47 protein-coding genes and 1 tRNA gene (1 of these 48 running past the window's edge) are annotated in these 41,579 nt (G+C 39.8%); 31 read left to right on the top strand and 17 right to left on the bottom strand.

Features of this window, described 5'->3' with window-relative positions; all coding sequences use genetic code 11:
- Positions 1–19: 19 nt before the first annotated feature.
- Positions 20–95: transfer RNA gene (locus tag F928_RS21160), tRNA-Gly, on the bottom strand.
- Between the two features lie 230 nt (positions 96–325).
- On the opposite strand from F928_RS21160, the gene bolA reads away from it, so the two are divergent.
- The 5 genes from bolA (at position 326) to F928_RS21135 (ending at position 3,159) form a co-directional block, all read left to right on the top strand.
- The gene (bolA, locus tag F928_RS21155; RefSeq protein WP_002114074.1) at positions 326–634 is read left to right on the top strand and encodes a BolA family protein; all 309 of its coding nucleotides are present in this window, start codon (positions 326–328) and stop codon (positions 632–634) included.
- Positions 635–645: 11 nt separating this feature from the next.
- Positions 646–1,038, top strand: coding sequence for a SirB2 family protein (locus F928_RS21150; protein ID WP_005071964.1), 393 nt, complete (start codon positions 646–648; stop codon positions 1,036–1,038).
- A gap of 76 nt (positions 1,039–1,114) precedes the next feature.
- Complete coding sequence (locus F928_RS21145; RefSeq protein ID WP_005071966.1) at positions 1,115–1,957, top strand: ParA family protein; 843 nt, start codon at positions 1,115–1,117, stop codon at positions 1,955–1,957.
- Between the two features lie 10 nt (positions 1,958–1,967).
- The gene (locus tag F928_RS21140; protein ID WP_005071968.1) at positions 1,968–2,354 is read left to right on the top strand and encodes a hypothetical protein; all 387 of its coding nucleotides are present in this window, start codon (positions 1,968–1,970) and stop codon (positions 2,352–2,354) included.
- Between the two features lie 214 nt (positions 2,355–2,568).
- Complete coding sequence (locus tag F928_RS21135; protein ID WP_005071969.1) at positions 2,569–3,159, top strand: LysE family translocator; 591 nt, start codon at positions 2,569–2,571, stop codon at positions 3,157–3,159.
- Positions 3,160–3,167: 8 nt separating this feature from the next.
- Here F928_RS21135 and dedA read toward each other — a convergent pair whose 3' ends face one another.
- On the bottom strand, positions 3,168–3,809 hold the full coding sequence (gene dedA / locus F928_RS21130) for a DedA family protein (protein ID WP_005071971.1): 642 nt from the start codon (positions 3,807–3,809) through the stop codon (positions 3,168–3,170).
- A 194-nt stretch (positions 3,810–4,003) separates the two neighbouring features.
- Here dedA and F928_RS21125 point away from each other — a divergent pair, with 194 nt between their 5' ends.
- Positions 4,004–4,441, top strand: a complete 438-nt coding sequence (locus tag F928_RS21125) for a DoxX family protein (RefSeq protein ID WP_002114126.1) — start codon at positions 4,004–4,006, stop codon at positions 4,439–4,441.
- Between the two features lie 66 nt (positions 4,442–4,507).
- Here F928_RS21125 and F928_RS21120 read toward each other — a convergent pair whose 3' ends face one another.
- Positions 4,508–5,725, bottom strand: a complete 1,218-nt coding sequence (locus F928_RS21120; RefSeq protein WP_170825816.1) for a DUF445 domain-containing protein — start codon at positions 5,723–5,725, stop codon at positions 4,508–4,510.
- A gap of 385 nt (positions 5,726–6,110) precedes the next feature.
- Between F928_RS21120 and guaA the strand changes: the two genes are divergently transcribed.
- The 7 genes from guaA to F928_RS21085 all read left to right on the top strand — a co-directional run bounded on the left by guaA (position 6,111) and on the right by F928_RS21085 (position 11,911).
- Positions 6,111–7,679: a glutamine-hydrolyzing GMP synthase gene (gene guaA / locus F928_RS21115; protein WP_005071977.1), complete on the top strand. Its 1,569-nt coding sequence runs from the start codon at positions 6,111–6,113 to the stop codon at positions 7,677–7,679.
- 65 nt (positions 7,680–7,744) lie between these two features.
- Positions 7,745–8,533 (top strand): aminoglycoside nucleotidyltransferase ANT(3'')-IIa, encoded by a 789-nt coding sequence (gene ant / locus F928_RS21110; RefSeq protein WP_005071978.1) that lies wholly within the window; start codon positions 7,745–7,747, stop codon positions 8,531–8,533.
- Positions 8,534–8,748: 215 nt separating this feature from the next.
- A complete protein-coding gene (locus F928_RS21105; RefSeq protein WP_005071980.1) occupies positions 8,749–9,255 on the top strand; it encodes a PadR family transcriptional regulator in 507 nt (168 codons plus the stop codon).
- Positions 9,256–9,315: 60 nt separating this feature from the next.
- Positions 9,316–9,621 carry a DUF3861 domain-containing protein gene (locus F928_RS21100; protein WP_002114086.1) on the top strand — a complete coding sequence of 102 codons (306 nt, stop codon included), beginning with the start codon at positions 9,316–9,318 and terminating at the stop codon, positions 9,619–9,621.
- A 156-nt stretch (positions 9,622–9,777) separates the two neighbouring features.
- On the top strand, positions 9,778–10,725 hold the full coding sequence (locus F928_RS21095) for a pirin family protein (RefSeq protein WP_005071982.1): 948 nt from the start codon (positions 9,778–9,780) through the stop codon (positions 10,723–10,725).
- Positions 10,722–11,129, top strand: a complete 408-nt coding sequence (locus tag F928_RS21090) for an OsmC family protein (RefSeq protein WP_002114081.1) — start codon at positions 10,722–10,724, stop codon at positions 11,127–11,129. Before F928_RS21095 ends, F928_RS21090 begins: the two co-directional genes overlap by 4 nt.
- Positions 11,130–11,242: 113 nt before the next feature.
- Entirely contained in the window at positions 11,243–11,911 is a 669-nt protein-coding gene (locus F928_RS21085) for a glutathione S-transferase (protein ID WP_005071984.1), read from the top strand.
- A gap of 40 nt (positions 11,912–11,951) precedes the next feature.
- Here F928_RS21085 and F928_RS21080 read toward each other — a convergent pair whose 3' ends face one another.
- Both F928_RS21080 and argS read right to left on the bottom strand, forming a co-directional pair.
- Positions 11,952–12,566 carry an SPOR domain-containing protein gene (locus F928_RS21080; RefSeq protein WP_005071985.1) on the bottom strand — a complete coding sequence of 205 codons (615 nt, stop codon included), beginning with the start codon at positions 12,564–12,566 and terminating at the stop codon, positions 11,952–11,954.
- 157 nt (positions 12,567–12,723) lie between these two features.
- Positions 12,724–14,514: an arginine--tRNA ligase gene (gene argS / locus F928_RS21075; RefSeq protein WP_005071988.1), complete on the bottom strand. Its 1,791-nt coding sequence runs from the start codon at positions 14,512–14,514 to the stop codon at positions 12,724–12,726.
- A gap of 494 nt (positions 14,515–15,008) precedes the next feature.
- Between argS and sfcA the strand changes: the two genes are divergently transcribed.
- Complete coding sequence (gene sfcA / locus F928_RS21070) at positions 15,009–16,706, top strand: NAD-dependent malic enzyme (protein WP_005079543.1); 1,698 nt, start codon at positions 15,009–15,011, stop codon at positions 16,704–16,706.
- Between the two features lie 44 nt (positions 16,707–16,750).
- Here the strand turns inward: sfcA and F928_RS21065 are convergent, their stop codons facing one another.
- Positions 16,751–17,671: a Dyp-type peroxidase gene (locus F928_RS21065; RefSeq protein WP_005079541.1), complete on the bottom strand. Its 921-nt coding sequence runs from the start codon at positions 17,669–17,671 to the stop codon at positions 16,751–16,753.
- Positions 17,672–17,829: 158 nt separating this feature from the next.
- On the opposite strand from F928_RS21065, the gene rhtB reads away from it, so the two are divergent.
- Positions 17,830–18,456 (top strand): LysE family transporter, encoded by a 627-nt coding sequence (gene rhtB, locus F928_RS21060; RefSeq protein WP_002114069.1) that lies wholly within the window; start codon positions 17,830–17,832, stop codon positions 18,454–18,456.
- 1 nt (position 18,457) lies between these two features.
- Here the strand turns inward: rhtB and znuB are convergent, their stop codons facing one another.
- Genes znuB through zur form a run of 3 tightly spaced genes read right to left on the bottom strand, consistent with a single transcriptional unit; the run spans position 18,458 to position 20,529 of the window.
- Positions 18,458–19,267 carry a zinc ABC transporter permease subunit ZnuB gene (znuB, locus tag F928_RS21055; protein WP_005079538.1) on the bottom strand — a complete coding sequence of 270 codons (810 nt, stop codon included), beginning with the start codon at positions 19,265–19,267 and terminating at the stop codon, positions 18,458–18,460.
- Positions 19,268–19,270: 3 nt separating this feature from the next.
- On the bottom strand, positions 19,271–20,059 hold the full coding sequence (gene znuC, locus F928_RS21050; RefSeq protein ID WP_014208124.1) for a zinc ABC transporter ATP-binding protein ZnuC: 789 nt from the start codon (positions 20,057–20,059) through the stop codon (positions 19,271–19,273).
- The gene (gene zur / locus F928_RS21045) at positions 20,032–20,529 is read right to left on the bottom strand and encodes a transcriptional repressor (RefSeq protein WP_002114130.1); all 498 of its coding nucleotides are present in this window, start codon (positions 20,527–20,529) and stop codon (positions 20,032–20,034) included. Before zur ends, znuC begins: the two co-directional genes overlap by 28 nt.
- A gap of 127 nt (positions 20,530–20,656) precedes the next feature.
- On the opposite strand from zur, the gene znuA reads away from it, so the two are divergent.
- The 10 genes from znuA to atpC all read left to right on the top strand — a co-directional run bounded on the left by znuA (position 20,657) and on the right by atpC (position 28,833).
- Positions 20,657–21,496 (top strand): metal ABC transporter solute-binding protein, Zn/Mn family, encoded by an 840-nt coding sequence (znuA, locus tag F928_RS21040; RefSeq protein WP_005079534.1) that lies wholly within the window; start codon positions 20,657–20,659, stop codon positions 21,494–21,496.
- Positions 21,497–21,666: 170 nt separating this feature from the next.
- A complete protein-coding gene (gene atpI, locus F928_RS21035) occupies positions 21,667–22,065 on the top strand; it encodes an ATP synthase subunit I (RefSeq protein WP_005072004.1) in 399 nt (132 codons plus the stop codon).
- A 104-nt stretch (positions 22,066–22,169) separates the two neighbouring features.
- Positions 22,170–23,045: a F0F1 ATP synthase subunit A gene (gene atpB, locus F928_RS21030; protein WP_002114072.1), complete on the top strand. Its 876-nt coding sequence runs from the start codon at positions 22,170–22,172 to the stop codon at positions 23,043–23,045.
- 84 nt (positions 23,046–23,129) lie between these two features.
- Positions 23,130–23,375 (top strand): F0F1 ATP synthase subunit C, encoded by a 246-nt coding sequence (gene atpE, locus F928_RS21025; protein WP_000424060.1) that lies wholly within the window; start codon positions 23,130–23,132, stop codon positions 23,373–23,375.
- Positions 23,376–23,413: 38 nt separating this feature from the next.
- Positions 23,414–23,884: a F0F1 ATP synthase subunit B gene (gene atpF / locus F928_RS21020; RefSeq protein WP_001024691.1), complete on the top strand. Its 471-nt coding sequence runs from the start codon at positions 23,414–23,416 to the stop codon at positions 23,882–23,884.
- Between the two features lie 12 nt (positions 23,885–23,896).
- A complete protein-coding gene (atpH, locus tag F928_RS21015) occupies positions 23,897–24,433 on the top strand; it encodes a F0F1 ATP synthase subunit delta (RefSeq protein ID WP_002114070.1) in 537 nt (178 codons plus the stop codon).
- Positions 24,434–24,479: 46 nt separating this feature from the next.
- Positions 24,480–26,024 (top strand): F0F1 ATP synthase subunit alpha, encoded by a 1,545-nt coding sequence (gene atpA / locus F928_RS21010; RefSeq protein WP_002114049.1) that lies wholly within the window; start codon positions 24,480–24,482, stop codon positions 26,022–26,024.
- Positions 26,025–26,101: 77 nt separating this feature from the next.
- Positions 26,102–26,971, top strand: a complete 870-nt coding sequence (gene atpG, locus F928_RS21005; protein ID WP_002114131.1) for a F0F1 ATP synthase subunit gamma — start codon at positions 26,102–26,104, stop codon at positions 26,969–26,971.
- 30 nt (positions 26,972–27,001) lie between these two features.
- Positions 27,002–28,396, top strand: coding sequence for a F0F1 ATP synthase subunit beta (gene atpD, locus F928_RS21000; protein WP_002114045.1), 1,395 nt, complete (start codon positions 27,002–27,004; stop codon positions 28,394–28,396).
- A gap of 17 nt (positions 28,397–28,413) precedes the next feature.
- Entirely contained in the window at positions 28,414–28,833 is a 420-nt protein-coding gene (gene atpC, locus F928_RS20995; RefSeq protein WP_002114076.1) for a F0F1 ATP synthase subunit epsilon, read from the top strand.
- A gap of 58 nt (positions 28,834–28,891) precedes the next feature.
- Here atpC and F928_RS20990 read toward each other — a convergent pair whose 3' ends face one another.
- The 4 genes from F928_RS20990 to nepI form a co-directional block, all read right to left on the bottom strand.
- Positions 28,892–29,488, bottom strand: coding sequence for a hypothetical protein (locus F928_RS20990; RefSeq protein ID WP_002114089.1), 597 nt, complete (start codon positions 29,486–29,488; stop codon positions 28,892–28,894).
- Between the two features lie 141 nt (positions 29,489–29,629).
- On the bottom strand, positions 29,630–30,175 hold the full coding sequence (gene btuE, locus F928_RS20985) for a glutathione peroxidase (RefSeq protein ID WP_002114052.1): 546 nt from the start codon (positions 30,173–30,175) through the stop codon (positions 29,630–29,632).
- A gap of 120 nt (positions 30,176–30,295) precedes the next feature.
- A complete protein-coding gene (yeaM, locus tag F928_RS20980; RefSeq protein ID WP_002114047.1) occupies positions 30,296–31,060 on the bottom strand; it encodes an AraC family transcriptional regulator in 765 nt (254 codons plus the stop codon).
- A 21-nt stretch (positions 31,061–31,081) separates the two neighbouring features.
- The gene (gene nepI, locus F928_RS20975; protein ID WP_002114107.1) at positions 31,082–32,296 is read right to left on the bottom strand and encodes an MFS transporter; all 1,215 of its coding nucleotides are present in this window, start codon (positions 32,294–32,296) and stop codon (positions 31,082–31,084) included.
- 135 nt (positions 32,297–32,431) lie between these two features.
- Between nepI and F928_RS20970 the strand changes: the two genes are divergently transcribed.
- The gene (locus F928_RS20970; protein ID WP_078210243.1) at positions 32,432–33,085 is read left to right on the top strand and encodes a TetR/AcrR family transcriptional regulator; all 654 of its coding nucleotides are present in this window, start codon (positions 32,432–32,434) and stop codon (positions 33,083–33,085) included.
- 103 nt (positions 33,086–33,188) lie between these two features.
- Positions 33,189–34,109 carry a DMT family transporter gene (locus F928_RS20965; RefSeq protein ID WP_002114137.1) on the top strand — a complete coding sequence of 307 codons (921 nt, stop codon included), beginning with the start codon at positions 33,189–33,191 and terminating at the stop codon, positions 34,107–34,109.
- 392 nt (positions 34,110–34,501) lie between these two features.
- Here F928_RS20965 and yrdC read toward each other — a convergent pair whose 3' ends face one another.
- The 3 genes from yrdC to F928_RS20950 are packed head-to-tail and all read right to left on the bottom strand — an operon-like array spanning position 34,502 to position 37,431.
- On the bottom strand, positions 34,502–35,071 hold the full coding sequence (yrdC, locus tag F928_RS20960) for an L-threonylcarbamoyladenylate synthase type 1 TsaC (protein ID WP_002114056.1): 570 nt from the start codon (positions 35,069–35,071) through the stop codon (positions 34,502–34,504).
- Between the two features lie 51 nt (positions 35,072–35,122).
- A complete protein-coding gene (dprA, locus tag F928_RS20955) occupies positions 35,123–36,256 on the bottom strand; it encodes a DNA-processing protein DprA (protein WP_002114040.1) in 1,134 nt (377 codons plus the stop codon).
- 20 nt (positions 36,257–36,276) lie between these two features.
- Positions 36,277–37,431 carry a LysM peptidoglycan-binding domain-containing protein gene (locus F928_RS20950; protein ID WP_002114134.1) on the bottom strand — a complete coding sequence of 385 codons (1,155 nt, stop codon included), beginning with the start codon at positions 37,429–37,431 and terminating at the stop codon, positions 36,277–36,279.
- A 122-nt stretch (positions 37,432–37,553) separates the two neighbouring features.
- On the opposite strand from F928_RS20950, the gene def reads away from it, so the two are divergent.
- The 4 genes from def to F928_RS20930 all read left to right on the top strand — a co-directional run bounded on the left by def (position 37,554) and on the right by F928_RS20930 (position 41,000).
- The gene (gene def, locus F928_RS20945) at positions 37,554–38,084 is read left to right on the top strand and encodes a peptide deformylase (protein WP_002114101.1); all 531 of its coding nucleotides are present in this window, start codon (positions 37,554–37,556) and stop codon (positions 38,082–38,084) included.
- Positions 38,085–38,127: 43 nt separating this feature from the next.
- Positions 38,128–38,553, top strand: a complete 426-nt coding sequence (locus F928_RS20940; protein ID WP_002114087.1) for a DUF2946 family protein — start codon at positions 38,128–38,130, stop codon at positions 38,551–38,553.
- A gap of 72 nt (positions 38,554–38,625) precedes the next feature.
- Complete coding sequence (gene oprC / locus F928_RS20935) at positions 38,626–40,740, top strand: TonB-dependent copper receptor (RefSeq protein WP_005079521.1); 2,115 nt, start codon at positions 38,626–38,628, stop codon at positions 40,738–40,740.
- A gap of 53 nt (positions 40,741–40,793) precedes the next feature.
- Positions 40,794–41,000 (top strand): hypothetical protein, encoded by a 207-nt coding sequence (locus F928_RS20930; protein WP_002114054.1) that lies wholly within the window; start codon positions 40,794–40,796, stop codon positions 40,998–41,000.
- Positions 41,001–41,067: 67 nt separating this feature from the next.
- Here F928_RS20930 and F928_RS20925 read toward each other — a convergent pair whose 3' ends face one another.
- Positions 41,068–41,579 carry the end of an oxygenase MpaB family protein gene (locus tag F928_RS20925; RefSeq protein WP_002114062.1) on the bottom strand. 703 nt of this gene lie beyond the right edge of the window, so only the last 512 of its 1,215 coding nucleotides appear in the window; its start codon lies beyond the right edge, outside the window; it ends in the stop codon at positions 41,068–41,070.

The following is a 41,579-nucleotide window of genomic DNA, read 5'->3' as shown; positions in this document are numbered from 1 at the left end:
TTCTCAAAAAAAACCAATTTGGAGCGGGAAACGAGACTCGAACTCGCGACCCCAACCTTGGCAAGGTTATGCTCTACCAACTGAGCTATTCCCGCGTGCCGCTTATAATACATTAAGCAAAACAAGGGTCAACAACTTTATGCAAATAATTATGCTGATTGCATAAAATAAAAACAGAAATGAGCATTTAGCGGTATTTTTATTGTTAAGTTGCCGAATAAATAGACATTTTGTTTGAAGTCAAAGCATACAAGAGCAACTTTTGTTTGTGTGTAGACAAGGTATACTAGGTGCAAATATACGAATAATCGTAAAAGGAAAAGCTATGAGCCTTGAACAACAGTTGATTGAACGGTTACAAACACTTGCACCTAGCCATTTGGAAGTGATCAATGAGTCTGCCGGGCACGGTGGTTATTTTCCAGGTAAGGAATCTCATTTTAAAGTGATTATAGTGAGCGACGAATTTAATGGATTGCGTTTGGTTCAACGTCATCAAAAAGTATACGCGTTAGCTTCTGATTTGATGAATCCAGGCCAAATTCATGCTTTAGCGATTCATGCTTATTTGCCAAGTGAGTGGCAAGGTCAAGCTCCTGCTAGCCCAGAATGTGCACATGCACCTAAAAGCTAAGGGTTAATTTCATGGATGCACATTTACTCACTAAAATTATTCATATGACTGCAGTAGCTGCCGCACTTATGGTCTTTGTTTTACGCGCTTCAACTCTGTTTATAGGTGTTCAAGGTGAACAACCCAATCCAGCAGGGCGTAAAGTATTAGTTGCCTTACAACATTTGTCATTTACCGTGGTTTTCATTACGGGTGCAATTTTGTTAGTCATGAAAGACTTTCAAGTACAACCGTGGTTTTACGCTAAAATTATTCTATTTTTAGTGTTGTTATCTTCCCTGATGAAAGCCTTTAAAAAAGATGACACTCTTTTGTTGGCACAGCGTCGTGCAGGTTTGGTCATTAGTGCGATTGCATTTATTGCTATTATTATCTTAGTGATTGTGAAACCTGTTTTTGCTTAATTGTTCTACATTCTTTGCCTTTTTGATTAAGCTCTAGGTTAAACTGCGTACAGTAAAATAATATGCAGAGGGAAACATGTTAACTCGTGTGGTGTTTAACCAAAAAGGCGGTGTAGGGAAATCAAGTATTACTGTAAATTTGGCTGCAATTAGTGCCAAACATGGCTTAAGAACATTGGTGATCGATCTTGATCCTCAAGCCAATTCTAGTCAGTATCTTTTAGGTGACGAAGCAACCTATTCTGCTGAAAAATCAATTTTAGAGCCAAATATCGAAAATTTCTTTGATGATGTGTTGGGCAACAATCAACAAAAGGGTTTAATCGGTAACGCATTAGGTTCAATTTTAAAAGCTCCAAGAAATAAAGATCTCGACAGTTTTGTTCATTCAACTCCTTTTGCAAAATTAGATGTGCTTCCAGCAAGTCCTACACTTGGCGCGCTTGAACATGCGCTTGAAAGTAAACATAAAATTTATAAATTACGTGATTCGATTCAAAACTTAGTTGGGCGATATGACCGTATCTATATAGACACACCACCAGCGTTTAACTTTTTTACTCTCTCTGCTCTGATTGCGGCAGATAAAGTACTCATTCCTTTCGACTGTGATGTTTTTTCAAAGCGTGCGTTACAAACATTGATTGAAAATGTTCTCGAAACGCAAGATGATCATAATGATCGCTTGGAAATTGAAGGAATTGTGGTGAATCAATTCCAATCCCAAGCAAAATTACCTCGGGAAGTGGTTCAGCAGTTAAAAGATGAAGGGTTGCCTGTACTCAATAGCATGTTACCGCCTTCGATTTTGATGAAAGAATCGCATCAGAAAAATTTACCTTTGGCCCATTTGGCACCCGAACATAAATTGACTCAAGCTTATGAGACATTGTTTGGTGAGATTGAGCCAAAACGATAAGAGAAAAATGATGAAAGGCTTATATATTGCGCCTTTGGTGGCAGCCACTTTACTCCTTGGCGCTTGTGCTACAACGGTAAAACCGACTTATGTGTCTCCGACACAATATCAATCTTTGAGCTGCCAACAGCTACAAAGTGAATATAACCGTATTCAGCAATATATCGACAATGGCGTGCAAACTCCAAAAAGTACAGGTATGGGTGTTGGTCTTGGACTCGGTGGTGGCTGGGGACGAGGTGGTTGGGGATTCGGTCCATCTATTTCTGTAAATATGGGACAGTCTTCTTCAACGAAAAACACCGAACTTTCACGTGTTTTAGGCCAACAAGAAGCAATTGTTCAGGCTGCTCAGTTCAAGAATTGTCCAATAATTGTTCGTAAAAAGGCCAATTAATAGTCAGCTTTGCATCACAATATGCTAACTAAGGCATGTTGTGATGAATAAAGTTTAGCAAAATGTTTCATAATAAAATTAATATAAATAAGTGGTTTATCAATTTTTAAGCTTCCAAAATTCTGTATTTTCTGTAATCAAAAAGCCTTATAAACTTGCTATATTTTGCCTGTTTCGTTTAAGGTGGCCCCATCTTGGATATTATGGAAACTTTATGATTGAGAGTTGGTTTTTTGTATTGGCAATGTTGGCTGTTTTGCTCATTCCAGGGCCGACAAATGCTTTACTTGCAACCGCTGCTCATTCTCAAGGTTTATCTAAAGCGTTTTGGCTTATTCCTATGGAATGGTTAGGCTATGCCTACGGTATTAGCTTTTGGGCTGTGTTTATTCATTTGGCAGCACCAGTTTGGCCTGCGTTATTGCTCATTTTACATATTACAAGTGTGGCATATGTGTTCTGGATGGCATTCCGATTATGGAAAACCACCCATTTACAACAATTTAGTCAAACTCACCGTAACATTCGCCCACGTCAATTATTCTTCTCAACCTTAAAAAATCCGAAATCCTTACTTTTTGCTGCAGGTATTTTCCCTGCCGAAACATGGAATTCGCCTGAAAATTGTCTAATAGTATTTGGTGTTTTTACATTGACGCTCATTCCAGCTGCGAGTTTCTGGATGATTTTTGGACGTGCACTATTAACGGGCCCAGTACAAAAAATAAAAGCCGATCATTTATATAAAGGATCGGCTATGTTGCTTATTTTATGTATGCTTCCAGTGGTATTCCGTTTCTTCTAAATTAAGCCTTAAGCATTGGTTTTCCGGCTTTTTAGCTTTTCACGTATAAAGCCGATGATGCCCGGTAAAACGCTAATAATAATGATGCCAAAAATAAGATGAGTGAAGTTATCTTTAACGATTGGCATATTTCCAAATAGATAGCCCAACGCCACAAAAGAAGCGACCCAACAAAATGCCCCAATCACATTATAAGTTAAGAAAAACTTATAGTTCATGCTGCCAGCACCCGCAACAAAAGGGGCAAAAGTACGGGCAAATGGAACAAAGCGAGCAAAAATAATTGTTTTGCCACCATGACGAGCAAAGAATTCTTGAGTTTTAATTAAATGCTGCTTATTAATGAATCGTGAATTCATTTCAAATACACGTGGACCGATAAAACGACCAATATGGTAGTTCACTGTATCGCCTAAAACGGCAGCAATGAAGAGTAGAGCACCCAATAACCATGGATCCATCGCACCTGTAGATGCTGCTAAAGCACCAGCTGCAAATAGTAAACTATCTCCTGGTAAAAACGGCATAACCACTAAACCGGTTTCGACAAAGATAATTAAAAATAAAATGCCATAAATCCACGTCCCGTAATTTGTAATAAACTCGGCGAGATGTTGATCAACGTGTAGAATAAAATCAAGAAGTTCCATGAGATGATTAAGTGGTAAACCGTGCTCAAATCCTAGCAGTGACCCTATAGAAAGTCAGTATAAAACATCAAAAATATACAAATTGATCATCCTGTTTGTGCAACGATATATATGGATTTTGAGTATTTAATTATCAATGTCCCAAACCTAGAATGAGCTCATCAATAAATAAGCATTTAAATAAAGGTGGCAAAATGTTTAATCCAAATGTAGTGGTCAAAAATATCGTAACGCAATCAGGCGCGGACAGTTTTATTAGTCTTATTGCTCGTCTTCTTATGGCTTATATCTTCCTTGTTGCTGGTTGGGGGAAAATTACCGGTTATGCAGCAACTGCAGGATATATGGAAGCAATGGGTGTACCAGGTGGAATTCTTCCTTTAGTTATCTTGGTTGAGTTTGGTGGTGGTTTAGCCTTGTTATTTGGTTTCCAAGCACGCTTTGCAGCTTTCGGTCTTGGTATCTTCAGTATTTTAACTGCATTCTTGTTCCACCAAGGTGGGGCTGATGCAGCGGCACAATACAATAATGGCATCCACTTTATGAAAAACTTAGCAATGGCAGGTGGTTTATTCTTCCTAATGCTTCATGGTGCTGGCCGTATTAGTCTGGATCATGCAATTGAAAAATAAGATGTAAGACAAAATAAAAACCGGATGAGCAATTCATCCGGTTTTTTTATTTCTTTATTTTAAAAATTAAAGCATAAATTGGATTTGCAATTCCCCAACCACGAAACCAAGAACTGCGCCGACTGCAATCAAGGCCCACTCATCTTCTTTAAATGCAGGACGTAACATCCCTTCAAATTCAGAAGGTGTTAATTTTTGCATACGTTCAATGAGTGTGCTACGAATATTCATTGCATCTTCTGCATAAGACTCTACATATTTCATCGTCTCTGGAAGCTGTTGCATAATACGTTCAGCAACTTGTGATTTCATATTCTGATATTTTTCTCCGCCAATTGCATATACAACTAACGGACGAATAACCCCAGCTTGCATATCAATTTCTTGTTTGACATGCCGGTTAACCAGATCAATAACACGCGCAGAATGTGTACCCGAAAATAACTCTTCCATCATGTGACGTGAAGTTAAAAGCTGTTTAGAAATTAAAGCTGCATAGTCAGCTGCAACTTCATTTTGACGTTTAATAAACAGACCTTGCCATGTGTAACCCAATATCTTTTTAGGATAAAGTGGTCTAAACATCATTTGCAGTGCAATCCAGTCACTAAAGAAACCTACAAAGCCACCAAACAAAGGTAGCATCCAAGGATATTTTCCTTGAGTGACAATCCAGCACAGCATCTGAATCACACCGATACCGAAGCCAAATACAAAACCTACATTACTGAAAAATTTAAATTCTTGTTTCCCCACACGTTTAAAAATATTGTTGAGTAAACGTTTATCTTTAAGCAAGTTGCTGATAACAAGATGTTTAATATCAAAGTATCGATCCACATCACGCTGTACTTCGCTCATGATGTGTTCAACAATTTCTGGTGCTTTGGATTGCACACGACGGATGAGTCTTTGGCGAGCAAATTCTGGCATGCCTTCCCATAAACCAGGCTGATACTCTTGAGCAACGTCACGGGTAATATCCTCAGCCGCTGCAAGTAGGGGTTTTTCTATTTCTTTGGCAATACGTTTAGGATCTAGGCGTGCAAAAATTTCTTCAGGCTTAATGAGCTTTGCTGTCATGAGCTCAACAGCAATGGTTGCCATTTTCTCGGCTTTGCGAGGCACAATGCCTTGCCAACCCAAAAATGGTTTAATACCTTTAAATTCAAGTGGTGAAAACATCATCTGGATGGCAACCACCTTGGTGATATAGCCAATTAAACCACTCATAAAAGGAATAGAGACATACAACCAAAAATGTTGCTGGAAATCTGCAATCATAGTTTGAAGCATTGTTGTTCCTTAGATTTCTATTGATTTTGATAGGGGGCAACAAGCCATAAAAATGGATAATTGTTTAAGCACAGACAAATATCGCTTATGGTATTTACCTTTCCATGGTAATGCCTGTTTTATCGGCTCATCTTAACATCAAATTCAAGGCGATGTTGCATAGAATGTGATGAATTTATCAATACACATGGAGTTTTTAAGCGTAACCCATACAGTTGATAAATATAAGTAAATTTTGATTTATATCAAACAATTCAATTATAGAAATGATTCTGATATGAAAAAAATAAGATATATGATGATTTGCGGTGCGCCGAAGCGCGAAAAATGTTAAAATGGCGCGCTTAATTCTTTTGCCATTTAGTGGTTTGTCATGACTACCAATACTCAAATTACTGAAGATCGTATCCTGATTCTGGATTTCGGCTCTCAATATAGTCAGCTCATTGCACGTCGTGTACGTGAAGCTGGTGTTTACTCTGAAATGTATGCTTTTGATATGTCTGAAGAAGACATTCGTGCTTTTAAGCCAAATGGCATTATTTTGTCAGGTGGACCTGAGAGCGTACATGAAGAAGGCAGCCCTCGCGCACCACAAGTAGTGTTTGAGTTAGACGTTCCAGTATTGGGTATTTGCTATGGCTTGCAAACCATGTCTGAACAGTTAGGCGGTAAAGTTGAGCCGGGTACTGTACATGAGTTTGGTTATGCCGAAGTTGATATCGTCAAACGCGATCAACTGATTGGTAACTTACAAGACCGTGAAAACCAACTTCATGTTTGGATGAGTCATGGTGACAAAGTTAGCCAGATTCCAGAAGGCTTTACCATTACTGCAAGCACACCAAGCTGTCCAGTTGCTGCTGTAAGTGATGAAGCGCGTCGTTTCTATGGCGTGCAATTCCACCCAGAAGTAACGCACACGGCAAAAGGTGAAGAGTTACTTGCAAACTTCGTTCATAAAATTTGTGGATGTGGTGGCCTTTGGACACCTGAACACATCATCGATTTACGTGTAGAACAATTACGTGAACAAATCGGTAATGAAAAAGTTCTTTTAGGCCTTTCAGGTGGTGTTGACTCATCTGTCGTTGCTGCGCTTTTACACAAAGCAATTGGCGACCAGCTAACATGTGTATTTGTTGATAACGGTTTACTTCGTTTAAACGAAGGTGACCAAGTGATGCAAATGTTTGCTGAAAACATGGGTATCCGTGTTATTCGTGCAGATGCTGAACAACGCTTCTTAACTGCATTGGCTGGTGAAGTTGATCCAGAGAAAAAACGTAAAATCATTGGTCGTGAGTTTATTGAAGTTTTTGCAGAAGAAGCGCGTAAACTTGATGGCGTGAAATTCTTAGCACAAGGTACGATTTACCCAGACGTAATCGAATCTGCTGCAAGCAAACAAGGTAAAGCACACGTTATTAAATCTCACCATAACGTGGGTGGCTTACCAGAAGATTTAGCATTTGAATTGGTAGAACCTTTACGCGACTTATTCAAAGACGAAGTTCGTAAATTAGGTACTACACTTGGCTTGCCACATAGCATGATTTACCGCCATCCATTCCCGGGCCCTGGTTTAGGTGTTCGTATTTTGGGTGAGGTGAAGAAAGAATATGCTGATATTCTTCGTCTTGCTGATGACATCTTCATGCAAGAGCTTCGTGACAGTGGTTGGTATGATAAAACTGCTCAAGCGTTTGCTGTGTTCCAACCTGTTAAGTCAGTTGGTGTAGTGGGTGATGGCCGTCGTTATGCATGGGTAATTGCGCTTCGTGCAGTTGAAACGGTTGACTTTATGACAGCTCGTTTTGCACATTTACCATACGAATTGGTTGATAAAATCTCAACGCGTATTATGAATGAAATTAAAGATGTATCACGTGTTGTATATGACGTGTCATCTAAACCACCAGCAACGATTGAGTGGGAATAATTAAATGAAAAGGCAGGATTTAATCCTGCCTTTTTTATATCTGTTTCTTCCAAAGGAGGTGAGAGATGCCTGATTTAATTCAGTTAGAATATCTACAAGAAAAATTACAGCAGCTTTTAGCGGAATCATTATTTGCAATTTATCTTTATGGTTCAGCTGTTGACGGTGGTTTAGGGCCAGAAAGTGATCTTGATGTACTGGTCGTGGTCACTCAACCATTAACTTCTGCTTTACGTGAGCAGCTTGCACAAGAATTACTAAAAATTTCACAGCCTGTTGGGGAATTACAAAGGCCATTAGAAGTTACTATTTTATTAAAAGATGAGATTCAGTCTGGAATTTATCCTTTAAGTTATGAAATGCAATTTGGTGAATGGCTGCGTGAAGAGCTTAAAGAAGGTGGAATATTGAGCTCACAGAAAGACCCAGATATTAGTATATTGCTTAGAAAAGCGAGATCTCATCATACAGTTTTATTTGGGCCAGCTTTAAACCAATGGGCACCTGAAATTTCTGATCAAGAACTATGGCAAGCAATGTCTGACACTTATCCCGAAATTGTAGCGCATTGGGATGAGGATGCAGATGAAAGAAACCAGATTTTAGCTTTATGCCGGATCTATTTTAGTTTAGTGATGAAGGATATTGCTTCAAAAGACAATGCTGCACGATGGGTTATGTCTCAGCTTTCTGATGAGCAGAAATTCGTATTGCAGCGACTTATACAGGAATATAGAGGGGAAATCGGCAAACAAAATTGGCAAGAGGAGCATTATGCTTTGCAGCCTATTGTCAATTTTTTGAGTTCAAAAATTGAAGAGCAGTTTGAGCAGAAAAGAAATCTGATCACATAATAATTTTTTGATTCTGGCTTTATTTACCGACTTTGCTAAACATGTGGCTCTATAAGAGTGCTTAAGCACTCTTTTTTATTACTTAGATTTTAAAGCTAAAAATTAATTTTGATAACTATCAAAGCAATAGATCAACTCTTATTACTTTTACTTGATCAAAGATATATTAAGATATATCTTAATAATTATAAATTGATCATTTTGGATCTTAAAAGATGAAACAACAATCAGAACAGCATCATGCTGAACATCATCGTTCGGGACGCCGTGGAAGACTTTTTGAAGCTGGACGCATGAAACTTTTGGTACTCCACCTTATTCAGCAAAGCCCAAAGCATGGCTATGAAATCATTAAAGAAATAAGTGATTTGGTAGGCGATGGCTATACGCCAAGCGCAGGAACAATTTATCCAACATTAACCAGTCTTGAAGAAATGAAGTTGATTAATTTGCTGGATGTAGAGCGTAAGCAATATCAAATCACGGAATTTGGGAAAGCTTACTTAACTGAACAACAAGACAAGTTGAAAGAGTTATTAGAAAAACTACGTTTAAGACGAGAAATCCACAGTAATGATGAATTAATCGAAATTCACCGTGCAATGGAAAACCTAAAAACAGCCTTACGTTTGAAGTTGAACTCGGCAGGTTTACAGCAAGAGCAGATTTATCAAATTGCCGAAAAAATTGATCAGGCTGCTGTTGCGATTGGGCGCCTATAAGTCGACCTTAAACAAGTTGAAATTCTTCAAAGTTATTAATTTTTAAGAGAGAATTTATATATGAAACAACATCAATATCATGTCACGGTACAACACTTAAAAAATGCAAAAGGAGAGGCCTCTACTTATACTGAACGCCTTGAATTCTATGCGGGAAATCATGACGATATTTTTGAAATTGTTGAACGCTTAAAAAAAGCAGATTTTTTTGATGATGAAACAACAAAATCTTTTGGAGTTGGACTAAAACTTTTTAGTGAGGTTATGCTTGAAAACCGTGACCACCCACTATTTCAAGAGTTTCTCCCACAATTTGGTCAATTTATGAAAAACCTAAAACAGCTCGTTAAAACTCAATCATCTTAAGCTGCTCAATGCAGCTTTAATTTTATGTAATTAACAAATGATTGTCTCATTCATAGCACCCTGTGTATTACTAAAAGACTATATTGAATAATGAGTGTATTGTTAAGATCATTACAACGACTCATTGCAAAAGCATAGGTAAAAGAGAGTAATATCATGAGCAATAATAATGATTACGATATTTCTGATTCAAAGGATTGCGAAAAATTTGCCAATCAGTTTATTCAGGAATTTCCAATTCGCTCTGCTGAAATTGGACAGGGGACAGTCATTAAGCGGGCTTTACCTAGCCGACAAAAACGAATGATTGGTGCGTGGTGTTTCTTAGATCATGCAGGCCCAGTAACTTTTCCGGCGGGTGATGGTTTAGATGTTGGTCCTCATCCTCATATTGGTTTGCAAACCTTCACGTGGATGATTGAAGGCACCATGATGCATACCGATAGCTTAGGCTCAAAACAACTGATTCGACCTAAACAAGTTAATTTAATGACGGCAGGTCACGGAATTTCACATACAGAAGTTGCACCTGATACTGAAACTCAAATGCACGCTGCTCAGCTCTGGATTGCCTTACCAGATGCTAAGCGCAACATGGATCCGAAATTTGAACATTATCCTGAACTGCCTGTTGTTGAGAAAGACGGTCTAGAGTTTACCGTGCTTGTGGGTGAATATTTGGCAACGACTTCCCCAGTCTTGGTACATACACCGTTAGTGGGTGTTGACCTCATTGCTACCGAAGATACTAAAACCCGCATTCCATTAAATCCTGAGTTTGAATATGGTTTTATGGCATTAGATGGTGTTGCCCATGTGAATGGCCATGAGTTAACGGCTGACAACATGGTGGTATTAGATACTGGTCTTAGTGAGATCGAAATTGAAGTAAAGAAAGGGAACCGTGTGCTGTTAGTTGGTGGTGAACCGTTTGAGACTCCAATTTTGCTATGGTGGAACTTTGTTGCACGTACAATGGATGATTTAAAAGAAGCCCGTGAGCAATGGATTAACCATGATGCACGTTTTGGTGAAATCCCAGATTATGTTGGTGCACGTTTAGAAGCCCCTGTTCTTCCAGATCAAATGAGAGCATCAAAATGACAGCAGTAATCGCAAGCAGTAAAGCAAAGCCCCTTGCTGAACAATGGAAGGGCGAAATCACCAGTGGTCGTCACCAATATTTTTGTGATGAGCCAGAGAAGCTAGAAGGGCAAGATCAAGGCCCAGCGCCATATGATTTGCTCACTGGAAGTTTAGCCGCGTGTACGCTCATTACTTTAAGAATGTACGCAAAGCATAAGGGTTATGATTTTGGTGAGTTTTCGGTTGAAATCGATTTTCATACCAATAGAGAACATGAAGAACATATAGAACGTCGTATTGTTTTTAAAGACTTGCCAAACGAAGAGCTTCAACAAAAAATCTTAGCGGTATGCGGTAAAACCCCAGTCACTAAAACTTTGTTACGTAGTTTAGACATTCATACTGTGCTTGTTACAGCGTAAAAATGCTATTTTGTTGAGGTGGATGATTTTATATCCATCCCACAAATGGAATAAAACAGCATGTTCACATGCTGTTTTTTATGTAAAAAAGAAAAATAAAAGCAGGCAATAACATGATTAGTGTACACCACCTGGAATGTTCGCGATCGTTTCGAATTCTATGGGCTTTAGAAGAGTTGCGCTTAGATTATGATATTCATTATTATCAACGTCTACCTAACTATTCCGCTCCAGAAACATTGAAATGTATTCATCCTTTAGGTAAAGCTCCAATTTTGACTGATGATGAACAAGTTATCGCAGAATCTGCTGTGATTTTAGAATATTTACAGCAGCGTTATGATCAGAAGCAACAATTTAAACCTAAAGAGCCACAAGATTTACAGCAGTATATTTACTGGATGCACTATGCAGAAGGTTCACTTATGCCGTTATTAGTCATGACTTTGGTCATGAATGGTGTAAACAAACATGTGCCATGGTTAATTCAGCCAGTAGCTAAAAAAATTACAGAAGGGGTGAAGGCAAATTTTGTTCGCCCACGCATGAAAGATCATATTAGTTTTTTAGAAAACTATTTGGCAGAGCATGAATATTTTGCAGGTGACTTTTCATTTGCTGATATTCAAATGAGTTTCCCACTGGAAGCTTTGCAATCACGTTTGCAAGGGAAATACCCTAATATTCAGGCTTTTTTACATCGTATTCAGCAAAGACCCGCATTTCAGAAAGCGAAACAAAAGGGAATTGGTTCTAATGAAAGGAATTGTGCTGATATTTAAAAGAAAAGGAACAATTATTTGTTCCTTTTTTATTTGCCGTTTACTTGCGTTTGATCACGATAGAATCAATGCCGCTATGTTGTAAGGTTTGTTGAGCGGCCAATGCAGCGTCTTGAGTATCATACGGTCCAGAAATAACGCGATACCATGTTTGTCCGTTTTCAGTACTTTTGACTACATCAGCAGATAAGCCATTTAAAATGATTTCTGCACGACGAGCATCAGCCTGATCAGGATCGTTATAACTACGAACTTGTAAAATATATGTAGGTTGCTGAGGAGTTGTAGCTGACTGATTCGGGTCAATTCCTACACTTTCAGAGGCAGCTGGTTCGGTGGTACTTGGTGCCTCAACGATCATAGCAGTGCCTTGATTTTTACTTTCAGGGATCGCTTGTTCAGGAATAGGGGTAACCTGTTGTTGAGGCAATAGGTCGTAGAAGCGATAGTCTTTATTAGTATCTTCTTCTTGATAATGTTCAGAAGTAATCTGATTTTTCGCAGGAACAGGTTGCCAAGGTTTCCAAAGCATAAGCATTACAGCGATACATAAGACCGCCAAAATAGCGACAAGTGTCCCTAACCATTTGGGAATTAGAGGCTTTTTAGGCTTATTAGGTCTTTCAGATACACCGCGTTGCGTTTTGCCAAACACGTGGATTATTCCTCTGTATTTTGATTGTTTTTTAATTCGAGTTTGAGTCTCGTCTTACGATGCTAAAAACAGTGGTTTGTATTGATATTTTAACTATACAAACCACTGCTGACTATATATTGCATGACCTTTAATTTGCTGTCATGCAATATATTTATTACATAGATTCTGGTGCAGATACACCAAGTAATTCTAAACCATTACGAAGCACTTGTTGTACATTGATTGAAAGCAATAAACGGGCTTGTGTAAGCTCTGCATCATCGCTTAATACTTTATGTTCATTGTACCAACCGTGGAACAGGGCGGCTAACTCTTTTAAGTAGTTACCAACCTGATGAGGTTCATATGCATTTGCAGCACGTAATACCGCGTCTGGGTATGCTGCCAGTTTAGCAAGAATCTCAGTTTCTGCATCAAGAGACAAGCGAGCTGCATGTGGACGAGCAGCGTTTACATCGAATTGTAAATCTGTGCTTACTGCTTTTTCTAACATACGACAAATACGTGCGTGTGCATATTGAATATAGTACACAGCATTGTCTTTACTTTGTGAAACAGCAAGGTCAAGGTCAAAGTCGATGTGTTGTTCACTCTTACGCATTACGTAGTAGAAACGAGCTGCGTCATTGCCCACTTCTTTACGTAAGTCACGTAAAGTCACGAATTGACCTGAACGAGAAGACATTTGAACCATCTCGCCGCCACGCCATAAACTTACAAACTGAACTAAAAGAACAGTCAATTTCTTAGAGTCGTAACCCATTGCATCAATCGCCGCTTTTACGCGAGAAATATAGCCATGGTGGTCAGAACCCCAAATATCGATTAGGTCAGTATAACCACGTTGTAGTTTATTTAAGTGGTATGCAATGTCAGATGCAAAGTAAGTCGTTTGGCCATTACGACGCTTAACAACACGGTCTTTTTCATCACCAAATTCAGTCGACTTGAACCAGATGTTGCCATCTTTTTGATAAAGGAAGCCACGTTGATCAAGTGTTTCTAAAGCTTCATCAATTTTTGCACTAAGAGATGCTTCACTAAACCATTGGTTGAACGTTACACCAAAGTCAGCAAGGTCATCTTTAATATCATCTAAAATGGCGTGAAGAGCAGCTTGGTGGAATACACGGTAGCCTTCACCTAATAATTGTTGTGAGTTGGCAATAAGTCCATCAATATGCTTTTCTTTATCGCCAGATAAAACGACTTTGTTACCTTCGCTATCTAGCTCTTCAGCATATTGCACATCTTCTGGTACATCTTTATAAACATTCGCAACTTCACGAACGTAAGCGTCGCCATCTTTATCAATAATGCCTTGTGCGATTTCTTTAACGTAATCGCCTTGATATGCATTTTTAGGGAATACAAGGTTTTGTCCAAGTAGTTCCAAATAACGTAAATAAGTAGAAGTCGCCAAAATATCCATTTGACGGCCAGCATCATTCACGTAGTATTCGCGGTCAACTTTAGCACCTGTTGCTTCAAGTAAATTAGCAACTGTCATACCGTATGCCGCACCACGACCATGACCTACGTGTAGGCTAGACGTTGGGTTTGCAGAAACAAATTCGACTTGAAACTTTTTCGCTGCATTTGCTTGGCTACGACCAAAAATTTCTTTTTGTGCTTGAATTTGATCAAGAATAGCAAAGCGCTGGTCTGCATTTAAAAAGAAGTTAATAAATCCGGGTCCTGCGATTTCAGCTTTACTGATATCTGCCACTTCTGGTAATGCAGCGAGAACTTTCTCAGCTAAATCACGTGGTTTCATACCAGCAGCTTTCGAGCCGATCATGGCAATATTAGAAGCAAAGTCGCCATGGCTTCGGTCTTTGGTGCGTGTTAAATTGCTTGTGTTTTTCCAGTCGGAAGGAAGCACCCCTTCTTGTTGAAGAGTTTGCACTGCATGGTCGAGAGCTGCTTGTATTGCCGTATTCATATCAATCGAAAATAGATGTCGCAGAAAAACGTCAAATATAGCAAATTTCCGATGACTTAGGGGAGGGGATTTGATATTCCAATAATTCTTTATGCAAATTACTGATGATTATTTTTTAAATGAATGTTGGTTGATGAATCGCCTTACTATTCTGAAAATAAAGAATTACAAGCCTTTTGGGTAGTTTTGATGAGTAAATTAAGTGTTTAATTTAATATTATTTCCTGAGAAAATACCTGTTGCCACTAACTCATATAATTATGGCTTTTAAAATTGAGAAAATAAAAGAGGTTTTTAAAATTATAAAAATATTAAAATACTGATTTCTATTAATTATTTTTAAACATGTTGTAACTAAATAGTGTTTAATTTTAACATCACGGTTTAAAATATCTATTTTGATCGAATTAGGCTTAAGCTTATACGCACAAAGAGTTTTAGAGACCATACAAAACGTGTTTTTCTCTACTCTAAGCTGGAAAATGAGATAGGCAATGATATCAGGACACCCAAGTAAACATCCCCTTTATATTCCATATGCAGGTTTTACACTTTTAGAGTTACCACTCTTAAATAAAGGTTCGGCTTTCACTGAAGAAGAAAGAAGTAACTTTAACTTACACGGTTTACTCCCCCATATTATTGAAACTATTGAAGAGCAGAGCCAGCGCTCTTATCAACAATATTGCGCTTTTACTGATGATATCAATCGACATATCTATTTGCGTAATATCCAAGATACCAACGAAACCTTGTTCTATCATTTAATCGAAAATCATCTTGAAGAAATGATGCCGATTATTTATACCCCAACAGTGGGTGAGGCATGTCAGCGTTTCTCTGATATCTATCGTCGTCATCGTGGTGTTTTTATTTCATATCCAGATCGTGATGTGATTGATGATATTTTGCAGAACGTAAATAAAAATAATGTAAAAGTCATCGTGATTACTGATGGTGAACGTATCCTAGGTCTTGGTGACCAAGGTATTGGCGGAATGGGGATTCCTATTGGAAAACTTTCACTTTACACCGCTTGTGGTGGGATTAGTCCAGCTTATACATTACCAATCACAATTGATGTAGGGACGAATAATCCACAATTGTTAAATGATCCGATCTATATGGGTTGGCGTCAGCCACGTATTAGTGGCGATGAATATTACGCATTTGTCGATATGGTGATTGAGGCTGTGAAGCGTCGTTGGCCAAAAGCGTTAATTCAGTTTGAAGATTTCGCACAAAAAAATGCGATGCCGCTTTTAGAAAAGTATCGAGATAAAATTTGTTGTTTTAACGATGATATTCAAGGAACAGCAGCGGTATCTGTAGGTAGTTTGATTGCTGCAAGTCGTGCAGCAGGCAAGCAATTAAAAGATCAAACAATTGCTTTCTTAGGCGCGGGTTCTGCGGGATGCGGTATTGCGGAACAAATTATTGCTCAAATGGTTGCTGAAGGTCTGACTGATTCTGAAGCGCGTGCTCGCGTTTATATGGTAGACCGTTTTGGTTTGATCACTGAGAATCAGCCAAACTTGCTCGACTTCCAACGTAAGTTAGCACAAAAAGCTGAGGTGGTTGATCAGTGGGGCAATATTGAAGAAGTGATTTCACTACTTGATGTTGTTAAAAATGCGAAGCCTACAGTGTTAATTGGCGTTTCTGGTCAGCCAGGCTTGTTCACAGAAGAAATCATTAAGACCATGGCGGCGAATTGTGAACGCCCAATTGTCATGCCATTGTCTAACCCAACTTCACGTGTTGAGGCTGTGCCAGCAGATATTGTAGAGTGGACTGAAGGTAGAGCGTTAATTGCAACAGGTAGCCCGTTTGCTCCTGTGAATCATCACGGCAAGCTTTATAATATTTCTCAGTGTAATAACTCGTACATTTTCCCGGGCATTGGGCTGGGTGTGGTGGCATCGGGTGCTAAACGCGTTACTGAAAATATGTTAATGGCTTCAAGTAGTGCTTTAGCGAATTGCTCGCCATTACTAAAAGATCCGCAAGCTGATTTATTGCCACCTTTGGGTGAAATTCAGCAAGTCTCTAAAGTGATTGCATTTGAAGTTGCCAAAGCTGCAATGGCAGATGGCGTGGCAGTAACGATTAGTGATGATTTGCTACAGCAAAAAATAGATCAATCATTCTGGAAGCCAGAATACCGTAAATATAAGCGTATTCCTTTCTAAGATTAAGAACGTAAAAAGAGGAGCTTAAGCTCCTCTTTTTTATTTTAGTCTTCTAAAACTTCTTCTAGTAATTCTTCACTTGGTGCAAAGTAATATGCGCCGTCTAGTGGTGTCACGAAATGCAATAAGCGGTCATGGATACCATCTCCACTTGTACCAAACATACGCTTTAACATGGCATCAATAATGCTCAGGTCTTTAGTATAAGCAATGAAGAATAAGCCTTGATCGCCTCGGCCGTCGCCATAAGGCAGACTATGACGCAAGATTTCCATTTCTTCGCCTTCGTCATCTTCAACGACAGTACGGGCAACATGGGCATTTTCTGGTTTAACGTCATCATCAAGTTCAATTGACTCAAGCTTAGTACGACCCATGACATTTTCTTGAGCATCAACTTTTAGTTTTTTCCATTTTTCTAAGTCGTGTGCATAGCGCTGTGCAAATATGAAACTACCATCTGCAAATACTCCAGCACTTTCTGGGAGTAGGGCTGTTTCCGCGCGGTCATCTGGAAATTGAGGGTTTTCAGTACCATCTATAAAGCCAGTAATATCGCGACCATCGAAATAACGGAAGCAAACACGCTCATCCAGAACTTCAACTTTATCTTTAATACCTTCAAAAAATGCTTGGCTTAATGCAAAACAAATATCAGAACGCATACTAGCAATATGGATGAGGACATCAGCGGGAACAGCTGGCATGTTGAATGCGCCGTTTTCTGGTTCAAGTTGTTTAAAGCCAGCAGGAGATTGACTGTAAAGTCGCTTCCAAAGTTCTCGACCAAAAGCGACTGCTGTTTTAATTTGCGCGTCTGAATGCTGAGTAATGAGACGGTCGCGTGTTTCAAACAACGCTTCGAGTTGTTCTTTTAATTCATCAATTGATAAGTCTTTTAAACGAAGAACAATAAATCGGGCATGATCTGATGGCAACGGCAAAATGACAGATTGAGCAGTCATTGGAAGGTATCTCCTCAATTATAATTTAGTATGAGCTTTAATTATTGTGCCTGATGCGAAGAGCGGTTAGTAGTCTATTTCTTGATTTTATTGTTTGAATTCTCATCAAGATAGTTTTATAAAACAGTATAATTCCACTTTTATTGTCTATTTTTACTATGTCTTTGCAAGTTTGGTTTGCCTATATGTTGGCCTGTTGGGTCATTAGTATCTCTCCGGGTGCGGGAGCTATTGCCTCAATGTCGAGTGGTCTAAACTATGGATTTAGACATGGTTATTGGAATGCAATCGGTTTGCAAGTTGCCTTGGTGCTTCAAATTATGGTGGTGGCAGCAGGTGTTGGGGTCTTATTTGCCACAACTCCTTTAGCTTTTCAGGCCGTTAAGTGGTTTGGCGTAGCTTATTTATTGTATTTGGCCTATTTGCAGTGGACAGCACCTGTAAAAGATATAGAAATTCAACAAGAAAAAAGAGATAAGTCTGCTTTAGCTCTGCTATTAAATGGTTTTGTGGTTAATATTAGCAATCCTAAAGCGATCGTATTTTTATTGGCGGTTTTACCGCAGTTCTTAGATTTAAGTAAGCCTCAATGGATACAGTACCTAATTATGGCGGCCACTATGATTACGATCGATTTGATTGTAATGGCTGGATATACGGGGCTGGCATCCAAGGTTTTAAGATTACTTCGATCCCCTAGACAGCAAAAATATTTAAATCGGGGCTTTGCTGTGATGTTTAGCTGTGCGGCTTTATTATTGAGCACAGTGCATCAGGCGGCCTAGTTTAGGACGCCTGTGTCTGATTTTTTAGTTTTTGAGTTATAAAAATAACGGCAAAACTTAATGCCATACATAAAACAATACTAAGACCTGTAGAGATATTAAGTGCTGCACTTGACCATAAGCCGACACTAACACCAAGCTGGGCTAACACGAATGCCCAAATAACCATTTGCTTTGGTGAGTTTGCCAATAGACGAGCGCTTAAAGCTGGTATTACTAGTAATGCACCCATTAGCAAAGAACCTACAGCACGCAAAGCTAAAACTGTAAATAAAGCTAATAACAGCATAAAAATAAGGCGTTGCCAGTTTGCATTCACCCCTTCACTAATTGCGATATCTGGATCAATTGCAAACTGTATTTGTGGCTGCCAAAAACGGTAAAGAATTACGAGTGATATCGCAATAATTAAAGTGAAAACAGGAAGATCTGGCCAATCAATACTAAGTAAATCGCCAAACAAATAACTTAAAAGCTCTGGCCTTAAACTTGGAACATGTTGAATAAATAGTAAACCGCTACAGAGTAATGTCGCTGAACATAAGGCTAGCAGAGCATCATTGGGTAAACGGTTGTCATGTAAGGCCCATAAAACGCCTACCAATAAAACCGCCGTACCTGCAACACCAAGCCATAATGGAAGACTTAAAGCTCCCGCAATAGCTACCCCAAGTAGTGTTCCGTGCGCCATCGTGTCAGCAAAAAAAGACATGCGTCTCCAAAGCATTAAACAACCCAGGGGTGCGGTTAAAAATACTAGCAGAGTTCCCATAATCCATGCGGGTAACAATAATTGTAACCATTCCATCATGGCTTAAGCTTCCGGTTCTGGGTGAATGTGAGGACGGTCATTATGAGGGCAGGGGTGTGCAGCATCACCGTGAGCACAATGGTCATGATGATGTTGATAGAAAACCCTTTGAGTTCCAAATATTGCCTGATATTCAGGGTGTTGTTGGATATTTTCGGGTAGTCCACTACAGCAAATATGTTTATTTAAACACACTACACGGTGTGTTCCTTGCATCACCCATTGTAAGTCATGAGAAACAATTAAGATCGCACACCCATATCGTTCTGGCAGGCTGCGAACATAATCATAAAGTTCCGCTTCTGACTGAATATCTAGACCTTGCATGGGTTCATCAAGGACTAAAATATCTGGCTGACGAAGTAGAGCGCGAGCCAACAGTACTCGTTGGCGCTCTCCACCGGAAAGTTGTTGTACTTTTGATTGTTGTAACTTTGAAATACCTGTGTCTTGAATAATTTCCTGACGCAGGGCAGGGCTGCATTTTTCTAAATCAAGAAGGTCCTGAACACGTAAAGGAAGGCTGTGTGAAGGATTAAACTTTTGTGGCACATAAGCCATTTTAAGTTTTTTATGATTAATAACACGCCCGCTACTTGGCTGAAGAATACCGAGTAGAACTTTAATCAGTGTTGATTTGCCTGCACCATTGGGTCCAATTAAAGACACAATTTCATTTTGATGTAGGGCAAAATCAACTTTCTTTAATATATCCCGATCATCGCGATGAACAGAAACCTGCTCAAGCTGAATTAATACAGGATTTAAGGAGTTGTGCGGCACTGTTGGCATTTCCCCGAAATTTCAATAATGCTGTGTTGAGCCACGAAGTCATCTGAAGCTGCAAGCTGGTCAAGCTGGTGTGTGAGGCCTTGAGAAGAAGCTTCTTTAACCATATGACATTCGGTACAAATCAGGAATGCTGCTTGATGGCCTTCACGCGGGTGGCAGCAAGGAATATACGCATTAATAGAAGTTAGGCGGTGAATGAGGCCTTTTTCTAATAAGAAATCTAAAGTTCTATATACAGTTGGAGGCGCAGCAGGGCGATCGGTTTGACTTTTTATACGTGCCAATAAGTCATAGGCACCCATTGGACCTGATGCATTTAAAATGAGTTCCAGAACTTCTTTGCGCAAAGGTGTAAGACGTGCGCCAGTCGCAGAACATAAACTTTCTGCTTCAGCTAAACGGCTTGCGACATTATGGTGATCATGCACACCATGCAAAGAATCATGATGTTCATGCGAGCAGGAACTCATAAGGATAACCTCGAATTTTTAACGGAATATTAGCATGAAGCGATGCTTCATTCGATTAATCTTAGGTATTTTTGTAACTTTGTTATATTATAACATGCTTCGAGCTAATTTAAATTGATGGTCTGTCATGTTCCGTTTTTTTGTTTTCAGTATGTTCTCACTTTTGAGTGCGTTAGGGTGGAGTCAGGGTTTGGTGGTTTCTACACACCCGATTTATCTGATTGCAAAAGAAGTCACTCAAGGGGTTGAAGAACCACAACTCTTATTAAAGGGACAAACTGGGCATGACGTACAATTAACCCCAGCGCATCGTAAAGCAATTAATGATGCGTCTTTGGTGATTTGGTTAGGTAAAGCGCATGAAGCGCCCTTAAATAAATTATTAGGTAATAATAAGAAGGCGATTGCACTATTAGATAGTGGCATTGTTTCTGTTTTACCCCAGCGAAGTACACGCGGTGCAGCTTTACCTAATACGGTAGATACACATGTGTGGTTAGAGCCCAACAATGCAGTTCGAATTGGTTTCTTTATTGCTGCTTTGCGCTCTCAGCAACACCCTGAAAATAAGGCAAAGTATTGGAATAACGCCAATGTGTTCGCTCGTAAAATGTTCCAGGCAGCACAAGCTTACGATAGTTCAAGTAATGGCAAACCGTATTGGGCATATCATGATGCCTATCAATATTTAGAACGCTCACTAAACTTAAAGTTCGCTGGTGCTTTAACAGATGATCCTCACGTTGCACCAACAGCAGCTCAAATTAAGTATCTTAATGATAGTCGACCAAAAAATCAGATGTGTTTGTTGGCAGAGAGTTTTACCACTAAGAGTCAATATCAAAAATTAGGTAACATTACTTTTCAACCAGTAGACGAGAGCATGAATAATGAGGATGATTTCGTCACTGCATGGAAGAAACTGGCAATAAAAACTGATAAATGTGTATTAAGTACGCAAAAGTAAGATAAAAAGTAAACAAAGGCTGACTGTAGCGTCAGCACCACCTGTCATGAAAAACCCCGACTAAAGTCGGGAAAAGATTGCATGTTCAGGGGTGTAACTCTATAATGCCTGCGATTAAAAGCGATCATCAGCTAAACTTGTCAAGCATTTATGCTGTGAGTGGATAAATAATGAGCCAAACTAGTCGCTTGATTGACCGACGATTAGCAAAAGCTTTGGTCTTCTTACAAGCATGTATGATCCCTGTTTCCGCACTTGTGGCGTGGAGCATAAAAGACATGACAGCAGCATTAAGTGCGGCACTTGGTGCGTTGGTCTGCTGGCTTGCTACGGGTTATTTTTCGTGGCAATCCTTCAGAACAGCAGGTGCACGAGCATCGAAACAAGTGCTGTCTAACATGTATAGGGGCATGTTAGGCAAATTTGCAATCATGATCGTTGGATTTATTTTGATTTTGAGCAATGTTAAACCTTTATCACCGTTAGCATTGCTGTTTGGTTTTATTCTCGTTCAGGCAATGTCGTGGGTTGCTCCATTTTGGGTGTCACGTCTACAAAAACGGGTGTAGAAACAAGAAGAATTGAAGATTTTTTGGAGGGTGGCGAGATATCGACAGTACGCCGATGTTCGTTTCCCTTCTTTTTAGTAATTGACATTGACCAGGTGTGATTTATGGCTGCTGAAGAACATGCCCTCACTTCGACAGAGTATATCAAGCATCACTTGACCAATATGACCTATGGCAAAATGCCAGATGGTACATGGAAATTGGCTGAGACTGCTGAAGAAGCTCATTCGATGGGGTTCACTGCAATTCACTTGGATTCAATGGGTTGGTCAATTGGCCTTGGTGTGATTTTCTGTTTGATGTTCTGGATCGTTGCGAAAGCTGCAAATGCAGGTGTTCCAACTAAATTCCAGTCAGCAATCGAAATGATCATTGAGTTTGTTGACTCAAGTGTCCGTGATACTTTTCATGGCAAATCACGTTTAATCGCTCCGCTTGCACTCACTATTTTCGTGTGGATTTTCCTCATGAACTTAATGGACTTGATCCCAGTTGACTGGATTCCTCAAGTTGCAGCGTTTGTAGGTGCAAACGTATTTGGTATGGACCCTCACCACGTTTACTTCAAGATCGTTCCATCTACAGATCCAAACATTACTTTAGGTATGTCTTTATCTGTATTTGTACTTATCTTGTTCTACAGCATCCGCGAAAAGGGTGTTGGTGGTTTCGTTGGCGAGTTGGCACTTAACCCATTTAACCCAAGTAATCCAGTTGCAAAAGCGTTGCTTATTCCAGTGAACTTGATTTTGGAATTGGTAACATTCCTTGCTCGTCCGATTTCATTAGCTCTCCGACTATTCGGTAACATGTATGCCGGTGAGTTGATCTTTATCCTAATTGCTTTATTGCCGTTCTGGATTCAATGGGCGTTGTCTGTGCCTTGGGCGATCTTCCACATTCTTGTAATCACGTTGCAGGCATTCATCTTTATGATGCTTACCATCGTTTACTTGAGCATGGCAAGCGAAAAACATTAATGGTATTGCCTAACTATCAAATGATGGTTGGGCTGAATTTTTTTAATTTAATTTGGTAATAACCTAACCTCTGAGGAATTTTTCATGGAACTCACTTTAGGTCTAGTTGCAATTGCATCTGCTATCTTGATCGCTTTCGGTGCTTTGGGTACTGCGATTGGTTTTGGTCTTTTGGGTGGTCGCTTTTTAGAAGCTGTTGCTCGTCAACCAGAATTGGCTCCACAACTTCAAACTCGTATGTTCTTAATCGCGGGTCTTCTTGATGCTGTGCCTATGATCGGTGTTGGTATTGGCTTGTTCTTCATCTTCGCTAATCCATTTGTAGGTTAATCATCTTAATTCCTAAATCCACTATTTGAGGAATTGCAATGAATATCAACCTCACATTGATTGGTCAAGCGATTGCGTTTGCATTCTTTGTTGCATTCTGCATGAAGTTTGTTTGGCCACCACTAATCAATGCGATTAGTGAGCGTCAGCGTAAAATCGCTGATGGCTTAAATGCAGCAGAAAAAGCGAAAGCTGACCTTGCCGATGCACAAGCGCAAGTTAAGCAAGAACTTGATGCAGCTAAAGCACAAGCGGCTCAATTGATCGAACAAGCGAACCGTCGTGCAGCGCAATTGATCGAAGAAGCTCGTACTCAAGCTGCGGCTGAAGGTGAGCGTATTCGTCAACAGGCTAAAGAAGCTGTTGATCAAGAAATCAATTCTGCTCGCGAAGAATTACGTCAACAAGTAGCTGCTTTGGCAGTAACTGGTGCAGAAAAAATCCTGAACCAGCAAGTTGATGCAGAAGCTCATAACGCCATGCTGTCTCAGCTGGCTGCTAAACTTTAAGCGAGGCGAATTATGGCTGAACTCTTGACGTTGGCACGTCCGTATGCCAAAGCAGCATTTGCTTATGCTTCTGAGCAAGGTGCAACAGACAATTGGTCGAATGCGTTACAAGTGCTCAGTGCTGCGGTGCAAGACGAAGCATTTTCCGCTTATTTAAATCGCCCTGAACTTACTCCTGCGGAGCAAGTGAAGCTTTTTGCTAAAGTTTTAGGTGAAGATCAATCTCAAGCAGTGTCTAACTTTTTGACACTTCTTGCAGATAACGATCGTTTAATGCTGTTACCTGAAATTGAAGCAGAATATGAACAGCTTAAATCACAGAATAACAACAATGTGGATGTCGTGATTGAATCGGCTTTCCCGTTAACTGCTGAACAAGAGCAACTGTTGAAATCTGCTTTAGAAAAGCGTTTTAACAGCACAGTAACTGTTTCAGTTGAAGTTAAACCTGAGCTTATTGCAGGTGTTGTAATTCGTGCAGGCGATCAAGTGATAGATGATTCTGCGCTTAACAAGCTTGAAAAAATGCGTACTCGTCTTCTTGCATAATGCAAATGATGAAGACTGAACTAATAAAAGATTGAGGAATAGCGCAATGCAACAACTGAATCCATCCGAGATCAGTGCGCTCATTAAACAGCGTATCGGAGATCTGGACACCAGCGCGACCGCTAAAAACGAAGGTACCATTGTTATGGTATCCGACGGTATCGTGCGCATTCACGGTCTTGCTGATGCAATGTACGGTGAAATGATCGAATTCGACGGCGGCTTATTTGGTATGGCACTGAACCTAGAACAGGATTCAGTGGGTGCCGTTGTTTTAGGTAACTACCTAAGCCTTCAAGAAGGTCAAAAAGCTCGTTGTACAGGTCGTGTATTAGAAGTTCCAGTTGGTCCTGAACTTCTTGGCCGTGTTGTCGACGCTTTGGGTAACCCAATTGATGGTAAAGGCCCAATTGATGCGAAATTAACTGATGCTGTTGAAAAAGTAGCACCAGGCGTAATTTGGCGTCAATCTGTAGATGAGCCTGTTCAAACTGGTTATAAATCAGTTGATACAATGATTCCTGTTGGTCGTGGCCAACGTGAGTTGATCATCGGTGACCGTCAAACTGGTAAAACAGCGATGGCGATCGATGCGATTATCGCTCAGAAAAACTCTGGCATTAAATGTGTATACGTTGCGATTGGTCAAAAACAATCAACAATTGCAAACGTTGTACGTAAGCTAGAAGAAACTGGCGCTATGGCGTATACAACTGTTGTCGCTGCTGCGGCTGCTGATCCTGCTGCAATGCAGTACTTAGCTCCGTACTCTGGCTGTACAATGGGTGAGTACTTCCGTGACCGCGGTGAAGACGCTCTTATTATTTATGATGATTTGTCTAAGCAAGCTGTTGCTTACCGTCAAATTTCATTACTTTTACGTCGTCCACCAGGTCGTGAAGCGTATCCAGGTGACGTATTCTATCTTCACTCACGTCTTCTTGAACGTGCTTCTCGTGTATCTGCTGACTACGTTGAGAAATTCACTAATGGTGCAGTAACTGGTCAAACTGGTTCTTTAACTGCATTGCCAATTATTGAAACTCAAGCAGGTGACGTATCTGCATTCGTACCAACGAACGTAATTTCGATTACTGACGGTCAGATCTTCTTAGAAACATCATTATTCAACGCAGGTATTCGTCCTGCTGTGAACGCGGGTATCTCTGTATCTCGTGTTGGTGGTTCTGCTCAAACCAAGATCATCAAAAAATTGTCTGGTGGTATCCGTACTGCTTTAGCACAATACCGTGAATTGGCTGCGTTTGCTCAGTTCGCTTCTGACCTTGATGAAGCAACTCGTAAGCAACTTGAACATGGTCAACGTGTAACTGAGTTAATGAAGCAAAAACAATATGCTCCTTACTCAATTGCTGACCAAGCTGTTTCTGTTTATGCATCTAACGAAGGCTACATGGCTGACGTAGAAGTTAAGAAAATCGTAGACTTTGATGCTGCGTTAATTTCTTACTTCCGCTCAGAATATGCTCCGTTGATGAAACAAATCGATGAAACTGGTGATTACAACAAAGACATCGAAGCAGCAATCAAAGCAGGTATTGAAAGCTTTAAAGCGACTCAAACTTACTAAGTTTAGTTTTAGTTAAGTTTGGTTCACGGATCAACCTTCGGAAGCTCGAAAGAGCTTTCGAATACTAGGTTAAGCGTATGGCAAATTTAAAAGAAATTCGCGCCAAAGTAGCTAGTATCAAGAGCACGCAAAAGATTACTCGCGCGATGCAAATGGTAGCTGCTTCTAAAATGCGTCGTGCGCAAGAGCGCATGGCTCAGGGCCGTCCGTATGCCGATAATATGCGCCGTGTAATTGCTCACTTGGTACAAGCAAACCCTGAATACAAACACCGTTATATGGTTGACCGCCCAGTTAAGCGTGTTGGCTATATCGTAGTGTCTTCAGATCGTGGTTTGGCAGGTGGCTTGAACATTAACTTGTTCAAGAAAGTTGTGCAGCATGTCAAAGCACAACAACAGCAGTCAATTGAAGTTGAATTTGCTTTAATTGGTCAAAAAGCGGTTTCGTTTTTTAAGAATTACGGCGGTAAAGTGCTCGGTGCAACTACCCAACTTGGCGATGCGCCGAGTTTGGAACAGTTAACTGGCTCAGTCCAAGTTATGCTTGATGCATTTGATAAAGGCGAATTAGATCGTATCTATCTCGTATCAAATGGCTTCGTTAATGCAATGACTCAGCAGCCTAAAGTAGAACAACTTGTTCCTTTAGCACCAGCAGAAGAAGGCGATGATCTCAACCGTACTTATGGTTGGGACTATATCTACGAACCAGAAGCAGAAGAATTGTTAAATGGTTTGTTGGTTCGCTATATCGAGTCTATGGTTTATCAAGGTGTGATTGAAAACGTTGCATGTGAGCAGTCAGCTCGTATGGTCGCGATGAAAGCAGCGACAGACAACGCAGGACAATTGATTAAAGACCTACAACTCATTTACAACAAGCTGCGTCAAGCCGCGATTACTCAGGAAATTTCCGAGATCGTTGGCGGTGCCGCTGCCGTTTAACATTATTAAGTTTGAATTGAGGAGACAGCAATGAGTAGCGGTCGTATCATTCAGATCATCGGCGCGGTTATCGACGTCGAGTTTGAGCGCAATAGCGTTCCTAAGATCTATGACGCTCTCCAAGTTGACGGTACTGAAACTACATTAGAAGTTCAGCAACAGCTTGGCGATGGTGTTGTTCGTACCATCGCAATGGGTTCTACAGAAGGTCTTAAACGTGGCCTTAATGTAACTAGCACAAATGCACCGATTTCTGTTCCAGTAGGTCCAGCTACGCTTGGTCGTATCATGGACGTTTTGGGCCGCCCAATTGATGAAGCAGGTCCTGTAGCGACTGAAGAGCGTTTGCCGATTCACCGTCAAGCCCCTTCTTATGCTGAACAAGCAGCTTCTACTGATCTTTTAGAAACTGGTATTAAAGTAATTGACTTACTTTGCCCGTTCGCAAAAGGTGGTAAAGTTGGTCTATTCGGTGGTGCTGGTGTTGGTAAAACCGTTAACATGATGGAGTTGATCAACAACATCGCGAAAGCTCACTCAGGTTTATCTGTGTTTGCTGGTGTTGGTGAGCGTACTCGTGAAGGTAACGACTTCTATCACGAAATGAAAGATTCTAACGTTCTTGACAAAGTAGCAATGGTCTACGGTCAGATGAACGAGCCACCAGGTAACCGTTTACGCGTAGCGTTAACTGGTTTGACTATGGCTGAATACTTCCGTGATCAAAAAGACGAAAATGGTAAAGGTCGTGACGTATTATTATTCGTCGACAACATCTACCGTTATACACTTGCGGGTACTGAAGTATCAGCATTGTTAGGTCGTATGCCATCTGCGGTAGGTTACCAACCTACACTTGCAGAAGAAATGGGTGTTCTTCAAGAGCGTATTACATCTACTAAATCTGGTTCGATCACATCGATCCAAGCGGTATATGTACCTGCCGATGACTTAACAGATCCATCTCCTGCAACTACATTTGCTCACTTAGATGCAACAGTAGTATTGAGCCGTGACATCGCATCTTCTGGTATCTATCCAGCGATCGATCCACTTGACTCAACTTCACGTCAGTTAGACCCATTAGTTGTTGGTCAAGAGCACTATGAAATTGCGCGTGCAGTACAAAACGTATTGCAACGTTATAAAGAGCTTAAAGACATCATCGCAATCTTGGGTATGGATGAATTAGCAGAAGAAGATAAATTGGTTGTTTACCGTGCGCGTAAAATCCAACGTTTCTTCTCTCAACCATTCCACGTAGCTGAAGTGTTTACTGGTGCTCCTGGTAAATTAGTACCGCTTAAAGAAACGATTCGTGGCTTTAAAGGTCTATTAGCTGGTGAATACGATCACATCCCAGAACAAGCGTTCTATATGGTTGGTGGTATTGACGAAGTGATTGCTAAAGCTGAGAAACTCTAATTTAAGGAGATCATCTCATGGCGACTATGCAATGTGATGTCGTAAGTGTTAAAGAGTCTATTTACTCTGGCGCAGTAACGATGTTAATCGCGAAAGGTGCTGGTGGTGAGCTTGGTATTTTGCCAGGACATGCTCCACTTGTAACCTTGCTTCAACCGGGCCCGATTCGTGTTCAGTTGGAAAATGGTACAGAAGAAATCGTCTATGTATCTGGCGGTGTTTTAGAAGTTCAACCTCATGTTGTAACGGTTCTTGCAGATACTGCAATCCGTGCTGACAACTTGGATGAAGCGGCAATTTTAGAAGCACGTAAAAATGCTGAACAATTGCTTGCAAACCAAAAGAGTGATTTGGACTCAGCTGCTGCGTTGGCTGCTTTGGCAGAAACAGCTGCACAGCTTGAAACTATCCGTAAAATCAAAAACCGCGCACTATAATTGCCGGTTTAAGATTGAAAAAGCCACCGTAAGGTGGCTTTTTTTATAAGTTGTTTTTTTAAGATTCAGTTTTTGAATCTGACTTTTCATCTCCTGCCATAATCATGGCAGCAAGCTTCACCATATCCATTTGAATGGTATTAAGCTGTTTTTCAATTTGGTCAAAATTGATTTGATCTAATTTCCCATTGAGTAATGGCATGCTAAGAGCTTGTTGGTTGGCATGTAATAAACTTTGGCGAATATTCTCAATTTCCTGACTTTTGATATCTAAAGTCAAAAGTGCTTGATTTAAACCTTCTAGTTGCTGTTTTAACGTAGTGACAGTAGTTTTTAGTTCATTCTGATTCTTATCTTGGATGGCTTGTTCAACATCAAGCTGGGTATCTTTAAGCTGTTCAACATAGTCACCAGCTTTAAGCTGTAAATTAGCAGCGTCGCGGACCATATAAAAAATATTGCCGCTTTTAAGTTCGGCTTTGTTGGGTGCAATTTCTGCCGCTTGTTGTTCAATGTTTTGGTCTGTTGCCTGTTCAGTTATTTCAGTCTTTTCTTGTTCGGTAGCATGGTCTTGTGCCTGATCGCACCCAAGTAAAAGCATGCCTGAGGCAAAAATTACAAAAGGAAGAAATGCGCCCTGTAAAACTTTTTTCATAACTACAAACAACATCAAATAAAGCAAATAGATACTATAGGCATAAAATATGAAGAAAGATTGTATTTTTGCAAACGAACAACACTTTGAGGCGAACATAAAAAAGAGCGTATAAAACGCCCTTTCTCACATTTTAAAATATTATTTTGCTAACTCTGCTTCAACTGCTTTAACGATTTGTTCATCGTCTGCTGTTAGGTTCGGAGCAAAGCGAGCCACGACTTCACCATTTTTATTAATTAAAAACTTTTCGAAGTTCCATAAAACTTCTGGAGCAGGATTGGTTGCAATACCTAAGCCTTCTAAACGCTCACGGAAAGGACCTTCACCAGTGCGTTCCGGCTGAGCTGCTGTCAAAGCTTGGTAAAGTGGATGCTTATCTTCGCCGACTACAGAAACCTTAGAAAATAAAGGGAAATGAACATCATAATTTAATGAACAGAACTGTTGAATTTCTTCATCAGAACCTGGTTCTTGCTCTTTAAAGTTGTTTGCTGGGAAACCTAAAATTTCAAGACCTTGGTCTTTTTTTGCTTGGTAAAGTTTTTCTAAGCCTTCGTATTGTGGAGTTAAACCACATTTAGAAGCAGTATTTACGATAAGTAGAACTTTACCTTTATATTGTTCAAGATCAACCGTTTCGCCTGAAATTGCTTTTACTGGAATGTGATATACAGATTGTGTCATGAGTCTTTCCTAAAGATTGTAATTGATATCAAGTAACGCATTTGTTTTAACTGCTATTGAGGGGTAGTGCAATAATATTCGTGTTCAAAAAAGAAAAAGTTTTTAAAGATAAGCTGAATTCTAGTTATTTCTGATTTGGATCGGTGTTTGCCCAGTGTAACGTTTAAAAAATTCAATAAAACTTGAGCTATGTTGATAACCTAAATCATATGCTAAACGCTTGATAGGCGTCCCTTGACGAATCTGATGAATGGCATAAACAATTTTGGCCCGATTTCTCCATTCGGACAACGAAAGTTGAAGCTCTTGTTGACTCAAACGTAATAAGTGACGATCACTGACCGAAAAGTTCTGAAGCAACTGCTGTAAAGAGTGATTAAAAAGTAATGGATCTGAAAGTTTTTCTAAAATAGGCACTAAAACAGGATGCCGTGTTTGCGGTAAATAATGTGAATATGCAGGGGCTTGTTTAAGTTGATCGAATAAAACTTGTAAAAGATGTTCTAAATATTCAGGTTTTCCAGTTTGTTTTTGCTGTTCGAGAATTTGTAGAACTAAAGTGCGAAAAAAAGGCTGAATACTAAAGCATCGACAGCTATTTCCTAAAATAGAGCATAGGCGAGGGTGCAGTCGAATACAGATATAATGAATTTCATGGTCGATATGGGTGGACTGATGAACAGTTTGAGGGGGAATCCAAAGACCATAGCTAGGTGGAGAAAGATATAGCTGTTCTTCAATCTCCATTTCTAATATGCCATTTAAACTGAAATTAAAATCTCCCCAAAGAGATGCATGAGGACGAACAATATCTTCTTTTTGGTATAGAAATTCATGAACTTCTATACTGTGTAATAATGAAAATTGCTGGTCCTCATTGTTCATCTATATGCTCTGACTCATATTTTAATTTTCACAAGTAGCTTTAGGGTTATTAAGACCTTTCGCTAAGGTAAATGTACTCAGTAATGCTAGGGCAACGAAGCTTAATACACCATAAATTAAAGTATTTTCATTGAAATGATCAACTACATATCCACCTAATAATGAACCTGTCGCAATCATCACCTGAAACATACCTACAAAAAGCGGCATACCTTTTTCAACTGCATTTGGCGCATGTACAAACATCCAAATATTCGCTGAGGTAGGGAAGGCACCAAATGCAAATCCCCATAACGCGGTTAAGACAATAGCACCAAACTCATGAATGGCAAAAAGAGGAAATCCAAAGAATACGATTGCAAAGCATGTACCCACAAAAGCTAATGTATAACGGACATTTAGATTGCCACTATATCCGGCAAAAGCATTTCCGAAAATACCAGCAATTCCATAGAGCAATAATAATGAACTAATGGTTGTCCCATTAAAACCAGCAACATTTTTAAAGAAAGGTGCTAAATAGCTATAGGCACAAAAGTGAGCGAGTCCGATCAATAAAACAATCAACATGCCACTACGTGCTTTAGGAGTATGTAATAGTGCTGGCAAATCTTTCATGTGAATTGCCGAATCTGGTACAAGTTTAGGTAAAAAGATTAATTGTAAGATTAAAACAACTAAACCAATGCCTGCAGTAATTCCAAAAGCACTACGCCAGCCATAAAACTCGCTTAACCAAGTTCCAATTGGTACACCTAGAACTGTAGCAAAAGTCACACCTGCCATCACGACCGCAGTTGCTTTAGCAATAGGAAGGTGTGAGGGAGCTAATTTTCCACTTAGAGCAATGGCGGTCGCCCAGAAACCACCAATTGAAATACCTAAAATTAAGCGGCTTAACAATAGAACATGGAAGTTTTCAGCAAATGCGGTAATGGTATTGGCAATAACCATAATAGCTGTCAGCAAGATAAGCACATAACGCCGATCAAGTTGTTTCACTGATACAGGCAATAGAGGGGCTGCAATTGCTGCCATAATGCCGGGTACAGTAATAATCAGGCCTGCTGTACCTACTGAAATATTTAAATCTGTTGCGACACTATTTAGAACGCCAACGGGTAAAAATTCACTTGTAACTAAGGCAAATGCTGCGATAGAAACGGCCAAAATGGCAAACCAGCTTCCTTGAGTGGAGGTCGTGGGTCGCGCTTTAGAGATAGACGATTGGTCCATAGGAAATCCTTACTTGGCTAAATTTGGAGTAAAGAAAGGCAATTTATTAATTAACTAACGATCATTATGAAAATAAAATAGTTGATAAAAAATCGAACGTCAATTAATTTAATAACGATTGTTATAAAAATAGATGTGATCTTTATGACAAATAGGCATGAAACGAATTTAGCTGTTACAGAAGATACGCTGAAAAAAAAGCGCGGACGTCCTAAATGCTTTGATGAACAAGAGGTTTTGCAAAAAGCAATGTTGCTCTTTTGGGAGCATGGCTATGAAGCAACGTCTATTAGTGATTTAACACAAGCTTTGGAAATTACAGCACCTAGCCTATATAGTGCTTTTGGTGATAAGGCAGGGCTGTTTTATAAAAGTATTGATTACTATTTGGCTCATGAAGCCTGTCCTATTGAGACCATCTTTTCAGAAGCAAAAACTGCAAAAATTGCGTTTGAGTTATATCTTTATGACAACGTAAAACGACTGGTTCAACCCAATAAACCAGCTGGTTGTATGTTGGTGGTTGCTGCCATGAACTGCTCTGATGCAACTCAAGATGTGCAGCAGAACCTATTAGACAAACGCATAAAAACCAAAGAAAAATTATTGGAGCGTCTCAAACAAGGTGTTGAGCAGGGTGATTTGCCATCTAATGCTCCTCTACAAGAAATGACGGACTTTTATGCCACTGTCATTCAAGGCCTTACCATTCAGGCAAGAGACGGTGCCAGTACTGATCAATTACATAAAGTTGTAGAACATGCCATGAAAGCTTGGACATTATTCTAAAAAAGATGATGTCCTAAGTTCGATATCAATGTCGGAAATACGATATTTCAATTTATTAAGACATTCTTCAAAATAAAATCTCTTTTGTAGATGGTGTATTGCTATGAGTCAGGTCATGAAATATCACAAATGGGCGTTTATTTTTCCCATTTTGGCAGTATTGATTTGGTCTTTAAATATTGTAGTCACCCGCTATGTCTCGGATTATATCTCTCCGGTAAGCATTAGCTTTTATCGGTGGTTAATCGCTTTTATTATTTTGACTCCATTTATGTTTATGTCTGTGTGGAGACAAAGACGACTAGTAATACCATATTTACCTAAGCTTGCTGTGTTAAGTGCATTTGGGATGGTACTTTATCAAGGCTTAGCTTATACGGCTGCCCATTATACGAGTGCAACCAATATGGGGATTGTGAATGCATTTATTCCCATCTTTACGATCTTTGTTTCGCTTGCCATTTTAAAAGATGTGCCTAATCGCTTTGCAGTTTTTGGCAGTATTCTATCTTTTGCAGGTTTGTTATATGTCATGTCCCAAGGAAATATTAATAAGCTTTTAAGTGGTGGCGGACACCTTGGTGATGCATTGATGATTATTGCCGTATTCTTCTATGCATTTTATGGAGTATTCCTTAAAAAATGGCAGCTGCCTCTACCAATTATGACAAGCTTATATGTTCAGATTGGGTTTTCTGTCATATTTCATATTCCTTTAATTCTCTGGTTTGGACTTGATGCTTTAAATGTTGAAAATGCACCAAGTGCTATTTATGCAGGAGTATTTGCTTCACTCATTGCGCCGTTAGTTTGGATGTTAGCTGTTCAACAACTCGGTCCTAATAGAACCAGTATTTTTATGAACTTGGTACCTGTCTTTACAGCAGTTATTGCAAGTGTCTGGTTGTCTGAGCAGTGGACCATTTATCACACGTTAGGTGGGATTGTTATTTTAATTGGTATCATTATGGCTCAGAAGAAGGTGAGTCCTAAAAAGAGCGAATTAATGCAAGAACAAAACTAAAGTCAGTAAAAAAACTATGGCATATTTTGAAAAAAACTCATAAAAATATGCCAATTTTTTCTTAGTTAAAGTTTTTCTATATGATTTATAAATAGTTTATAAAAATAGGTTGTAATATAAATATTAAAAAAGCCGAGTAAAAATATTAATATAATTTTAATTTATAGGCAAAAAACCGTAAATTCCCTACACTTTTCATGCTTTTTTTAGAGAAATAATATATTTCTCTCATTGAACCTCTTACCACATAATAGCGGCCACTACGAAAGGCGCTCTTTTCTTTGTAAATTACCTTTCGTTCCACAGATATCCAAACCCTCTGGATGTGGTATATACCCATCCTTTTTTATGCTCAGTTATCCCTATATAACTGAGCTTTTTTTTGTTTGAAATTAGGCGCGAATAATCTCTCTGGTAAGAGCGTTAATGATTCGGCTTGGTTGTTGGCTCTGGCCTAAGTCACCATTCAGATAGTTTAATTGTGAACCAAAGTATTGGCAGGCATCCTGTAATGAGTGTGCAGGTTCTTGTCCACTTGGGTTCGCACTAGTCGAGACAATAAAGCCATGAAAAGCATTGCATAATGCCACACATAAAGGATGTGTAGTGACTCGAACAGCGACAAGAGAATGCTCACCTTTAATCCATGAAGGAATATGTTCGCCAGCAGGTAATAGCCAAGTTGTTGCTCTTTCTGAAGGTTGATGATTAGTCCAACAATCAATAATTTCTTGTTGGGTTGTTTGAGGTAGAGAAGTTAGTAGGTGCTCGACTTGGCTAATATGACCTGCTAATAAAATTACACCCTTTTCAATAGGCCTTTGCTTTAGTTCAAGAATCTTTTGAAAAGCTTGCTCATTAAAAGGGTCGCAACCTAGCCCCCAAACTGCCTCAGTTGGATATGCCAAAACTTGACCTTGTTGTAAACATTCGGCTGCTTCGGTAACTGAGGTGGTAATCATGGTAATACTCTTCCTTTCAATCAGACAGAATTGCTATTGTGCGCTCCAATACTAAGAACGACAACGTAAATACAATCCTGATTGTTGCATACATAAACCAAGTAGTTCTAGTTCCATCAGTGAAGAGGTGAGTTCTGCAACAGGCTGAGAGTGATGTAAGACAAGCTGATCAATATTTTGTCCGACCCAGTCTAAAGATTGATAAAGGTTAATTAAATGCTCAGGAATTTCTGGGGTACTAGAAACTACAGCCTCCTCGGTGGAGTTTTGTTGCTGACTTTGCCACTGAGTGGGTAAAGCAAGGTCTTCAATAATTTGTTCAGGATGATCGACTAAAATTGCTCCCTCACGAATAAGTTGATGGCAACCTTGATGAAACTCACTGTAAATATGACCAGGAATGGCAAATACAGTCTTACCTTGTTCGGCAGCTTTGTTCGCAGTGATGAGAGAACCACTTTTTAAGGTAGCTTCTACCACTAACACGCCTAAACTCAAACCGCTAACAATTCGGTTTCTACGTGGGAAATGCTGTTGTAGTGGAGGTGTCCCAGGCAAAAACTCAGTAATAATCGCGCCGTTTTGAGCCAAAATATGTTCTGCAAGTTTTTTATTTTGAGCAGGGTAGGTACTGTCTAAACCAGTTCCTGTTACTGCAATTGTACGTTGATGTGCTGATGCTCCTTGGTGAGCAGCTTCATCAATCCCATATGCCAAGCCACTACTCACATAAAAACCTTTTTCACTTAAGTAATAGGCAAAATCATAAGCAACCTGACGACCATGTGGGCTTGGTTTTCGGCTACCTACAATCGCAATTTGTGGTTGTAATAGGGCTTGTGCCTGACCTTTTCCAAAAATGATAGGTGGGTGATCTGTATAAGGTAATAACTGAGTGGGATAGCCTGAGTCATCTGCCGTTAAAATAAAGTCGGTATATTGCTGGATTTGCTCAGTTAGTTTTTTAAACTGAGCTTGACCCTGAGCAGTTTGAAATTCATCTACGCGTTTTAAATGATTAGCATGTAACCCGAGATTGCGCCATTGAGATAATTCAGCAGGTTGGACCGCCTTTTCACAGCTACCAAAATAATCGACAATTTTTTTAAAGCTGACTAAAGAGTGTTGCACCAAATACCACACTTTAAGCGTGTGGTAATGGTGTGAATAAAGTTGAGTAAGCATTGTAAAAGGTACATCCAGCATTAATCATTAAAGCGGGGTGGCTGAATGCTTGAACCAACTTTAACTGGTAAATCGCTTTCTAATACGTAGGCATAACTCAACTGATCAAAAGTTCTAAAGACCATCAGACTACCAATTTGTTGTCCTGGTAACTGTATTGGTTCTTTGGTTTTAGGATCTCGAATGGTTTCACCTTGTTGTGTAATATCAAAAACTTGTCCTACTTGAATACCTTGTGCCGTACCGCGATCTAAAGTCACCACACTATTTTTGGCAGCAGTACCAATTGAACCCATTACACGAATAATTTTGCCGCCGTCCGTCACCTGAGTGGCATCCACCGGATAAAACAAAGTAGGTAAGGTTGCTTCTTCTTCTGGCATCACCCGATCACCACGACGTACTTCAGAATTGTAGCTATCAGTTAACTCAAGCGTGGTAATGTCTTTTTCAGAAGAGATCGCAATCCCTGAGGCAACTTGTTGCAGCTCAATACCTAGACTATGCTTTTTACCTTTACTGTCTGTGAAATAATAAGGTTCGCCTTCACGATAAACTGCATAACGTTGACCATCAATTAAACCTTGTCCGCGCGCATAAATAGTCTGACCTTTGGCCGCCAGTACACGTTGATCGGCAGTACCGACTACATAAGGAGTGTGTTGAATTGCATCGATAGGTAGAATAGTGCTGTGTTCTAACCATTGTTTGATATGCTCAAGAGGAATAACAGGTACGTTATTGTTAAGTGACTCCACACGAACTTGAGGTTGTAAATTTGTCATTTGGCCTGTGTAACGGCGAATAATGCCGACACAGCCATCTCCTTCATCTTTTCCAACCAATGGACGGCCATCTAAACTACACAGCAGTAATCGATCACCAGGATAAATCCAGTGTGGATTTTTGACATGCTGATTATTTGCCCAAATTTCAGGCCAGCGCCAAGGTTTACTCAGAAAGTGACCGGAAATATCCCATAGCGTATCTCCTCGTTTTACAACGTAGACATGTGGTGCATTACTTTTAAGAGAGGGTGGATTATGGTTCGGACTAGCAGCATAAGTCTCTGCTAACGTACTGAATGCAACCCCTGTAAAAAGTGCCAAAGCAAGTAAATGCTTTTTTATCCCCAAAGCATGAAATTGAACCATGCCGTCAAAAACCTTTTTCATTATGATAATTCCTAAAAATTATGCGTGCAGATGCGTTATAATAGGCGGCTAACACACAATTTTTCGATGAAGTATTTCCTTCATTTGGTTTTTCAATCAATGGCATAAGTGAGGACGTCAGTATGGCCTTATTACCTATTTTAAGTTTTCCTGATCCCCGTCTTCGTACCATTGCTAAGCCTGTTGAAGAAGTTACTGATGAAATTCGTCAACTTGCAGCAGATATGCTTGAAACCATGTATGCGGCACCAGGTATTGGTTTAGCAGCTTCTCAGGTCGATCGTCATATTCAGCTTATCGTCATAGATTTGTCTGAATCTAAAGATGACCCTATGGTTTTTATTAACCCCAAAATAACTCCACTGACAGAAGATAAGCAGCAGTACGAAGAAGGCTGCCTATCGGTGCCACAAATATACGACAAAGTTGAGCGCCCGTCACGTGTGAAAATTGAGGCAATTAACCTTGAAGGTCAAGCATTTGAGTTAGAAGCTGATGGACTTCTCGCTGTTTGTATCCAACATGAAATGGATCACTTAAATGGCAAATTGTTTGTGGATTATTTGTCGCCACTTAAACGTCAGCGTGCTCGAGAAAAAGTCGAAAAAGTTGTTCGTCAACGTGAGCGTGAAAAAGTTGCAGTAAAACGTTAAAAATTTCTATTCTAGAAACATCAATGTAGTGTGGATGTGATTTTTGGTTTTTCGTAGTGGTTTACTGCTTGCATGTGCAGCAGTATTTTTACAGGTCGCGGTATTTCTACAGCCGCTATTACCGAAGCAGTATCAAATTGCTCCGGTCTGTGAAACTATTACCCTCGCTTTGCTTAAACCTAAAGCACAGATGGAAACCATGTCACATGCCATGCATTCACATCATGAACATCATATTGAACAGGCACAAGCCTCTGGGCAACATGATCATCATGATGCAAATCACCAGTGTCAATATTGTACCGTCTATGCCAATCTGGTTTTGCCACCTGAATTTGGCGTAAAAGAAGTTTTAGTCCGCATACAAGTCCGCTTAGTCGCTTATCAACAAGCATTTAGACATGTCTACTTTGCACTACAGCGACTTTTTCTACTCCCGCAAGGGCGTGCACCCCCTCTATTTGCATAAATAAAAGCAATTTTTTGTTGGGGTCTTAACTGACTTCGATATCACTTTATTTATGTTTTAGAGCGTATAAAAATGCCACATTCTAAATTTTTACTACAACCTTTATGGGTTGCGATGTTTGCTGTCTCTCATTCGGGGCTAGTTTTTGCTAATTCAGAAAAAAATGATGCCGATACTAAAGCGCTTCACTCATTAGCACCTATTGTTGTTACAGCACAACAAGGCAACGATGCAAATGGCTTGATTGTACATGCAGACCCGAAACAGCCAATTCAGCCAGTGCCTGCTACAGATGGTGCAGACTACCTACAAAGTATTATGGGTTTTAACTCAATACAAAGCGGTGGAACCAATGGTGATGTGACATTCCGAGGTATGTTTGGTTCACGCATCAAAATTCTAACTGATGGAACTGAAAATTTAGGTGCATGCCCAAACCGTATGGATGCTCCAACTTCTTATATTTCACCAGAAAGTTATGATCGTATTTCTGTCATTAAAGGTCCGCAAACAGTTCAATATGCCAATACAGGTTCTGCTGCAACAGTCCTTTTTGAACGTCAGCCTGAGAAACTCACCTCTGAAAAACCTTATCGTGGACAAGCAAGTGTTTTACTAGGTTCATATGGACGTATTGACCATAATGTTGAAGCAGCAGTGGGCGATGAGAAAAAATATATCCGTTTAAATGCCAACCGTTCAGAGTCGAATAGTTATCAAGATGGTAATGGAAATACCGTGCCGTCAGCATGGAAAAAGTGGAATGCTGATGTAGCGCTGGGCTTTACTCCAGATGAAAACACGTGGGTCGAACTCACTGGTGGAAAATCTGATGGTGAATCGCTTTATGCTGGACGTTCAATGGACGGATCTCAGTTTGCGCGTGAAAGCTTAGGGCTACGTTTCGAAAAGAAAAATATCACTGATGTCATTAAGAAAATTGAAGGGCAGGTGAACTATAGCTATAACGACCATATTATGGATAACTTTAGTTTGCGCACACCGCCATTAGTTGAAATGAATCATGGTGGTATGACCATGCTGATGCCGAATCCAATGGCAATGCAAGTGACACGCCGCACATTAAACTCACGTTTGGCAATGACTTCTGAATGGAACAAATGGAGTTTGATCACAGGCGTTGACTCTCAATTTAATAAACATGGCGGTAGCATGTCATCGCCAACAATGCCTTCTATGAATATTCCATATCGCCAAGATATGCGTTTTCAATCATATGGTGCTTTTGGCGAACTCGGCTATCAATGGAACGATTTCAACAAAATAGTTGCAGGTGCACGTTTAGATCGAGTTACAGTTGAAGATGAGCGTGCTGATTCTCAAGCAAAAGGCTTTAATACTAAACTTGAAAAGACTTTACCGAGTGCATTTGTCCGTTGGGAAAATCAGCATCCAGAGCATGACCTAAAAAGCTATATTGGTTTAGGTTATGTAGAGCGTATGCCTGATTATTGGGAACTTTTCTCGCCTAAACATGGTAACGCTGGCTCAACTAATACTTTTAACGGTGTGAATCCTGAAAAAACATTACAGTTGGATCTGGGTTTCCAGCAACAACATGGCGCTTTAAATACATGGGCTTCTGCTTATGCAGGTGTGGTGGATGACTACATTTTAATGAGTTATCACCATCACCCAAGTACTGGAATGGGTGGGCATGATATGAGTCATGATATTACTGCGGGTGCCAAGAATGTCGATGCAACCATTGCAGGTGCGGAAGCGGGTATTGGATATCAATTTACCGATCATATTCAGGCAGATTTGAGTGCGATGTATGCATGGGGTAAGAACACCACAGATGACAAACCACTACCTCAAATTTCACCTTTAGAAGGTCGCTTAAATATTCGCTATGTGACTGACAAATATAATTTAGGTCTGTTGTGGCGAGCTGTGGCTGAGCAAAACCGTGTGAGTCTACATCAAGGTAATATCGTGGGATATGACTTAAAACCAAGTAAAGGTTTTTCGACTCTTTCTCTAAACGGAAGTTACAACCTTCGTAAAGATATCGATATCTCTGTTGGCATTGATAACGTATTAGATAAGACCTATACCGAACACTTAAATAAAGCGGGTAGTGCTGGCTTTGGATTTGCGAGCGAAGAGCAGTTTAACAATATCGGAAGAAACTACTGGGTCCGTATGAGCATGAAGTTTTAAAAAGCTTAACGAATTAAATGAACTGAAAATATTAATTTAAAGAGAGAAATGAAATGACTAATAAATTATCACCTGAACAATCTTGGTGGGGATGGAAGTTACTTATTGTGGCTTCTATCTTGAGTTTATTGTTTATGATTATTTTTTACTTGGCCATCAATAATGAGCCTGACTACATGCCAAGTCAAAAAAAGAAGCAGATGACGGAGTCACACGAGCAAATGAATCACGCTGAAATGCACAGTTCATCAGCTCAATAAGTTCCTTAATATTTGAAAATGGAAGTCTAATTAACGGGCTTCCATTTTTGTTTTTAAGTTTTAAAAATTATTGATGCATACTCGCTAAGGTTTTTGCCTTACCTTGATTCTGATAAAGCGTTAATCCAAGTTTTTGTATATTACGGCCTGATTTAGATAAAAACTTTTCAACTTTTGGTGAAAGCTTCGCTCCATTATAAAGTAGTGAATTACGCACAATTAGATAATAAGCAAACCATGAGGCAGACTGCTGAGGCAATCCGAGTAGTTTCATTCTCTTCTTCCCAATAAAAAATTGGGTAAGTTCTAAGTGTTGTCGATAAGCAAGCTTCTGCTGCAAAGAACGTAAATGCAGATATTTTCTCTCAAAAGGTTCTTTAGATAAGCTTAATCCTAACTCAACACTGCTGTGATCGGAGCGAGGGTGAGCAAACTGCATCCAGTAAAGTAACCTCCAACCCTCAGATTCAGTTTGAATAAGCCATTTTTCATCAATACCCATCAACCAGCCAACATAACGCCAAAAATGTAAAAAACTCTTGGCTTCTTGTTTGGTTGGCCATACACCCAAAGCTCTAA

It is taken from the genome of Acinetobacter pittii ATCC 19004 = CIP 70.29 (assembly GCF_000369045.1).
GTDB lineage: Bacteria > Pseudomonadota > Gammaproteobacteria > Pseudomonadales > Moraxellaceae > Acinetobacter > Acinetobacter pittii.
Note: the sequence above shows the minus strand (reverse complement) of the source record. Positions and strands in the feature narration are given on the sequence as shown.

Bases quoted from the DNA above. Each gene is read 5' to 3' on its own strand.
- yeaM (WP_002114047.1), bottom strand. From the start codon at position 31,060: ATGAACAATGAGGACCAGCAATTTTCATTATTACACAGTATAGAAGTT.
- guaA (WP_005071977.1), top strand. From the start codon at position 6,111: ATGACTACCAATACTCAAATTACTGAAGATCGTATCCTGATTCTGGAT.
- znuC (WP_014208124.1), bottom strand. From the start codon at position 20,059: ATGCCAACAGTGCCGCACAACTCCTTAAATCCTGTATTAATTCAGCTT.
- F928_RS20965 (WP_002114137.1), top strand. From the start codon at position 33,189: ATGAGTCAGGTCATGAAATATCACAAATGGGCGTTTATTTTTCCCATT.
- argS (WP_005071988.1), bottom strand. From the start codon at position 14,514: ATGAATACGGCAATACAAGCAGCTCTCGACCATGCAGTGCAAACTCTT.
- F928_RS21095 (WP_005071982.1), top strand. From the start codon at position 9,778: ATGAGCAATAATAATGATTACGATATTTCTGATTCAAAGGATTGCGAA.
- atpC (WP_002114076.1), top strand. From the start codon at position 28,414: ATGGCGACTATGCAATGTGATGTCGTAAGTGTTAAAGAGTCTATTTAC.
- znuA (WP_005079534.1), top strand. From the start codon at position 20,657: ATGTTCCGTTTTTTTGTTTTCAGTATGTTCTCACTTTTGAGTGCGTTA.
- zur (WP_002114130.1), bottom strand. From the start codon at position 20,529: ATGAGTTCCTGCTCGCATGAACATCATGATTCTTTGCATGGTGTGCAT.
- F928_RS21065 (WP_005079541.1), bottom strand. From the start codon at position 17,671: ATGACTGCTCAATCTGTCATTTTGCCGTTGCCATCAGATCATGCCCGA.
- F928_RS21085 (WP_005071984.1), top strand. From the start codon at position 11,243: ATGATTAGTGTACACCACCTGGAATGTTCGCGATCGTTTCGAATTCTA.
- atpD (WP_002114045.1), top strand. From the start codon at position 27,002: ATGAGTAGCGGTCGTATCATTCAGATCATCGGCGCGGTTATCGACGTC.
- F928_RS21090 (WP_002114081.1), top strand. From the start codon at position 10,722: ATGACAGCAGTAATCGCAAGCAGTAAAGCAAAGCCCCTTGCTGAACAA.
- sfcA (WP_005079543.1), top strand. From the start codon at position 15,009: ATGATATCAGGACACCCAAGTAAACATCCCCTTTATATTCCATATGCA.
- atpH (WP_002114070.1), top strand. From the start codon at position 23,897: ATGGCTGAACTCTTGACGTTGGCACGTCCGTATGCCAAAGCAGCATTT.
- atpI (WP_005072004.1), top strand. From the start codon at position 21,667: ATGAGCCAAACTAGTCGCTTGATTGACCGACGATTAGCAAAAGCTTTG.
- def (WP_002114101.1), top strand. From the start codon at position 37,554: ATGGCCTTATTACCTATTTTAAGTTTTCCTGATCCCCGTCTTCGTACC.
- F928_RS21150 (WP_005071964.1), top strand. From the start codon at position 646: ATGGATGCACATTTACTCACTAAAATTATTCATATGACTGCAGTAGCT.
- rhtB (WP_002114069.1), top strand. From the start codon at position 17,830: ATGTCTTTGCAAGTTTGGTTTGCCTATATGTTGGCCTGTTGGGTCATT.
- nepI (WP_002114107.1), bottom strand. From the start codon at position 32,296: ATGGACCAATCGTCTATCTCTAAAGCGCGACCCACGACCTCCACTCAA.
- F928_RS21135 (WP_005071969.1), top strand. From the start codon at position 2,569: ATGATTGAGAGTTGGTTTTTTGTATTGGCAATGTTGGCTGTTTTGCTC.
- F928_RS21140 (WP_005071968.1), top strand. From the start codon at position 1,968: ATGAAAGGCTTATATATTGCGCCTTTGGTGGCAGCCACTTTACTCCTT.
- F928_RS20990 (WP_002114089.1), bottom strand. From the start codon at position 29,488: ATGAAAAAAGTTTTACAGGGCGCATTTCTTCCTTTTGTAATTTTTGCC.
- F928_RS20930 (WP_002114054.1), top strand. From the start codon at position 40,794: ATGACTAATAAATTATCACCTGAACAATCTTGGTGGGGATGGAAGTTA.
- atpF (WP_001024691.1), top strand. From the start codon at position 23,414: ATGAATATCAACCTCACATTGATTGGTCAAGCGATTGCGTTTGCATTC.
- oprC (WP_005079521.1), top strand. From the start codon at position 38,626: ATGCCACATTCTAAATTTTTACTACAACCTTTATGGGTTGCGATGTTT.
- ant (WP_005071978.1), top strand. From the start codon at position 7,745: ATGCCTGATTTAATTCAGTTAGAATATCTACAAGAAAAATTACAGCAG.
- bolA (WP_002114074.1), top strand. From the start codon at position 326: ATGAGCCTTGAACAACAGTTGATTGAACGGTTACAAACACTTGCACCT.
- yrdC (WP_002114056.1), bottom strand. From the start codon at position 35,071: ATGATTACCACCTCAGTTACCGAAGCAGCCGAATGTTTACAACAAGGT.
- F928_RS21120 (WP_170825816.1), bottom strand. From the start codon at position 5,725: ATGATTGCAGATTTCCAGCAACATTTTTGGTTGTATGTCTCTATTCCT.
- F928_RS21105 (WP_005071980.1), top strand. From the start codon at position 8,749: ATGAAACAACAATCAGAACAGCATCATGCTGAACATCATCGTTCGGGA.
- dprA (WP_002114040.1), bottom strand. From the start codon at position 36,256: ATGCTTACTCAACTTTATTCACACCATTACCACACGCTTAAAGTGTGG.
- F928_RS21100 (WP_002114086.1), top strand. From the start codon at position 9,316: ATGAAACAACATCAATATCATGTCACGGTACAACACTTAAAAAATGCA.
- dedA (WP_005071971.1), bottom strand. From the start codon at position 3,809: ATGGAACTTCTTGATTTTATTCTACACGTTGATCAACATCTCGCCGAG.
- atpB (WP_002114072.1), top strand. From the start codon at position 22,170: ATGGCTGCTGAAGAACATGCCCTCACTTCGACAGAGTATATCAAGCAT.
- atpG (WP_002114131.1), top strand. From the start codon at position 26,102: ATGGCAAATTTAAAAGAAATTCGCGCCAAAGTAGCTAGTATCAAGAGC.
- btuE (WP_002114052.1), bottom strand. From the start codon at position 30,175: ATGACACAATCTGTATATCACATTCCAGTAAAAGCAATTTCAGGCGAA.
- znuB (WP_005079538.1), bottom strand. From the start codon at position 19,267: ATGATGGAATGGTTACAATTATTGTTACCCGCATGGATTATGGGAACT.
- F928_RS21145 (WP_005071966.1), top strand. From the start codon at position 1,115: ATGTTAACTCGTGTGGTGTTTAACCAAAAAGGCGGTGTAGGGAAATCA.
- atpA (WP_002114049.1), top strand. From the start codon at position 24,480: ATGCAACAACTGAATCCATCCGAGATCAGTGCGCTCATTAAACAGCGT.
- F928_RS20950 (WP_002114134.1), bottom strand. From the start codon at position 37,431: ATGAAAAAGGTTTTTGACGGCATGGTTCAATTTCATGCTTTGGGGATA.
- F928_RS21125 (WP_002114126.1), top strand. From the start codon at position 4,004: ATGTTTAATCCAAATGTAGTGGTCAAAAATATCGTAACGCAATCAGGC.
- atpE (WP_000424060.1), top strand. From the start codon at position 23,130: ATGGAACTCACTTTAGGTCTAGTTGCAATTGCATCTGCTATCTTGATC.